At 48.1% G+C, this 57545-nt stretch carries 55 protein-coding genes and 1 riboswitch (1 of these 56 running past the window's edge); of the genes, 14 read left to right on the forward strand and 41 right to left on the reverse strand.

Features of this window, described 5'->3' with window-relative positions; all coding sequences use genetic code 11:
- Positions 1–208: 208 nt before the first annotated feature.
- Entirely contained in the window at positions 209–1729 is a 1521-nt protein-coding gene (locus tag HNQ56_RS17930; protein ID WP_429149046.1) for an extracellular solute-binding protein, read from the reverse strand.
- A gap of 395 nt (positions 1730–2124) precedes the next feature.
- On the opposite strand from HNQ56_RS17930, the gene HNQ56_RS17935 reads away from it, so the two are divergent.
- Positions 2125–3147 carry a LacI family DNA-binding transcriptional regulator gene (locus HNQ56_RS17935; RefSeq protein WP_429149048.1) on the forward strand — a complete coding sequence of 341 codons (1023 nt, stop codon included), beginning with the start codon at positions 2125–2127 and terminating at the stop codon, positions 3145–3147.
- A gap of 69 nt (positions 3148–3216) precedes the next feature.
- On the opposite strand, the gene HNQ56_RS17940 is transcribed toward HNQ56_RS17935, so the two are convergent.
- From HNQ56_RS17940 to HNQ56_RS17950, 3 genes are all read right to left on the reverse strand, one after another.
- Entirely contained in the window at positions 3217–4728 is a 1512-nt protein-coding gene (locus tag HNQ56_RS17940) for a DUF5050 domain-containing protein (protein ID WP_429149050.1), read from the reverse strand.
- A gap of 227 nt (positions 4729–4955) precedes the next feature.
- On the reverse strand, positions 4956–6764 hold the full coding sequence (locus HNQ56_RS17945) for a DUF4097 family beta strand repeat-containing protein (RefSeq protein WP_429149052.1): 1809 nt from the start codon (positions 6762–6764) through the stop codon (positions 4956–4958).
- A 10-nt stretch (positions 6765–6774) separates the two neighbouring features.
- On the reverse strand, positions 6775–7080 hold the full coding sequence (locus HNQ56_RS17950; RefSeq protein WP_429149053.1) for a PadR family transcriptional regulator: 306 nt from the start codon (positions 7078–7080) through the stop codon (positions 6775–6777).
- Positions 7081–7363: 283 nt separating this feature from the next.
- Between HNQ56_RS17950 and HNQ56_RS17955 the strand changes: the two genes are divergently transcribed.
- Positions 7364–8764 carry a L,D-transpeptidase family protein gene (locus tag HNQ56_RS17955; RefSeq protein WP_429149055.1) on the forward strand — a complete coding sequence of 467 codons (1401 nt, stop codon included), beginning with the start codon at positions 7364–7366 and terminating at the stop codon, positions 8762–8764.
- A 19-nt stretch (positions 8765–8783) separates the two neighbouring features.
- Here the strand turns inward: HNQ56_RS17955 and HNQ56_RS17960 are convergent, their stop codons facing one another.
- The 5 genes from HNQ56_RS17960 to HNQ56_RS17980 all read right to left on the reverse strand — a co-directional run bounded on the left by HNQ56_RS17960 (position 8784) and on the right by HNQ56_RS17980 (position 13375).
- Positions 8784–9989, reverse strand: a complete 1206-nt coding sequence (locus HNQ56_RS17960) for a coproporphyrinogen-III oxidase family protein (protein WP_429149057.1) — start codon at positions 9987–9989, stop codon at positions 8784–8786.
- Complete coding sequence (locus tag HNQ56_RS17965) at positions 9982–10497, reverse strand: flavodoxin family protein (RefSeq protein WP_429149059.1); 516 nt, start codon at positions 10495–10497, stop codon at positions 9982–9984. The genes HNQ56_RS17960 and HNQ56_RS17965 overlap by 8 nt, the downstream gene beginning before the upstream one ends.
- 73 nt (positions 10498–10570) lie before the next feature.
- Entirely contained in the window at positions 10571–11362 is a 792-nt protein-coding gene (locus tag HNQ56_RS17970) for an ABC transporter ATP-binding protein (RefSeq protein WP_429149060.1), read from the reverse strand.
- Entirely contained in the window at positions 11352–12332 is a 981-nt protein-coding gene (locus HNQ56_RS17975; protein ID WP_429149062.1) for a FecCD family ABC transporter permease, read from the reverse strand. Before HNQ56_RS17975 ends, HNQ56_RS17970 begins: the two co-directional genes overlap by 11 nt.
- Before the next feature lie 14 nt (positions 12333–12346).
- The gene (locus HNQ56_RS17980) at positions 12347–13375 is read right to left on the reverse strand and encodes a helical backbone metal receptor (RefSeq protein ID WP_429149063.1); all 1029 of its coding nucleotides are present in this window, start codon (positions 13373–13375) and stop codon (positions 12347–12349) included.
- Positions 13376–13519: 144 nt separating this feature from the next.
- On the opposite strand from HNQ56_RS17980, the gene HNQ56_RS17985 reads away from it, so the two are divergent.
- The gene (locus HNQ56_RS17985; protein ID WP_429149065.1) at positions 13520–14179 is read left to right on the forward strand and encodes a helix-turn-helix domain-containing protein; all 660 of its coding nucleotides are present in this window, start codon (positions 13520–13522) and stop codon (positions 14177–14179) included.
- Positions 14180–14189: 10 nt separating this feature from the next.
- Here the strand turns inward: HNQ56_RS17985 and nrdG are convergent, their stop codons facing one another.
- The 3 genes from nrdG to HNQ56_RS18000 all read right to left on the reverse strand — a co-directional run bounded on the left by nrdG (position 14190) and on the right by HNQ56_RS18000 (position 17861).
- Positions 14190–14723, reverse strand: a complete 534-nt coding sequence (gene nrdG / locus HNQ56_RS17990; protein ID WP_429149067.1) for an anaerobic ribonucleoside-triphosphate reductase activating protein — start codon at positions 14721–14723, stop codon at positions 14190–14192.
- Between the two features lies 1 nt (position 14724).
- Complete coding sequence (gene nrdD, locus HNQ56_RS17995) at positions 14725–16884, reverse strand: anaerobic ribonucleoside-triphosphate reductase (RefSeq protein ID WP_429149069.1); 2160 nt, start codon at positions 16882–16884, stop codon at positions 14725–14727.
- Between the two features lie 185 nt (positions 16885–17069).
- Positions 17070–17861, reverse strand: a complete 792-nt coding sequence (locus tag HNQ56_RS18000) for a CPBP family intramembrane glutamic endopeptidase (protein ID WP_429149071.1) — start codon at positions 17859–17861, stop codon at positions 17070–17072.
- A 269-nt stretch (positions 17862–18130) separates the two neighbouring features.
- Here HNQ56_RS18000 and sfsA point away from each other — a divergent pair, with 269 nt between their 5' ends.
- Positions 18131–18817, forward strand: coding sequence for a DNA/RNA nuclease SfsA (sfsA, locus tag HNQ56_RS18005; protein WP_429149073.1), 687 nt, complete (start codon positions 18131–18133; stop codon positions 18815–18817).
- A gap of 208 nt (positions 18818–19025) precedes the next feature.
- On the opposite strand, the gene HNQ56_RS18010 is transcribed toward sfsA, so the two are convergent.
- From HNQ56_RS18010 to HNQ56_RS18025, 4 genes are read right to left on the reverse strand one after another with little or no spacing between them, the layout of a single operon-like run.
- Entirely contained in the window at positions 19026–19934 is a 909-nt protein-coding gene (locus tag HNQ56_RS18010) for an alpha-hydroxy acid oxidase (RefSeq protein WP_429149075.1), read from the reverse strand.
- The gene (locus HNQ56_RS18015) at positions 19931–20944 is read right to left on the reverse strand and encodes a Gfo/Idh/MocA family protein (protein ID WP_429149077.1); all 1014 of its coding nucleotides are present in this window, start codon (positions 20942–20944) and stop codon (positions 19931–19933) included. Before HNQ56_RS18015 ends, HNQ56_RS18010 begins: the two co-directional genes overlap by 4 nt.
- Positions 20944–22119 (reverse strand): Gfo/Idh/MocA family protein, encoded by a 1176-nt coding sequence (locus HNQ56_RS18020; RefSeq protein ID WP_429149079.1) that lies wholly within the window; start codon positions 22117–22119, stop codon positions 20944–20946. Before HNQ56_RS18020 ends, HNQ56_RS18015 begins: the two co-directional genes overlap by 1 nt.
- A 53-nt stretch (positions 22120–22172) precedes the next feature.
- Positions 22173–22931, reverse strand: a complete 759-nt coding sequence (locus HNQ56_RS18025) for a sugar phosphate isomerase/epimerase family protein (RefSeq protein ID WP_429149081.1) — start codon at positions 22929–22931, stop codon at positions 22173–22175.
- 202 nt (positions 22932–23133) lie between these two features.
- On the opposite strand from HNQ56_RS18025, the gene HNQ56_RS18030 reads away from it, so the two are divergent.
- The 3 genes from HNQ56_RS18030 to HNQ56_RS18040 all read left to right on the forward strand — a co-directional run bounded on the left by HNQ56_RS18030 (position 23134) and on the right by HNQ56_RS18040 (position 25660).
- On the forward strand, positions 23134–23967 hold the full coding sequence (locus HNQ56_RS18030; protein ID WP_429149083.1) for a helix-turn-helix transcriptional regulator: 834 nt from the start codon (positions 23134–23136) through the stop codon (positions 23965–23967).
- A 111-nt stretch (positions 23968–24078) separates the two neighbouring features.
- Positions 24079–25335, forward strand: a complete 1257-nt coding sequence (locus HNQ56_RS18035) for a helix-hairpin-helix domain-containing protein (RefSeq protein WP_429149085.1) — start codon at positions 24079–24081, stop codon at positions 25333–25335.
- Positions 25336–25405: 70 nt separating this feature from the next.
- Positions 25406–25660, forward strand: coding sequence for a hypothetical protein (locus HNQ56_RS18040; protein WP_429149087.1), 255 nt, complete (start codon positions 25406–25408; stop codon positions 25658–25660).
- On the opposite strand, the gene HNQ56_RS18045 is transcribed toward HNQ56_RS18040, so the two are convergent.
- A complete protein-coding gene (locus HNQ56_RS18045; RefSeq protein ID WP_429149089.1) occupies positions 25650–26966 on the reverse strand; it encodes a replication-associated recombination protein A in 1317 nt (438 codons plus the stop codon). The two genes, HNQ56_RS18040 and HNQ56_RS18045, sit on opposite strands and share 11 nt — an antisense overlap.
- Positions 26967–27048: 82 nt before the next feature.
- Between HNQ56_RS18045 and HNQ56_RS18050 the strand changes: the two genes are divergently transcribed.
- The gene (locus HNQ56_RS18050) at positions 27049–27234 is read left to right on the forward strand and encodes a DUF4250 domain-containing protein (protein ID WP_429149091.1); all 186 of its coding nucleotides are present in this window, start codon (positions 27049–27051) and stop codon (positions 27232–27234) included.
- Here HNQ56_RS18050 and HNQ56_RS18055 read toward each other — a convergent pair.
- Positions 27227–27787 (reverse strand): VanZ family protein, encoded by a 561-nt coding sequence (locus HNQ56_RS18055; protein ID WP_429149093.1) that lies wholly within the window; start codon positions 27785–27787, stop codon positions 27227–27229. The two genes, HNQ56_RS18050 and HNQ56_RS18055, sit on opposite strands and share 8 nt — an antisense overlap.
- An 88-nt stretch (positions 27788–27875) precedes the next feature.
- Here HNQ56_RS18055 and HNQ56_RS18060 point away from each other — a divergent pair, with 88 nt between their 5' ends.
- Positions 27876–28538: a YigZ family protein gene (locus tag HNQ56_RS18060; RefSeq protein WP_429149094.1), complete on the forward strand. Its 663-nt coding sequence runs from the start codon at positions 27876–27878 to the stop codon at positions 28536–28538.
- Positions 28539–28645: 107 nt separating this feature from the next.
- On the opposite strand, the gene HNQ56_RS18065 is transcribed toward HNQ56_RS18060, so the two are convergent.
- Positions 28646–28942: a DUF6514 family protein gene (locus HNQ56_RS18065; protein ID WP_429149096.1), complete on the reverse strand. Its 297-nt coding sequence runs from the start codon at positions 28940–28942 to the stop codon at positions 28646–28648.
- Positions 28943–29361: 419 nt separating this feature from the next.
- Between HNQ56_RS18065 and HNQ56_RS18070 the strand changes: the two genes are divergently transcribed.
- Positions 29362–32082 carry a transglycosylase domain-containing protein gene (locus HNQ56_RS18070; protein WP_429149098.1) on the forward strand — a complete coding sequence of 907 codons (2721 nt, stop codon included), beginning with the start codon at positions 29362–29364 and terminating at the stop codon, positions 32080–32082.
- 82 nt (positions 32083–32164) lie between these two features.
- Here the strand turns inward: HNQ56_RS18070 and spoVAE are convergent, their stop codons facing one another.
- The 9 genes from spoVAE to HNQ56_RS18115 all read right to left on the reverse strand — a co-directional run bounded on the left by spoVAE (position 32165) and on the right by HNQ56_RS18115 (position 38041).
- A complete protein-coding gene (spoVAE, locus tag HNQ56_RS18075) occupies positions 32165–32521 on the reverse strand; it encodes a stage V sporulation protein AE (RefSeq protein WP_429149099.1) in 357 nt (118 codons plus the stop codon).
- Between the two features lie 3 nt (positions 32522–32524).
- A complete protein-coding gene (gene spoVAD, locus HNQ56_RS18080; protein ID WP_429149101.1) occupies positions 32525–33577 on the reverse strand; it encodes a stage V sporulation protein AD in 1053 nt (350 codons plus the stop codon).
- A 141-nt stretch (positions 33578–33718) separates the two neighbouring features.
- Positions 33719–34219, reverse strand: coding sequence for a stage V sporulation protein AC (spoVAC, locus tag HNQ56_RS18085; RefSeq protein ID WP_429149103.1), 501 nt, complete (start codon positions 34217–34219; stop codon positions 33719–33721).
- 48 nt (positions 34220–34267) lie between these two features.
- Positions 34268–34441 carry a hypothetical protein gene (locus HNQ56_RS18090; protein WP_429149105.1) on the reverse strand — a complete coding sequence of 58 codons (174 nt, stop codon included), beginning with the start codon at positions 34439–34441 and terminating at the stop codon, positions 34268–34270.
- Positions 34442–34612: 171 nt separating this feature from the next.
- Positions 34613–35329, reverse strand: a complete 717-nt coding sequence (gene sigF / locus HNQ56_RS18095) for an RNA polymerase sporulation sigma factor SigF (protein WP_429149107.1) — start codon at positions 35327–35329, stop codon at positions 34613–34615.
- 34 nt (positions 35330–35363) lie between these two features.
- Complete coding sequence (gene spoIIAB / locus HNQ56_RS18100; protein WP_429149109.1) at positions 35364–35828, reverse strand: anti-sigma F factor; 465 nt, start codon at positions 35826–35828, stop codon at positions 35364–35366.
- A 29-nt stretch (positions 35829–35857) separates the two neighbouring features.
- Complete coding sequence (spoIIAA, locus tag HNQ56_RS18105) at positions 35858–36247, reverse strand: anti-sigma F factor antagonist (protein ID WP_429149110.1); 390 nt, start codon at positions 36245–36247, stop codon at positions 35858–35860.
- A 212-nt stretch (positions 36248–36459) separates the two neighbouring features.
- Positions 36460–37836, reverse strand: a complete 1377-nt coding sequence (locus tag HNQ56_RS18110) for a tetratricopeptide repeat protein (RefSeq protein ID WP_429149112.1) — start codon at positions 37834–37836, stop codon at positions 36460–36462.
- A 64-nt stretch (positions 37837–37900) separates the two neighbouring features.
- A complete protein-coding gene (locus tag HNQ56_RS18115; protein ID WP_429149113.1) occupies positions 37901–38041 on the reverse strand; it encodes a hypothetical protein in 141 nt (46 codons plus the stop codon).
- Positions 38042–38243: 202 nt separating this feature from the next.
- Between HNQ56_RS18115 and HNQ56_RS18120 the strand changes: the two genes are divergently transcribed.
- Genes HNQ56_RS18120 through HNQ56_RS18130 form a run of 3 tightly spaced genes read left to right on the forward strand, consistent with a single transcriptional unit; the run spans position 38244 to position 40305 of the window.
- On the forward strand, positions 38244–39065 hold the full coding sequence (locus tag HNQ56_RS18120; RefSeq protein WP_429149115.1) for an AzlC family ABC transporter permease: 822 nt from the start codon (positions 38244–38246) through the stop codon (positions 39063–39065).
- Positions 39062–39397 (forward strand): AzlD domain-containing protein, encoded by a 336-nt coding sequence (locus tag HNQ56_RS18125; RefSeq protein ID WP_429149117.1) that lies wholly within the window; start codon positions 39062–39064, stop codon positions 39395–39397. The genes HNQ56_RS18120 and HNQ56_RS18125 overlap by 4 nt, the downstream gene beginning before the upstream one ends.
- Positions 39398–39450: 53 nt before the next feature.
- A complete protein-coding gene (locus HNQ56_RS18130) occupies positions 39451–40305 on the forward strand; it encodes a YihY/virulence factor BrkB family protein (RefSeq protein ID WP_429149119.1) in 855 nt (284 codons plus the stop codon).
- A 31-nt stretch (positions 40306–40336) separates the two neighbouring features.
- On the opposite strand, the gene HNQ56_RS18135 is transcribed toward HNQ56_RS18130, so the two are convergent.
- From HNQ56_RS18135 to HNQ56_RS18175, 9 genes are all read right to left on the reverse strand, one after another.
- Positions 40337–42883: a SpoIID/LytB domain-containing protein gene (locus HNQ56_RS18135; protein ID WP_429149120.1), complete on the reverse strand. Its 2547-nt coding sequence runs from the start codon at positions 42881–42883 to the stop codon at positions 40337–40339.
- A gap of 235 nt (positions 42884–43118) precedes the next feature.
- Positions 43119–44618 carry a DUF4340 domain-containing protein gene (locus HNQ56_RS18140; protein ID WP_429149122.1) on the reverse strand — a complete coding sequence of 500 codons (1500 nt, stop codon included), beginning with the start codon at positions 44616–44618 and terminating at the stop codon, positions 43119–43121.
- Entirely contained in the window at positions 44618–46057 is a 1440-nt protein-coding gene (locus HNQ56_RS18145; protein WP_429149124.1) for a GldG family protein, read from the reverse strand. Before HNQ56_RS18145 ends, HNQ56_RS18140 begins: the two co-directional genes overlap by 1 nt.
- Before the next feature lie 19 nt (positions 46058–46076).
- The gene (locus tag HNQ56_RS18150; protein WP_429149125.1) at positions 46077–46940 is read right to left on the reverse strand and encodes an ABC transporter permease subunit; all 864 of its coding nucleotides are present in this window, start codon (positions 46938–46940) and stop codon (positions 46077–46079) included.
- Positions 46924–47970, reverse strand: coding sequence for an ABC transporter ATP-binding protein (locus tag HNQ56_RS18155; protein ID WP_429149126.1), 1047 nt, complete (start codon positions 47968–47970; stop codon positions 46924–46926). The genes HNQ56_RS18150 and HNQ56_RS18155 overlap by 17 nt, the downstream gene beginning before the upstream one ends.
- Before the next feature lie 195 nt (positions 47971–48165).
- A complete protein-coding gene (gene dapB, locus HNQ56_RS18160; protein WP_429149128.1) occupies positions 48166–48924 on the reverse strand; it encodes a 4-hydroxy-tetrahydrodipicolinate reductase in 759 nt (252 codons plus the stop codon).
- The gene (gene dapA, locus HNQ56_RS18165; protein WP_429149130.1) at positions 48921–49808 is read right to left on the reverse strand and encodes a 4-hydroxy-tetrahydrodipicolinate synthase; all 888 of its coding nucleotides are present in this window, start codon (positions 49806–49808) and stop codon (positions 48921–48923) included. Before dapA ends, dapB begins: the two co-directional genes overlap by 4 nt.
- Before the next feature lie 221 nt (positions 49809–50029).
- A riboswitch (Lysine riboswitch) is annotated at positions 50030–50202 on the reverse strand.
- 148 nt (positions 50203–50350) lie between these two features.
- Entirely contained in the window at positions 50351–50833 is a 483-nt protein-coding gene (locus HNQ56_RS18170; RefSeq protein WP_429149131.1) for a chemotaxis protein CheD, read from the reverse strand.
- A 220-nt stretch (positions 50834–51053) separates the two neighbouring features.
- Complete coding sequence (locus HNQ56_RS18175) at positions 51054–51686, reverse strand: single-stranded DNA-binding protein (RefSeq protein WP_429149133.1); 633 nt, start codon at positions 51684–51686, stop codon at positions 51054–51056.
- Between the two features lie 363 nt (positions 51687–52049).
- On the opposite strand from HNQ56_RS18175, the gene typA reads away from it, so the two are divergent.
- A complete protein-coding gene (typA, locus tag HNQ56_RS18180) occupies positions 52050–53882 on the forward strand; it encodes a translational GTPase TypA (protein ID WP_429149135.1) in 1833 nt (610 codons plus the stop codon).
- A 136-nt stretch (positions 53883–54018) separates the two neighbouring features.
- On the opposite strand, the gene HNQ56_RS18185 is transcribed toward typA, so the two are convergent.
- From HNQ56_RS18185 to HNQ56_RS18200, 4 genes are all read right to left on the reverse strand, one after another.
- On the reverse strand, positions 54019–54813 hold the full coding sequence (locus tag HNQ56_RS18185; RefSeq protein ID WP_429149137.1) for a hypothetical protein: 795 nt from the start codon (positions 54811–54813) through the stop codon (positions 54019–54021).
- Positions 54814–54837: 24 nt separating this feature from the next.
- Positions 54838–55959: a sporulation integral membrane protein YtvI gene (gene ytvI / locus HNQ56_RS18190; protein ID WP_429149138.1), complete on the reverse strand. Its 1122-nt coding sequence runs from the start codon at positions 55957–55959 to the stop codon at positions 54838–54840.
- Positions 55960–56253: 294 nt separating this feature from the next.
- Positions 56254–57102 (reverse strand): metal ABC transporter permease, encoded by an 849-nt coding sequence (locus HNQ56_RS18195; protein ID WP_429149140.1) that lies wholly within the window; start codon positions 57100–57102, stop codon positions 56254–56256.
- A 15-nt stretch (positions 57103–57117) separates the two neighbouring features.
- A protein-coding gene (locus tag HNQ56_RS18200; protein ID WP_429149142.1) for a metal ABC transporter ATP-binding protein crosses the window boundary here: on the reverse strand, positions 57118–57545 show its 3' portion. The gene runs 343 nt beyond the window's last position; the window shows 428 of its 771 coding nt (coding positions 344–771); its start codon lies off the right edge, out of view — the gene reads right to left on this strand; the stop codon is at positions 57118–57120.

Genomic DNA, 57545 nt, shown 5'->3' on the forward strand with positions numbered 1-57545 from the left:
CAAGCTGCATAAAGTCTGAACATTGACAACTGAATAACTGCCAGGTATTGAATTTTCAAGGTGCATAGCTAAAATTTATGTGCGAAGTTTGAGTTCATAAGATAAGATCTCCTTATTTTTATAAGAGGGGTATTGCAAATCCTCCGTTAAGGCTTTGCAATACCCTCCATTCTATATAGCGATATCCTGTATACTGGTACTCTGATTCTTATTGGCCTTCTTCGCCTTCTTCGCCTTCCGCCTTGCCGGAATTAGCCAGTATGTTCTCATAATCCTGCAGTGATCTTGCCTGAGCATCTTCCACGGACATCTTTTCATCAAAGATATTGGTCCAAACATCACGAAGAGGATCCCACATATAATTACCTTCCTGGATTACAGGCATTGCATGGGAATAAGCCGCCTGGCTTAAGAAGCCCTGGCTGATGATATCATCGTTCAGTCCCGGTATTGAATTAGAATCCTTCACAGCCGGGATCTTGCCCAGAGTGTTATACACTGCATTCATAACCTCGTCGCTGGTGAGGAATCTCAATAAATTCATCGCGGCATTGGGATAATTGGTATAAATGTTCATACCGGTAACCTGTACGCCGGAGAAAGTGACAGGCTGCTGGTCATTGCTGAATCTGGGTATCTTGCCTGCTCCGTAGATATCGGAAACCTTGCTGTCCGCAGTTAATCCGAACTTGCCCGTCTCAATCCAGTCAGCGAAATTCTTCTTGATATCAGAAATCACCCAAGGACCGCTGAAGGTGATAGCCAACTGACCCTTCTGGAAGCGTGCCGGTCCCTGATCCCAGCCCATGTCCTGAATGGTGGCCAGGCCGGGGAACAGCTTGGAGCCGTCCTTATTGCCGTACCAGTCACCGGTAACGGCTTTGATGGCGGAAGTAACCTGAGGGGAAGTAATATCAAACTTCGTCGGATCGTTGTTATCCGCACCAAATACCCGGTATCCATCTCTGGTTAAAAAGAAATAGTTGTGGTAGGCATCATACAGCTGCCAGGCCAGAAGGGTATGCTTATCTTCTACCGCTGCCCCTGCATCGCCTTCGCTCTCAAAACGATCAGCAAGGAAGGGAATCTCCGCTCCGGTTCCTGCAAAATTATTGCCCCAGGCAGCAATTCCGGACAACAGCTCTTCCAGGTAGATCTCTTCCCTTTCAATCTGCTCCAGCAGATTGGATGCCGTGAGCTGCAATTTGGTGGGAAGGGTGGGAAGAGCGGCAAGAATCTGCTTGTTATAAACCAGAGCTACATTCTCCACGCTGGAGGGAACCGCATACATATTATCCTGATACAAGGTTACTGCAGTCGCAGAATCCTGCATAAGGTCTTTAAAATAAGTCTCATCACTTTCCGGAATCTGGAAGAGCAGCCCGGCCTCTCTCATATCAACCACACTGTTATGAGGAATATAAAACACATCGGCACCTAAGCCTGCCGGGCCGTCCAGCTTCATCTTCGCTGCCGTATCCGTGGAGCCTACATTCTCATAGCTGATGGGTACATCGGGATACTTTGCACTCCAGAGCTCAATCAGCTTCTCTGCATACGGATCGTTATCCGTCCAGAATTTCACTTCTGCATTCTTCTCAAATACATATTCCTGTTTGCTCTCATCCCATTTCAAATCATCTGCAAATTTGGCTGTCACCTGTTTCTTACAGCCGGCCATGGAAAAAATCATAGCGATTACAAGGAATACAACTACCAATTTTTTCATTTCATATCCTCCCTGTTAAATAAAATAGTATTAATAGGTTTATCGGTATACCTACTTTTAGATTATCACCAGTTTTGTGTATTGTCAACAGTTTTTTGTATCTTTTTTTATATATTTATCCACTTTTCATATAATGCATTTTATATAATTTATTTTACATTGCTATTTTGACATAAATGGTTTATAATATTTTTTAAACACTTTTATTTTTACAGGTAATAAAGTTTACCGATATACTTCATTCGCGTAGGAACGCGGCACTCACTTCCATCCCGCATATTCCGTTTCTATCCAACAGATGAGTGATAAACTATTACGAATTTTTCATTTTATTTCTGGCTTGGGGCTTGTAAAAACCTATGGTATCAATAATAATAAAGATGGAGGAAGATATCATGTCAACTATAAAAGAAATTGCATCAGAAGCCGGCGTCAGCGTCATGACTGTTTATAATGTCATCAACGGTAACCACAGCAAGGTATCTGACAAGAATATTACTTTGATCCAGGAGCTGATCAAAAAGAAGAACTATGTTCCGAATCTGTCAGCGAAAAGTCTGACCATCAAATCGACAAAGATCATCGGTGTCATTATTCCTCTGGACGCAGGAGATTATAATTTTTTTAAAGATCCCTATCTGAGTGAGTTAATCGGAGTCGTAGAGCATTCCGTCAGAAAGAAGGGCTATTATGCCATGATTCGTTCCGTGAGCCGCGCTTCCGATATATCCGCGCTGCTAAAGACCTGGAATATGGACGGGGCTGTTTTCCTGATGCCCTATTATGACAGGATTGTTCATAAAATATTGACCAGCAACCATCTGCCCATGGTCTTTCTGGACAGCTATACGGATTACCCGGATATATTGAGCGTTGGAATCAATGATTATAAGGGCGGTTATATTGCTACCAAGTATCTCATCGGCATGGGACATAAGAAGATTGCTTTTGCCGGTCCCATCGAGGACGAGGGTGTGGATACCGTTGTAAACCAGCGTTTTCTGGGCTACAAAGCCGCGCTGAAGGATGCGGGGATCGAATTCCAGGATTCCTTCGCCTATGCCACCATGCCGGTCTACGATACCGGTGTCACCGTGGGCCGCGATATCAGCGAGCGCAGGGGGGAGATCACAGCCGTATTTGCAACGGCGGATATTATGGCAATCGGCATCATGGAAGGTGCCCGCAGAAACGGATATGTCCTTCCCAAGGATCTGTCCATCGTCGGCTTTGATAATATTGAAGCCGCCATTTTCTCAAGCCCCAAGCTCACCACCATCTCCCAGAACATTGCCAAGAAAGCGGAATGTGCCATTGACCTGCTGATGCGGCAGATTGATGAGGAGCCGATACCGGAGAAAAGGATACTCCTGGATCTGGAGATTATCGAACGTCAATCTGTAATTCCCCTGACGTAAAAGAAAAGAGGTGTCAGGCACCCCCAGGGTGCCTGACACCTCTTTTCTCTTTTCTTTTCTCTCTTCTCTTTACTTCAGTTCTGAGATTTTCATCCTGCTATACTTATATTCCTCCTGAAGCTCTCCATAAGGATCCGGCTTCGAGGATTTGCAGTAATAGATGTATTCTCCTTCCGCATCAATCGCGTTGGCAAGGTAGTAGCTTCCCTCGAATTTCAAGGCAGATTGATCCTGAAGATCAATCAGATAGGTCTCAATCGGGTCCTCATCGCAGTCAAAGACCACCTTAAGATAATTTCCGGCCAGCCTTCCTCTGCTGAAATAAGCAGCCGGATTAATTCCCTCGATCTTAGCCGCGTCTAAAAACAGACTCTGGCCCTCCCCATCCGTTCCGATGGAATAGATCTTTGTTTCATCCATGCCGTAATATACACGGGAAGCATCCGCCCCAAGGATAACCAGATCACTGACAAACCAGCCAATGCCCCAGTCTTCCGCCTCTTCCTTCGTAATGCTGTAAAGGGTCACAGCCATATGATTCTCTATCTTCTTCAGCATCGCTTCCTGCTCCCCGGCAGCCACAAAGAACATTTCTTTCCCGTTGGATTTCAAATTATAAATATCCTGCTCCGCATGGATTTCCATCTTATTCTTTCCGTCAAAATCTATATAATACAGCCGATCCATGGTATCCTGCCCATCCAGTTCCGCATTGGAGCTTTTATTAATATAATAAATACCATCCTTCAGCATGGCTGCCTCAAGGCTGTCGATCGATTTTATCTTGACCAGTGTCTTCTTCTCCGCCTTACTGCTAATCCGAATTACCTCCCTGGCCTTTCTGTCCAGCGCGATCACATCCTCATCATGGATTCCCAGTATCGTCGCCTTTCCTTTGAAAAGTCTGATGTTATTCTTCCCATCCACTCCAACCCGGTAGATGTCACCGTCAGCATGGTAGTACAGATTGCTTCCCTTCAGGTAGATTTCACCTGTATCTAAATAAGCATGGGTGATATCCGAGTTGTTGCCCTGGATTGTAATAATTTCCGTCTCCTTCGAGGTTTTCAAATTTCTTGCGGTAATTACCGTCCGCGTCTGGGTTCCGGTCTTATAGAACAGATAATCCCCCTGGCGGAGCGCTGTCGCTGCGTGAATCACCTTCTCCGAGGGAACGAAATCATGGAGCGGTGACGGCTCTGCAGTTGGCGCCGGCTTTTCTGTCGGCGCCGGTGCCGCTGTCACTCCAGGCTTTTTTGTCGGAGCCGGAGTCAGGGTAGGCTTCGGGGTCAAGGCCGGTGTTACCGTAGGATCCGGCTTCTGAGTCAAGGCCGGCGTTAAAACAGGATCCGGCTTCTCGCCCTCTGCAGGCCCTGAAGTCACCTCCGGGCTCCGGGTTGCAGCAGGCTCCTGTTCTGCCGCCGTAGGTTCTGATGAAGGGGGATCCGAAGGCTGATTCTGCCCTCCCGGCCCTTCTTCCTCCTGTCTATTACATGCCGCGGCTGTCATGAATAACAGAAGCAACAGACATAACAATCCTATTTTCTTTATTTTCCTGTTTCCTTTGAATTCTCTCATCATCACAACTCCTCCATATGCTCTCTACTGATTACAATATGAAACAGCCCGAATCATTGCCATTTCATATTGTAATCCGACGTGTGTATACTGCATAATCCTGTTGTATATTAGACGAGGCTCCCTATCAAAAGGATCCATTAATAAATTCTTCGGCTGATTTTTTAAAAACCTGCGGTCAATGTGACCGCAGGCCTTCTCTTTTCCTTAATCCTGCCGGCACCGGCTGATTAATCCGATACCCGTATATCACCGCTCACTGAGCGCAATGCCAGTTCACTGCTCTGACTGCCGTAGGTATAGGTACCGCTTTTCAGATTTCTCTGACGAACATCCTGATAATTGATATGCAGCTCTCCGGAGGTCGTTTTAGATTCGAGAGAGTATCCGCCGCCGTTATTCCCCAGCTTAACATGAACATCCCCGCTGATGCTGTTGGCTTCCAGCGCAATATCCCCCTTGGATCTCACTTCGACACTTCCGCTCTTGGAGCTTGCATGGCATCTCTTCAGACTGCCCTGCACCCGGATATCTCCGCTGGCACTGCAGGCACTCAACCCATCACCGCTGACATCAGGAAGCTCAATATCACCGCTGACACTGCTGACATCGGCATTGCTCATGGCGAATTCCTTCACGCAGATATCTCCGCTGGTGCTTCTGAGCTTGCACTCCTTCCCCTTTATTGCGGCAATATCCAGATCTCCGCTCAAGGAGCTGCTGTCAATAATATCCGCATTCAGATTGCCCGCGCTCACATCGCCGCTGGTGCTTTTCAGAGACAGAAACTTGACATCGAGATCTCTTACCTCCACATCGCCGCTGGTGGTATCGGCATTCAGCCGGACGCTGCTGCAGCTCTCCAAATTGATATCCCCGCTGAAGGCTTTGATTTTAATATCTGCCGCACCGATCCGGGCGGCTGAGATATCGCCGCTGGCCGTGGTTACCGTAAGGCGGTCCGGATTTACATCAACCGCCTCGATGTCACCGCTGGCTGTTTTGACATTGACATGGCTCATGTTTTCGGGTATCTCCGCATGAATAACAATGGATTTCTGCTTCAGGTTAAATAAAAACACTGATTTTCCAACCCTGCGAATTCCTGCGTAAACCGTATTCCCTTCCTTATAGCTGTAGAATTCATACATCTGCCTCTGCCTGTCATTCCCGTTATTCTCATAATCGAGATTGATCCTCTGATTGGAGGATCTGGAAAGCGTAACATTGGCACAGAGACCGTCAATCACCAGATTCATGCCTTTGCTGCTCTTGTCTTCGTTCAGCTCTTCTTCATCCACTTCTCCCTGTGCGGTCTCCACCGGCTCTTCCCCATCGTTCACGCCGGAGAATGCCGGACCTTCAGCAGCTTCCCCTGTGACTTCATCAGAGGAAGACCCAGCATCAGAAGCCTCCTCACCGGCTGCATCAGCGTCATTGCCTGCCGGATCCTTCTCTGCTTCTTCCGCCTCCGTATACTCGCCGTCATCCACATGATCCTTCCCTGCTTCCGCCGGTTCAGGATCGGCATCATAGCTTCTTGATACATTCTCACTGAAGCCTTCCGCATGTCTTCCGCCCTGCTCAGAATCTCCGCCCTGGCCCTTAAAATAACTGTCAGTAAATTTATTGATGGAGGAGGTTGCCTGATCCAGGGTGCTTTTTAAGGCATTTCCAATCTCGAATACATCAATTTTACTAATGGCATCCCCTGCCGAATCCAGGGCACTATTGATGGCACCCCCGATTTTCTCCCCGTCCAGGTTAAGAATTCCGCCATGCCATTCCTTCGATTTCCTGCTCTTATCTCCTGAAGCGTTCCCGGCAGAGCCTTTCCCGGTATCTCCATAGACCTCTTTGATCTCCTGGACCAGATCCTCTATCTTGCCCAGCTCTTCACAGATCTGCTCTTCACTCTTGCCGTTCTCCATTCCCACCTGGAAATGCTCTTCATAATCCGATATGATCTCATTCATCATATCTTTGTCGGTATCCCTCAAGGCTTCTTTCAGTGCGCTCAAATATTCCAGCTTATTCATACCCATCCTCCTATTCTATAATATCCTGTACAACCTTAATGAATTCCAGCCATTCTTCCTTCTGGGCCGCCTGCCGTTCTCTTCCCTTATCCGTCAGATGATAATATTTTCTGGCTGGCCCCTCCCCGGATTCTACTAAATAAGTTTCTACATACGCATCATCCTTGAGGCGCTTTAAGATCAGATACAGGGTTCCTGTGGATATCACCATCTGCTTGGATATCGCATCGGTTAACTCATACCCGTAACGGTCTGCCTCTACCAGTTTTGAAAGTACACATAATTCCAGTACTCCCTTTTTGAATTGTGCATTCATATGTCAGCTCCTTTCCGCTTGGCCCGCAAGCCGGTTTTCTTCCATGGGCACCGTAATCCATCACGCTTCCTGCTTCATGGAAAAGTTTCATTACAATTATTATTGTCTTATTTTTATTGTTTGATACATTATATCATTAACTATTATATAATGCAATATAGTATTTATAATTTTATATTATATTCAGATTTATAGTTACAGTTCACAGGGCAGTCAGTGATAGAACCGGAAATACAGGCATATGATGAAATGGTTACTTTGTTTTCTCAGAAGGAAGATCGACATGAAACAAGTAAAAATCATGGTGCTCAGTAAAAAGAAAATTAAAAAAACTCTTCTCATCATAACCGCTTCCATCACCGGTGTCTATCTGCTTGTCTCCTTATATTTTATGAATCACTTTTATTTTCATACCATCGTTAACGGCGCCAACCTCTCACTGAAGTCCCATGACCGCGCGGTCAGGGCCATAAACCAGTTCTTAGGGGATTACCGGCTCCTGCTGACAGAACGGGACGGCGCCTCAGAGACAATATCGGGCCGGGAGATCAGGCTGCAATATAATGAAAGCACATCCCTCTCTCAAATCCAAAAGGTACAGAAGCCCCTTCTGTGGCCTGCCTCTCTTTTTAAAAACAATACCCATCAGATAAGTAATCTGTATTATTACGATCCCTCCCTGCTGAACCACAAAATCCAGCGGCTGCAATGCAATAACAAAAAAATAATTGAGCCTCAAAATGTGGATTTTATTTATACCGGCAGCTCTTATGAAGTCATCCCGGAGCTGTACGGCAATCGCATCAACTCCGCCTCCCTGCTTCAGGCCATCCATCAAGCACTGTCCGAAGGACGCCCAAATCTGGATCTGGATGAAGCGGATTGTTATGTAAATCCCAAATATACCATTCATTCGCCTAAAACCTCACAGACAAGAAAACTCCTGAATCAATATGCCTCCTCCAAAATAACCTACCAATTCGGCAGCGCGGAGGAGTATCTGGATGGGAGCACCATTAACCAATGGCTGAGTGTGGATGAGAATCTGGAGGTGATGATTAATAAAGACGCTATTGATACATATATCACCATGCTGAGCAAGAAATATAACACCGTCGGTATCCCCAGGGAATTTCTAACCTCTACCGGGAAAAAGGTAATATTAAAAGACGGACTGTACGGCTGGAAGATCAACCGGGAAGGTGAGGCCGAAGCTCTCTATTATAATATCAAGCGCGCGGAAACAATTCATAAGGAACCGGTCTATTCACAGACCGCGGCCTCCAGGGAAGGCAATGAGATCGGGAATACCTATATCGAGATTAATATCACCCGGCAGCACCTCTGGTTTTATAAGGACGGTAAGCTCGTCATCCAGGGCAGCGTTGTTACAGGGAATCCAAACAGAAACAACGCTACGGTACTGGGGGCCTATATGCTTAATTACAAACAAAAAGGAGCCACCTTAACCGGACCAGGGTATGAGGCACCGGTGACCTACTGGATGCCCTTCTTCGGCAATATCGGTGTACACGATGCTTCCTGGAGATCCCGTTTCGGAGGGGAGATTTATAAAAGAAACGGTACCCACGGATGCGTGAATGCCCCTATCTATCTGGCAAGAACCATTTTTGAGAATATTGAAGAAGGAACCCCCGTGCTTGTCTATGAGGAAGATAAATAGCACAGGGGGAGGAGATTGTCTATATCATGGCAGCCAGCTGCCTGGAAATCGTATTGCCCCAGAAGATTCCTTTATGGGTAAGGCGGTAATCCTCACCTTCTTTGATCACATAATCCTCTTGGATCAACTTTTGAAGTATTTGCCCGTAAGCAGAGGAATCCTGATATAGACCGGTGTTCCGGGGCAGATATCCGGTCTGCAGGTCGCCCTTGAACAGGACGGTCTCCCTATAAGCGGCATTCATCAGCATGCCCTTTCTGTCCTGAAAATGAACTACAGAATCCCGGTACTCCTCCAGACGGATGGGATTCATGATTCCCAGGCCGAAGATGCTGCCCCCAGCTCCGGCCCCCAGGGGAAGGGTATCCGCTCCCCGGTGGCGGTTCATAATGTATTTATACGGATCCCGGCTTACCATTTTAGTCAGCTCCAGGAAGCGGTAACCCCTGCTCTCCATGGTTTTTGCGATGTAAAAGAACATCTTTTCATCATTTTCCAGCCCCTGGGTTTCGGATATTCCCGTTTCCTTCATATTGATCAAGGAATACATGGAAAAGCCGTCCAGGTCAAGGGAAGTGATTTTATCCAGATCCCTCTCCAGATCTTCCATCCTCTGTCCGGGATAATTATAGATCAGATCCATGCTGACTGTGGCAAAGCCTTCTTTTTTCAAGTATTGCAATTTGTCATAAGCCTGCCGCCCGCTGCCAACCCGGTTCATCCCCCTTCTCCCTTCCTCATGGAAGGTCTGAATCCCTACGGAGAACCGGTTCACCCCTTCTTCCCGGAACATGGCGATCTTATCTTCGGTCAATTCGGTGACGGTAGTTTCTATGGTGAATTCCCCGTCTTCTGTAAATCGAAAATTCTCCTTCAATGCTCTCAGTATCTTCCTCAGTTCTTCTCTGGGGAGGGTGGTGGGCGTGCCGCCTCCGAAGTATACCGCGTCAAATACCTGCTCCTGCACCGCCGGATAAGCACCGTACCGGCGTATCTCTTCCGCAATCCAGTCCGCATACTCCTTATGGGGCTCCTGCAGGCTCCTTCTCATATTGCAGAAGCTGCATATCTTACTGCAGAAGGGAACATGAATATAAATTGTGCCCGGCTGCTTTCCCGTACATCCTTCCCGGGATAAAATATCGGTCAGCTTTCTCGGACCTGAGAGATATTTTTCCCCATCCGCCATGGCACTGTGATGGGTTTTTAATCTGGTATTAAACATGATTAGCCTTTAACCTTTCTCGGAACAGCTCTGCCCCATGGGCGATATCCAACGGACTGGGATGGTTTTGGGCCACCTCGTAACGCCTTCTCTTTTCATCATTAATAGCATGGGGGTTATCGGCAGGCAGCTTTTCAAACATGGCAATAATTTTCTCACTCAGCTTACCCTGGCATACATATTTTGCAATTACCTTGTTTTTTTCTTTTATTACATTTTCCCCGTTGATCAGTGAATTCCAGCCGTGTTCCGTATCCGGCCAGAAGCCCAGGGTTGCAAAGAGACCCACCTTTTTGCCCTCAAGCTTCTCCAGGAATGCCCTGGCTTCCTCATTAGGACCGCCCTTATCAACCCAATATCCTGCAAGAACCACATCGTAGGAATCGGTCCCTGTTACTTCCTTCATGGGCATAATCTCCTTAGAGTCCGCAGCAATTCCCTCATAGATACCTTCCGCCAGCCTCTTTGTATTTCCTGTGAGACTGGAATATGTAACTAAAACTCTCATCGTATCCCTCTTTTCTTAATAATTCGTCATTGTTCTATTATTCGTCATTATTCTGCTTCCCGGCTTATCCTGCTCACCCGAGGCCCGGGCAGCTCCCTCCTGAAAGAGGCACCATATAGGGGCATTGATTCTGATCACACCACCGGATCATGGACTTAATTCCGTACACCTCTTCCAGCCTGTGCTCCGTAATTCCTTCCCTGACCGGCCCGTCGAAGACGATGCTTCCGCTCTTCATGATGATCACATTGTCACTGAACTGAATCGCCTGGTTAATGTCGTGAAGAACCATAACAATCGTCAGTTCCAGCTCTCTGTTCAGCTCCCGGATCAGGTTCAGTATCTCATACTGATAATAAATATCCAGATAAGTGGTCGGCTCGTCCAGAAACAAAAGCTCCGTCTTTTGAGCCAGTGCCATGGCAATCCAGGCTCTTTGCTTTTCTCCTCCGGATAACTCACTCATCTTTTTACAGCGCAGCTCCCCCAGCCGGGTCACGGTAAGCGCCCAGTCTATCATCTCCTCCTCTTCTTCATCATGATTATTCCAAAAGCTCTGGTAAGGAGTCCTTCCGTATCGTACCAGCCTCTCCACGGTAATATCGCCCGGCGCGTCATTTTGCTGGTATACAATCGCCACCTTTTCTGCAATGGTCCGCTGCTTATAGGACTTCAGATCCCTGCCCTCCAGCAGGATCTTTCCGGCAGCGGGCCGGAGCTGGCGCGCAAAAAGGTTCAGCAAGGTGGATTTCCCGGAGCCGTTGGGCCCGATAATGGTGGTAATCCGGCCTTTTCCTATCTTCGTATGCAATTCCTTCATAAAGGGCTTTACCCCATATTGAAAGGTAATCTGCCTAGCTTCCATAAGAATTCCCTCCCTTCCGCAGCAGGTAAAGGAAGAACGGTCCTCCGAGAACGGACATGATCACGCCCACGGGAATTTCATAGGGAGCTGTTATGGTTCTTCCCACCGTATCTGCCATTACTAAGACAAAGGAGCCAAGAATGGCGGAGAAAGGGATCAACACTCTGTGATCCGATCCCATCAGCAGTCTTGCCACATGGGGAACCACCAGGCCGATAAAGCCGATCACACCGGTGTAGGCCGTAGAGATTCCCGCAAGAAATACGGCAATGGTAGAAATAATAATCCTCTGCAGATTCGGATTCATTCCCAGGCTTTTGGCGTTTTTATCCCCCAATGCCAGCAAATTGCAGCTCTTCGCCATGGGCATTGCCAGTACCAGACCGACAGCCGTGTATATAACCATTAGCTTGACTTCATTCCAGCTTTTCTTTCCCAGATTGCCGTTCAACCAGCTTAATACCCCGGCCAGGCTCTCACTGTTGAGAATGGAAATCATACTGCTGACTCCCCCCAGCATGGAATTCACCGCCACACCTGCCAGAATAATTCTGACCGCCGTAATCCCCTTCTTCCAGGCCAGGGAGTAAATCATAATACAGGCCAGCAGCCCTCCCACAAACCCATACAAGGGAATCATATGGGAGGTCTGGGGAAAATAAAGCAGGATAAGCATTACTACGACACTGGCTCCCGATGAAATACCGGTAATTCCCGGATCTGCCAGGGGGTTTCTCATAACCCCCTGCAGAAGAACCCCGGCGACGGACAGGTTGGCTCCCACCAGCACTCCCATGATAACTCTGGGAATACGGATGGTTCGTATAATTCCTGCACTTCCCGTATCCTGCGTCATTATTCCCCGAATAATATCCCGGAAGGGAACCGTGACGCTGCCCACGGACACGGCAAAGAGGATGCCCAGCACCAATAATATACTTACAATTATAAATGCACTTACTTTTTTCATCTCATTTACCCGATTTACTCAGTGTACAAATAGTCTGCCAGCTTATCCATGGCCTCTGCTGCCAGCAAGTTTGCGCTCATACCGAAATAGCCGGTATCCAGGGCGATTACCTTATCCTTGAGGACCGCGTCAAAATTCTGCCATGCTTCATTGGTCTCAAACTCCTTACGGAAGGCTTCCAGAGATTCCTCCGGATTCATATGAGCCATAAACAGGATATACTCGGGATTCTTATCCGCTAAAAATTCCATGTCTATGGGAAGGAAGCCGCCGTTTACGCCGCTCATGATATTTTCCGCGCCCACCCTCCTGGCCAGGTCACCGACATAGGTGTTTTCCGTAGCTGCCATAAAGGTGTTGACGGCGCCGAAGATAATCAATACGGAAGGGCCTTCCTTACCGGCAATCCGGTCCGCGATAGCCGCCTCTCTGCTCTCAAATCCGGCAATTAATTCCGCCGCCTTCCCTTCCTCTCCAAAATAAGCTCCAAGACTTGTGATGCTTTCCTTTAACCCCTGATAACCGGATAAGTCTACAAATTCACTCTCTACCTCCAGGGTTTCAAACTGCTTCTTTAAGTCCTCGGATAAGGTGTTAACGGAGATCACCACCGTCGGCTCCAGGGATGCGATTACCTCCATGTCCGGTGACATGGGATTCCCGATTCTTTCTGCGTCCGCCACGCTCTCCGGCAGTTCATAGCTGCTGGTGGGAACGCCGACCATGGGAACCCCCAAGGCATCCAGTATCTCAACAACGGCAACGGAGGATGCCACTACCCGGTACTGGCTCCAATCCTTTTGGGAATCCTCCCCGCCGGCAGAGCCTCCCTGTGAAGAAGCCTCTCCCATGGAGGAATCACCCTGTTCCTGAGCATCATCAGCCTTTGCTTCCTCTTCCGACTGATCTATTTCTAATCCATTATCCTCTGTATCGGCAACCGTCTTCCCTTGCCCTCCTGTACGCTCCTTATCACTTCTACCACAGGCAACGAGAGACAGAAGCATTGCTAACGTTAATAAAACTACTATAATTTTCTTCATTTCCTCATCCTCACTCTTTCTGCTTAATAAAATAATTGTTTTCAGTTAGTTTGTGCTAACCATTTTGAATGATAACATGTTATAATATTTCCGTGTTTTAATTATTTTGGATTTATTTTAAATATTTTTGGAGGACAACAGGAAATGACAACAGAATTAATCTATAATCACATGGAAATATGCACCTTTTTATACAATGGGAATACTCAGGCAGCGATTCGCTGTTTTAAAGAGGATTCTGCTTTTTTCTATAAAAGCAGTACCTTAAAGATGAAGGTTTCCTATTTGCATTCGTTGAATTTAAGTATTTACAATTATATATTAATAAAAGAGAAGGTCAGCCTGCACCGATGCTGCCATGAGAATGAGCAGCGAATCGGCAGGGATGCCTCCTCTCATAATTTCTACGACATAGGGGAAGAAATTCTTCTGGCCTATGGAAATTGCTCTGAATATCTGATTGAAAAACATAAGAATAAACATGTACGGAAAGCCGTTGCCTACATACACAGTAATCTGGGAGAGGCTCTGTCTTTGGAGGAGGTCTGCAGCAATATCAATATTAACCGCTGCTATTTCAGCGAGCTCTTTAAGAAGCAGGTCAAATGCTCCTTCAGTCAGTATGTCCTGAAGCAGAGGATTCTGCTGGCAAAGAAATTGCTGAAGGACTCCCAGCTGACGGTTCATATGATTTCAGAAAAATGCGGCTTTACCAACCATTCTTATTTTTGCACCTGTTTTAAAAAGGAGGCAGGGATGTCTCCCTGTGCCTACCGCAGTCAGAGACGGGAAAAGATATCCTGATCACGAAGGCTCAGCCTCCGCTTTTCAACCGGTATAATTGGACCGTTCCCTCTTGAAGCGAAGCCCTCACATCAATGATCCGCTGGTTGGCGGAGCCGCGAAAGGGCAGACTGATGTCCTTTTGTTCTTCCGCGAACCTTCCGTCCACCAGCACATCCAGCAGCTCCAGCAGCTCATCGGTGCACTCGCACCTGGCGCGGCTCTCCTTCTGCAATTCCTCGTCAAAGAGGTAGCCGGTATAGCACCAGATATTCTTGCGGGGAAATAATTCCTTCACCCGCTTCAGGAAGGGCAGAAGCACGCGCTGGTTCTGTCTCTCCATGGGCTCTCCTCCCAGGAGGGACAGCCCGTCAATATAGTCCCTGGAGAGGGCCTGCAGGAGCTCTTCCTCCGTCTCCCCGGTAAAGGGCCTGCCATAATTAAAATTCCAGGTTTCCTGATTGAAACAGCCCTTGCAGTGATGGGTACAGCCGGACACAAACAAGGACACCCTGATTCCCTCTCCGTTGGCAATATCATTTTTTTTAATTTCTCCGTAATTCATATTATAAATGGAGCACCCTCTCTCTGATTTCCTGGGTTCTGCCCTGATTCCAGTACTGCGTTCCGATATAACCGCAGGTTCTCCGGGCCACATTCATTTTATCCTGATTCCGGTTTCCGCACTTGGGGCATTCCCAGACAAGCTTGCCGTCCTCGTCCTTCACGGTCACTATCTCACCGTCAAAGCCGCATTCCTGACAGAAATCGCTCTTTGTATTCAATTCGGCATACATGATATTATCATAAATGAACCGGATGATCTGAAGCACTGCCGGGATATTCTGCTGCATATTAGGCACCTCCACATAGCTCACCGCCCCGCCCTTGGACAGTGCCTGGAACTTCGCTTCAAACTCCAGCTTGGTAAAGGCATCAATCGGCTCCGTGACATGAACATGATAGCTGTTGGTGATGTAGCTCTTGTCCGTCACGCCCTCTACCATGCCAAAACGCTTCTGCAGACATTTGGCGAATTTATAGGTTGTGCTCTCAATGGGTGCGCCGTAAGTGCTGAAGCCGATTCCGGTCTCCTCCTTCCAGCGTTCACAGGCGTCATTCATATACCGCATAACATCCAGGGCAAACTCCTCCGCCTCCGGGTCCGTATGGGAGCGGCCGGTCATATATTTTACGCATTCATACAGCCCCGCATAGCCCAGGGATATGGTGGAATACCCGCCGTAAAGCAGCCGGTCAATGGTCTCTCCCTTGGCAAGCCTTGCCAAAGCACCGTTCTGCCAGAGAATCGGAGCCGCATCGGACAGGGTTCCTTTCAGGCGGTTATGGCGCTGCATCAGCGCACGGTAGCAAAGCTCCAGGCGTTCATCAAAGATCTTCCAGAACTTCTGCCTGTCCTGCCCGGAGGACAGAGCGATATCTACCAGATTCAAGGTCACAACCCCCTGGTTGAAGCGTCCGTAGAATTTATACTCGCCCTTCTCATCCTTCCAGGGGCTTAAGGCGCTGCGGCAGCCCATAACCGGGAAGCAATTGCCTTCCTTTAACTCCTTCATCTTCTTCTCCGAGATATAATCGGGAACCAGACGCTTGGCTGTGCACCTGGCCGCCAGCTCCGTCAGATAATAGTACTCGGAGCCTTCCTTGACATTATCCTCCTCCAGTACATAGATCAGCTTGGGAAATGCCGGAGTTACCCACATGCCGGCCTCGTTCTTCACTCCCTGCAGCCTCTGTTTTAAGGTTTCCTCTATAATAATGGCCAGATCCTTCTTCTCCTGTTCGTTCTTTGCCTCATTGAGATACATGAATACCGTCAGAAACGGGGCCTGCCCGTTGGTCGTCATCAGGGTAATTACCTGGTATTGAATGGTCTGCACCCCCTTGGTGATTTCCTTGCGCAGCCTCTTTTCCACCAGCTTGCCGATCAGCTCCTCGGCGGCTTCGCTCCCCAGCAGCTGCAGTTCCTCCAGCACCTCCGTACGAAGCTTCTCTCTGGATATCTGGACAAAGGGTGCCAGATGGGCCAGACTGATGCTCTGCCCGCCATACTGGTTGCTGGCTACCTGGGCGATAATCTGGGTTGCAATATTGCAGGCGGTGGAAAAGCTGTGAGGCTTCTCAATCAGGGTCTCACTGATTACGGTGCCGTTCTGGAGCATGTCCTCCAGATTGACCAGATCACAGTTATGCATATGCTGTGCAAAGTAATCAGAATCGTGGAAATGAATGATGCCCTGCCTGTCCGCTTCCACAATATCCGCGGGCAGCAGCAGCCGGATTGTGATATCCTTGCTGACCTCTCCCGCCATATAATCTCTCTGCACACTGTTTACCGTAGGGTTCTTGTTGGAATTCTCCTGCTTTACATCCTCATTATTGCACTCAATGAGAGACAGGATTCGGTTATCCGTGGTATTAGCCTTCCTTATGAGGGAGCGCTGGTAACGGTACCTGACATAATTCTTCGCCAGGTCAAAGGCTCCCGTTGCCATGATCTGGTTCTCCACCATATCCTGTATCTCTTCTACGGAAACGGCTCTATCCAATTTATTGCATTTATACTCCACATAATCTGCAATCTCACGAATCTGCTCCCGGTTCAGGCCCATCTGCTCGGTAGCTTCATTGGCTTTGGTCACTGCCGCTATAATCTTATTAATATCAAAAACCTCTTCCGAACCGTTTCTTTTAATAATCTTCATATCCTGTATCTCCTTTTACGCTTCAATAAGAAATCCGCAGCAGCTCTGCGGATTCTTTTTCTTTATCAATTCCGTGTGCTAATTAATATAATACAAAATGTAGTGTTTGTCAATATTCAAAGTACTACATAATGATATATTTCAAGCATCAAAAAAGTGCGGAACTTTCCTTCATCCCGCCGCTTTTAGGCCGAATCCCCGCTCCTGCCCAGCTTCCTGCTAAGATATATCCCCTGTATGGCCACCAGGATGCCGCATACCATGGCTATCGTTCCGGCCGAGGTATCACCGGCCGTAATCAGATTAAAGCCTCCATGCCAAAGTATGACCGGCAGAACACTGAAACGGCTCTTCTGACAAAGCCAGGCCAGGATGAAGGAGCCAAAAATCAGGCTGATGATCCAGCCAATAATTCCGATGCCCATGGTCCTATATCTTTCCTGAAAGAAAAAGACCGGCAGGTGCCAAAACATCCAGATAAATGCCACAATCAGGGCGCTTGTACGGAGGGAAAAGCGCCTGCTCAGCTCCGGCAGGAGAAAGCCCCTCCATCCGGATTCCTCCCCCAATCCTGAGGTCAGGAGCCAGGCCACAGCAGTCTGCACTACCGTTAATCCGGGCAGCTGGCTGGTAAGGCCAAAGCGGCCCGAGGCCGGCCATGCCCCATTCAGAACGCGCCAGACGATAACTGCGGCGACAGCATAGAAGAGGGGCATAAGCACTGACACTGCTATCCATTTCACCGGAAAACGCAGGGAATATGTTCTTTTGAACCAATCCCTCAATTCCTTTCTTCCTCCCGAGATCAAAGATGCGATGATTGCTCCCGCCAGAGGGCCGAAGGAGGCTATTTCAAACTGATCCTGAAGGATGGGGATATGTTCCTTCCAGGCATAGTTCATGTAAAGCGGAAGCCAGGCCAGCCAACTGATTCCGTAGGATACTATAAGATAAATCGCTATTTTCTTTTGCCTCATAATTTTCCCTCCCCGCGCCGGCGCGTATCAATTTAACAAGTCTTCTATGCCATTATACTACAGGGATAACCCCCATGTTCCTGCATCCGGGATAAAACTTAATCATGAAAGCCGGCTCACCCATGGACCCATGGCCGCGGAAATGGCAGGAAAGAGCGGACTTTACATTTTGGCCTGCCGATGTTACATTATCAATGAACTGTAATGCCAATTCTGATCCGGCTTATACTTTCCGATAATTTATATATCATCTGACAGGAGGAATTATCTTGCAATACAAATCCGTTAAAACAGCCAGCTTCATCAGCCGCCCCAACCGCTTTATCGCTCATGTAATGACAGATACGGGAGAAGAGGTTGTCCACGTGAAGAACACCGGAAGATGCCGGGAAATCCTTACCGAAGGAACCAAGGTCATTCTGGAGGAAGCGGAGAATACCGGACGAAAGACCAGGTATTCCCTGATTTCCGCCTACAAGGGCGATGTCTTAATTAATATCGATTCCCAGGTTCCTAATGCTGTTGTGTATCAGAGTATCCTGGAAGGACGCGTTGCCCGGCTCCCCAGAGTGACAAAGCTCCTTCGGGAAGTGACCTTTGGCAGCTCCCGCTTTGACCTGTACTTTGAAGCCGGGGAACAAAAGGGCTTTATCGAGGTAAAGGGCGTGACTCTGGAAGACGAAGGGATTGCCCTGTTTCCCGATGCGCCCACCCAGCGCGGCACCCGGCATGTCTATGAGATGATCCGGGCTGTGGAGGAAGGCTACACCGGCTGTTTGTTCTTCCTCATCCAGATGAAGGGCGTCACGCAGTTCACCCCCAACCGGCTGCGGGATCCCGCCTTCGCCGAAGCCCTGGCTCTGGCCCAGGCAAAAGGGGTGACTATTCTTGTCTATGATTCCATTATTACAGAGGACGGAATCTTCCTGGATGCACCGGTTAAACTCGCCCTATAGCTCCCTGTCATTATTTGAAATGAGGCGAGGAAATGAAAGGCATATGCACATATTTGCTGGTTTGTCTCCTTTTTACCGGCTGCACGGCCATACCTGCAAACATGGCTGCTGCCCAGCTTCCCAACAACCCGGAAAGACACATATCCCAAAAAAGCCGCCGTGCTGATCAAAATCAGACGGCGGCTTTTGCCATGAAAATTATTAGGCTTTATCCCTGTCCCTTAGACCAGATTACAGTGGGATCAATGGAGGATAGATCCGACGCCCCGGTACGTGCCATAACTGCTGCCAGCTCCCGGGTCATTCCCTGAATTCTGCCGCACACACCGTCCGGCCCGCCCTTGGACAGGGAAGCCATCAGCTCCCGTCCCACGCAGACTGCCGTGGCTCCCAGCGCCAGGGCTTTGAACACATCTGCCCCGCTGGCAATTCCGCAGTCTACAAAAATGGGAATCCGGCGGTTCACAAGCGTTGCAATTCTGGGCAATATCATCAGAGGAGGAACCGCATAATCCTGAATGCCATGGTGATGGGACACTACGATCCCGCTCACTCCTGCCTCCAGACATTTGCAGGCATCCCGCTCACTCAGCACTCCTTTTATAATGAAGGGCAGCCCGGAAGCCTGGGCAAAGCTTTTGATCTCTTCCAGGGTCTTGGAGGTCATGGGCAGTCCCAGTACCGTATCATATTCTCCTCTGCCGTTAAAGGAGTGGTCAATGTCCATTCCCACCGCAAAAGCTCCGCACTGTTTGGCATGCTCTATTTTACGGAAGATTTTCTGATTATCGGCATGGGGTTTAATGATCTTAATAGCCCTCGCACCTGTGGCGGTAATCGCCTCCAGCTCCTCTTCCTCTCCCATTCCGCACCACATAACCGCATTGGCGGCATGGGCGCCCCTGGCCATTCCAGCCATACCTTCCGGATGGCAGCCGTTCAGATGGGACAGCGCAGCCGTCATAATGGGAGTGGCAAAGGTTTCACCGTATAATTCCATGGAAGTGCGGGGAATAACAGAGTCAATATACCTCAGCTCCAGCAGCAGGGAATCAAAGTACTCCCTGGTAATCTCATTCGAATCCCCGGCTCTGTAATTTGGATCAGTCTGCTTCATGAATAACACCTCACAACTTCCTTATGATTTCTGGCAGACTCGTAGGCCCCCAGCATAATACGTATGGTCTCCTCCATCCGGTCCAGACCCAGTGCAAATTCCCGGTTTTCTGCAATGCTGCTATAAAAATCTGCAATGCAGTCCTCATGCCCCGCTCCCCAGTAGCTCTTCCCATAGCCCTTGCGTCCTTCCATGGAAAGTCTCTCCGGCTCTTGGTCCTTGCGGTACAGAGTAATATCCAGGTCTTCGATCCGGATAACCATCTTCTCGCAGTTTACCTCTATAATGGGAGCCGGATCCGCATTGTATGCAGTCGTCGCATAGAAGCAGACTACCGCATCAGGGTAGCGAAGGTAAGCCGACATCATATCCTCCACCTCGATGATTCCCTTGAGATGATGATTGGTAATTACAGCATCGATACTCTGAATCGGCCCGTCTACCAGATAGTGGAGCAGATCCAGGGTGTGGACGGACTGGTTAATCAGCGCGCCGCCGCCCTCTGTCTCCAGGCTTCCCCGCCAGTCACTCTGAGTATAATATTCCTCGCTCCTGTTCCAGGTCACGATCCCTCTGGCTCCCAGAACTCTTCCCGCCTCTCCTGATGCAATCAGCTCCTTTGCCTTAATCACACTGGGATTATATCGATTTTGGAAGCACAGGCCCAGCTGCCTGTCGGATACCCTGACGGCTTCCTTCAGCTGCTTCAGCTGCTCCTCGCTGATTACCGGCGGCTTCTCCATGAATACATGCACTCCATGGCTCAGTCCATAAACCGCCATGGGCGTATGCAGATAATGAGGGGTGCAGATGTGGATGGCATCCAGACTCTCCCTCTCCAGCATTTCCTCCATGGAAGAATATGCTGTCCCGCCGTATTCTCCGGCAAAGGCCTCCGCCCGTACCGGTTTGCTATCCGCAAAGGCGGTAAGTTCCAGCCCGGGCTGCTTTTTAATACACATTGCATGGGTGACGGCAATGCCGCCGCAGCCCACAATACCGATCTTCATTATTTTACCCTCCCTGCCCCGAAGCTTCCTGCCGTTGAAAAGGTAGTTTCCGTCACATTGGTCTTTACTCCGGAGGAGGCCCTGCGTTCATTCAGCTTGCTTAAAAACAGCTCTTCATCCAGGGGAAGCTCCACCGCTGTCCCAAGCCAGCCGGATAAATGCATGGCATTGGACAGGGTAAGGCCGTGTATCCCTTCCTTTCCTTCCGCTACCAGAGGGGTTCCATGAAGGATTCTCCCTGCAAAGGCTCTCATTATTCCGGCATGCTGGGGATTCTCCCTATCTGTTTCTATTTCCTTCCATTCCCCCTCCGGTTTGGCAAAGCCCTCCGTGGCAGTATAGCAATATTCTCTTTCATTGATCTTCAGCTCGTACATCATCAGCTTATCATTTTCACAGACCAGCTTGGCCCGCTCCAGAGTTATCTCCAGGCGGTTGGTCCCGGGGGCATCTCCGGTGGTGGTAACAAATACCCCGGTCGCTCCGCCCGGGTATTCCAGGTAAGCAGTCACATCGTCTTCCACCTCAATATCATGCCATTTTCCATTATGGCAGAAGGCCTGCACTTTATTGGGCATTCCGCAGAGCCACTGGAGGAGGTCCAGATTATGGGGACACTGGTTCAGCAGCACTCCGCCGCCTTCTCCGTCCCAGGTGGCACGCCAGCCGCCGGAATTATAGTAAGCCTGGGTCCGGTACCAGTCGGTAATAATCCAGTTCACCCGCTTAAGCTTTCCGTATTCTCCGCTGTGCACCAGCTCATGGAGCTTGCGGTATACATGATTCGTCCTCTGGTTAAACATCATGGCAAATACCAGCCCCGATCTTTCCGCCGCCTCATTCATGGTGCGCACCTGCTTGGTATAAACTCCGGCAGGCTTTTCACAAAGCACATGAAGCCCCTTCTCAAAAGCCAGAATTGCCAGCCTTGGGTGGTCGTAATGGGGCGTTGCAATTAACACCGCGTCACAGGTTCCGAAGTTAATCAGCTCCTCACCGGTCTCAAATACAGCCACCTCCGCCGGAAGCTGCTCTTTTGCCCAATCCCTCCGGCTGCTGCGCAGATCTGCCACCGCCGCCAGGACAATATCCCCCGCCTCTCCCCGCAGGATGGTTGCGCAGTGCCCGCTTCCCATATTTCCTATTCCTATGATGCCTAATCTCACCTTGTCCACATCTGCCTCCCTCTGCCGCACCCGCGGCTATATCATCTTATGGAATCCCCACCCTAGCGGTATCCCAGTGCCGCAAGATTGCGATAGCTCTTCCTCAGGCATTCAAAAGGACTTTCCTGACAGGTATCCTGTTCCACCAGAATATACTCACAGCTTGTCCCCTCCAGGGTCTTAAGAATCTTCTGAAAATTCATATTTCCCTCCAGTACCGGAGCCATCACTGCCTGCCGCCGAAGCATTGCCATATCCTTCAGATGAACACAGGGAATTCGGTCATGCAGATTTTCAATCCACTGGCACACATCTGCGCCTGCTGCCTGAACCCAATAGGTATCCAGGGTGAAGCCCAGCTCCTGGCCGGTAAATCCCTCCCTGAGATAATCTAAATAGTACTTCCCCTCTACTTTCTCAAACTCAAAATCATGGTTATGGTACATCAAAAGCATACCGGCCTCCCGGATCTTTTGGGCAGCCTCCAGATAATCGTCGGGAAAATGGGAGATCCACTCCGGGTTGCGGTATTTGTCCGGCATGCCGCCAAGTCCGATGTATCTGCACCCCAGTATCCCATGCTCCTCAATCAGCCGCTCCGTATCATTCAGAATCCGGTTCGGATCGCTGTGTGTAATGACGGTCTTCAAATTATGCTTATCACAGAAAGCCCGCACCTTCTCCGGCTTTATGGAGGGACCAATTCCCGATACCTGTACCGTGGTATAACCGATTTCTGCAATCTCTCCCAAAGTAAAGTCCAAATCCTTCTCTGTCTGGGTGTATGCGCGGACCGTGTATAGCTGGGCACCTAAAATCATATTCTTCTCTCCTTTTCCTATATCCTGTTTTCTTTTATTATAGTAATACCGGGACAAAACTTCCATTGCAAATGACACTCGTTATATTGCAAATATCGCCCTCTTTTTATATAATAAGATACAGCATATCCAAGTCAATTGTACATCAGCTGAAAGGCAAAGGCTTCCGGCCGCAATTGACTTTAAGAAAGGCGGAATGACCATGAGCTCCTTATGCAGCATCTTTATCAAAGAGATCCAGTTCAACTACAGTCTGAGCCGGGAGGCAAATCCCACCCATCAGATTCACTACCATAATGTATATGAACTTTACTATTTTATAGAGGGCGATGCAGACTACCTCGTAGAAGGAAAGCTTTATCATCCTACGCCCCACAGTCTGATTCTGCTGTCGCCCCATGTATTTCACGGAGTTAAGATCAATTCCGACCGGCCCTACCGGCGTTTCACCCTGCATTTCCAGCCCGATTTTCTGGCTACACAGCGGAGGGCCTTATTGCTGTCCGCCTTCCCCAGCCAGGAGAAGCATTCCCAGAAAGAGGTTTATTATGAGAATATGGGAGACACCCAGCTCCCCAGCTTTTTTGAGGCTCTGATTCTGCTTCATGCACAGCCGGAGTCCATACAGCTTCAGCTACTACCTGTCTATGTTGAAGCTATTCTTGCCCAGCTCACCCTGGTCTGCCGCACCCGCAGCCCGGTGGAGGTGGAGACCATTGCTTCCCGCACCGTCACAGAGGTCATTTCCTATTTGAATAATAACCTGAGCAATAATATCACTCTCGATCAGCTGGCAGAATACTTTTCCATCAGCAAGCACTATCTGAACCGGGCCTTTAAAAAAGCCACCGGCACAACGATCTTTGACTATCTGATCCACAAAAGGGTAATCTATGCCCAGCAGCTGATCATGAACGGCTCCACCGCATCGGAGGCCGCCGCGCAGTCCGGCTTTCGGGACTATTCTGTTTTCTATCGGGCTTACTGCAAGCATATCGGGCACACTCCCTCGGAGGATCACAGCCTGGTTCAATAAAACCGAACATATGTTTGACTTCTGCTTCTCACCGTGCTATAATATGGATGAAATCAGTTATCCCCTTCCGGTTCTCCTGGCGGAATCTCGGAAGCGAAAGGAGTACAGCATATGGTCAACGTTCTTTACAAAGATTCCCTCTCCCTGCACGATAAGCTCCTTCAGATGCAGGAAGATACCAAATATGATGTTGCAGATCCCCAGGTCAGCTATGGTACGGCATCTGAAGAAGAGAGCCTTCCGGATCCCTCCATCTTTGCCGATATTCATGCGAAGCCCAATCCCCCCAAGGTTCCCAAGGTCTTTCTCTCCAATCAGTGCAGCTTTAACTGCGCCTACTGCGGATGCCGGGCCAGCCGGGAGGACGTGCGACGATACTGCAACACCCCGAGGGAGCTGGCAGAGATAGCCCTTTCCCAATCCAGACAGAACGGACACGGAATCTTTCTCACCTCTGCCATCTACCGTAATGCCAACTACACCCAGGAGATCATCATCGAGACCCTTCGCATATTGCGCAAAGAGCTCTTCTATGACGGATACCTCCATGCCAAGGTCATGCCCGGGACGGATCCCCTGCTCATCGCCAAGACGGCTCAGTATGCCAATCGTCTCAGCGTCAATATCGAGGTCGCTCAAAGTGCCGGCTATGAAAGAATTGCCAAGCAAAAGAATAAGGAGAATATCCTCACCCCCATGCAGCAGATCAGTGATCTGGTTCGGGATTCCAGACAATATCGCAGCCGAAGGGGCCCTCTCCTTGCCAAATCCCAGACCACTCAGCTGATGGCCGGAAGCACGGGAGAATCTGACCGCACCATCATGCGGCTGTCCAAGGCCCTGTATCATAAATACAGTCTCAGCCGGGTCTATTATACCGCCTTCCACTATCTTAACCATGCAAAGGGCTATGACCAGCTTCCTTTTACGCAGGTTCCTCTCTGGCGGGTGAAAAGACTATACCAGGCGGACCGCCTGCTCCAGCTCTATGATTTTACGCCCGATGACATCACCCCTGAGCTGGCACCCGATCTGAACGAAAGCCTGGATCCAAAGATGAGCTGGGCGCTGCGCAATATTCACCTCTTTCCCATCGAAGTCAACACCGCCGATTATGAACAGCTGCTCCGCATTCCCGGAATCGGACTTACCTATGCCCAGAAGATCATACGGGCCCGGAGCTATGGCAGAATCACCCACCAGACTCTCCGCAAAATAGGTATTGCCATGAAGAAGAGCAATTATTTCATTACCTGTAACGGAAAATACGAAGGCAAAGATCTGCTGTCCCACCCGGAACTTCTGGCCCGGCTCTTTTCAGAGACAACGGACAGCAGCATCGAACACAACGGAATTCTTCCCTGCTAATTCATTGCTTTTTTAGGCCAAACCCGATATAATGAATTATCCGCACAACGATTTTAGAAAGGATCTTATTATGAAAAAGGTTAAGCGCATCGCTGCTCTAACAGGTGTAATACTGATCGTGTCCCTGATACTCCTCACTATTATTTCCGCCTTTGTGGCAACGGAGTATTCCTATGGGCTTTTTATGGCCAGTTTATTCAGCATGATTGTAATCCCTCTCATGATTCAGATGTATATCATGGTATACCGGATCTTTCACAAAAGGGGACAGGACAATGAGGTTCCGGAAGATAATACGGAAGATAAGGAAGACTCTACCCCTTAATCTTCTTGAAATATTCCTGTATCCGGGCCTCATAACCGTTATCGGAAGGGACATAGAATACCCGGTCCTTGATTTCATCGGGAAGATATTGCTGCTTCACATAATGATTCTCATAGTCATGGGGATAGAGATATCCGATTCCATGTCCCAGCCCGGCAGCCCCTTTATAATGAGCATCCATAAGGTGGGCCGGAATGGCCGCGGTTTTCTCATTCTCAACTACCTTTGCGGCCGCCCCAATGGCACAGACCGCCGAATTGCTCTTGGGCGCACAGGCCACATAGGCGGCAGCCTGGGCCAGCACAATTTGTGCCTCCGGCATCCCAAGCCGCTCTACTGCAAGGGCGGCCGAGGTGGCCACCACAAGGGCATTGGGATCTGCATTGGAGACATCCTCCGAAGCACAGATCATGATTCTTCGGGCAATGAAAGCCACCTCTTCCCCGGCATACAGCATTCTTGCCAGGTAATAAACCGCGGCATCCGGGTCCGAGCCCCGCATACTTTTGATAAAGGCCGAGATGGTGTCATAATGATTGTCCCCGTTCTTGTCATATCTTAACGCCCGCTTCTGAATACATTCGGAAGCAACCGGCAGTGTAATGTGAATCTTACCGTCTTCCGAGCGCTCTGTAGTAAGAACGCCAATCTCAATGGCATTCAGAGCCGATCTCGCATCTCCGTTGGCCACATCTGCAAGAAAGTCCAGAGCATCCGGGTCAAGAACGGCCCCATAGGCTCCCATCCCCTTTTCCGTATCGGTCACCGCCCGGATCAGCAGGGTTTTAATATCCTCCTTGTCCAGGGGTTTCAGCTCAAATATGATGGAGCGGGAAATCAAAGCGGAATTCACCTCAAAGTAGGGATTCTCCGTAGTTGCTCCGATCAAAATCACGGTGCCGTCCTCCACGAAGGGCAGCAGATAGTCCTGCTGACTCTTATTAAAGCGGTGAATCTCATCAATAAACAGGATGGTTCGTTTTCCGTACCTCCCCAGATTGCTCTTTGCCTCCTCCACCACGGACTCCATATCCTTCTTCCCCGCAGAGGTAGCATTGATCTGGGTAAATAACGAACTGGTGGTATTGGCAATCACCTTGGCCAAGGTCGTCTTGCCCGTCCCCGGAGGTCCGTAAAACAGAATAGAGCTGAGCTTATCCGCCTTAATGGCCCGGTACAGCAGCTTGTCCTTACCAATGATATGCTTCTGGCCAACCACCTCCTCCAGCGTTGCCGGACGAAGCCTGGATGCCAGGGGAGATTCCTTCTTCATTGTATTGTCTCTCATATAATCAAATAAATCCATAATTGCCTCCATTCCTATGGCTTGTAATTTTCACAAGAATATGCATAATAGTAAGTGTCATTAAAACAGAACAGGAGAATTTATGAAACTGCCAAAAGATCCCCCTATATTATTAAGTTATATTAATACCAAGCTCAGAGACGAATTCCGCAGCCTGGAGGATTTATGCCGGAGCTTAAATATAGATCAGGCCGAGTTGGAAGCCATTCTGGCCGGAATTGGCTATACCTATCTCCGGGACGGGAACCGGTTTGCCCCCGCTATTTAATCCTATGCACCGGCCTGTTCCGCACTTTATCTATGATATACAGGAGCAGGGCAAAGAGGATCACACCGGCAGCAGCTCCGCAGCTATCCAGTATCACATCGCTGAGCTGGCCGCTTCTTCCCGGGACGAAGGTCTGATGGAATTCATCCGTTGCCGCATACAGGGAAGCAATCAGGAACGACACTCCCAGTCTCCTGGCCCGAAATGCTTTATCCGCGCCTTCCTTGGATCGGTTATCTTCCGCGGATCGGTTACCTTCTGTGGATAGGCTACGTCCTGCGGATAGGATAAAATGAAAGGCGATAGCCGCCGCCAGTGCCGCATATTCCATAAAATGCGCTGTCTTGCGGACAATATGGTCCATCTGTTCCAGAGTCCGGCTCCGGTCGGCGCTTTCTATTTGGATATCAGTGACCTGCTCATATATTTTTACGATTGTACGGGATATTTCCAGACTGCTTTCCCCCGATATTTCCGCCGGTGTTGCGGAAAAGGAAAAGATCAGTCCCATAATAATCACTGCCGGCAGCCAGGATAATTTCTTTATAATCATGAATATACCTCCAGGGCCAAGGCTCTGAATCGCCGGCCCATCTCATGATACCATACTTACTCATAAAATAGAAGGGAGTTTTGCTGCAATGAAAGAAGCTTTTAAAACAGTTTATGAAGGCGGTTTCGGCGAATTTGTCATGAAGAAATCCCGCTTTCTCGCCACAGTATGCCCTGCCGGGACGGAGGAGGAAGCGCTGGGCATCATCGAAGAGCAGAAGAAAAAATATTGGGATGCAAGCCATAACTGTTCCGCCTATATCATCGGAACCGAACAGCCTCTGATGCGCTGCTCCGACGACGGAGAACCCAGCAAAACCGCAGGCAGGCCCATGCTGGATATCCTGCTGGCCCAGGAGCTTACGAATCTGGTTGTTGTGGTCACAAGGTATTTCGGAGGAACCCTGCTGGGAACCGGCGGCCTGGTAAAAGCCTATCAATCTGCGGTCCTTGAGGGGCTAAAGAACAGTACGATCATCCGGAAAGAACTCGGCATCCGGCTTCAGCTGGAGACAGATTATAATCTGATCGGAAAGTTCCAGTACTATATCGGCCAGGAACAGCTTACTCTGCTGTCCAGTAAATATACCGATGTTGTCCGCCTTGAACTGCTGGTTCCCCCCGGCAAGCATTCCGGCTTTATGAAAAAGGTATCCGAGCTTACCAACGGCCTGGTTGCCCCCGTAGAATTAGATAAGGTGTACTTCACCATACTGGATGGTAAAATACACCTTTTTGATTACGATTTATAGTCCTTTGGCTGTTCTATGCTCATGATTCTATGTAAATATATCCTGTTATTATATCACGTTATCCATTTCATGTTAATGCTCTGTATTCGTAATTTGTAGCGGTAATACTATACAAGTAATACCTGTTCCGCCAGTTCATCCACGATTTCAACCATTGAAATCGGTGTAACGTCAAATTGATATAGCTTCTCCAGAATGGCTACTGCCTCCTCTCTTGAAGAAGAAAGGCCTGCAATCTCATCCTTCTCAACCGTGTCCCCCAGATACTTTGAGATTTGGACCCCATAGTAAGGGGTCGCATGTTCATCCTCCGAGATGCTCTCCATCAGACAATAATCCAGTTGCATGCTTTGTTCGTTTTCCAGCAATACCTTTTTGCTAAAAATCAGCTGTACCTGTTTCATCTTAGCTTTACCCCCATGTTCATAAAATTAAAAAATGATTTCTGCTGACGGCTGATGACTTTATTATACAGAGGAAATATATGTTGATCAAATTTGATTTAACGCACCATCCTATGGACTTTTATATATTTCGACACACCCCCTCGAATCCAACTTTTTCATTATGGATTTTTTTGTTGTTTCGTCATCGAAATAGTTCGAAAGCCCATGATTTTTGCTCTATTTCCCATTTTATAAATCAAAACGATTTTGAACCTTTATCCAATTTGCCTGGCACCATGTCCTCCTTTGATTAATCTGGAATTTTCTGGGTTATCCAGAAATTAAAGCTTTATTTCATGAGACATCTTTGATATAATAGAAAGGAACATGCTTCCGGTTCCTGATCGTATTCGTGTGTTAACAGAATGGAGATTTTTATGGATTATAGCAGAAGAGGGATTGAAACCAAGCAACACTATATAAAGTCAACTTCCAGGCGGCTTTCTTCGAAGGTAAGAATTACCCTGTTTCGCCTGTGTATTGTATTATTTATATTCGTAATCATTGTCGGCACTTTCTCCGGCCTAGGTTTTGTCAAAGGACTGATTGACAGTTCTCCCGACATCTCCCAGATCAACGTGGTTCCTACCGGATATACCACCACCATATTTGACAAGGAGGGCCGTCCTATTGAAACCCTGATCGGCGCTCAGGCAAACCGGGTATATGTCTCCCTGTCGGAGCTGCCGGAATATGTGAAATATGCCTTTGTCAGTATTGAAGATGAACGCTTCTATGAGCATCAGGGAATCGATGTAAAGGGGATCTTCCGTGCTGCTTTTATTGGCTTGAAATCCAGAGATTTCAGCCAGGGTGCCAGCACCATCACACAGCAGCTTCTGAAGAACCAGGTATTTGACGGAGGCCGGGAAGCCTCCTTTATGGAGCGCTTGGAACGCAAGATTCAGGAGCAGTATCTTGCCGTCCAGCTGGAGAATAAATTAGATAAGGATACTATTCTGGAGTATTATCTTAACACCATTAATCTGGGCAACGGAACCCTGGGAATTCAAACTGCCGCACGCCGGTATTTTAACAAGGATGCGAAGGATCTGACTCTGTCGGAATCTGCTACCATTGCTGCCATTGCCCAGCTTCCGGTGTATCGTAACCCTATCAATTACCCTGAGCGAAATAAGGAGCGCCGGGACGCTATTCTGGACAAAATGCTGCAGCTGGGCCACTGTTCCCAGGAAGAGCATGATTTTGCCATGGCTGATGATGTGTATTCCCGGATTCAGACAGTAAATGAAGAGCTGGACACCACCTCTTTTTACACCTATTTTATAGATGAGCTGATCGAACAGGTGCTGGAGGATCTGCAGACCGAGCTTGGCTATACCCAGGCTCAGGCTTATACCCTGCTGTACAGCGGCGGTTTGAGCATCTATACCACCCAGGATTCTGAGATACAGGCGATCTGTGACGGGGTATTTTCCGATGAAGCCAACTTCCCGGAGATGGGAAATTCCTTCTGGGAACTCTCCTATGCTCTTTCCATCCAAAAAAATGATAAAGATAAAACAATTGTTCATTATCACAGCAAGGATCTGCTGGAATACTATAAAGATTATAATGATCCCGACGGCTTATATGCAGATCAGGACGGCAGCAAATTCTCCCTGCTTTTTCTTGATAAGGAAGATATGCAGGCCAAAATTGATGCTTTCCGCGAAGCCATGTTAGAGGAGGGAGACACTCTTCTGGGTGAAAAACCCATCATGACGATCCAGCCCCAGACCTCCCTTGTGATAATGGATCAGCATACCGGGGAAATTGTTGCCATTGTAGGCGGACGCGGTCAGAAAATCGGCAACCGTACCTTGAACCGTGCCACTAACACTGTACGGCAGCCCGGCTCTACCTTTAAGGTATTATCCACCTACCTTCCTGCCCTTGACAGTGCCGGCTTTACCCTGGCCAGCGTGCAGGACGATTCCGGCCCCTACTATTACCCGGGCAGCCAGAAAGAGGTGAACAACTGGACCTCCACGAAAAAATACGAAGGCCTCAGTACATTTCGCAAAGCCATCTATAATTCCATGAATATTGTTACGGTTAAAACCTTGGTTGACATCACGCCGGAGCTGGGCTATGACTACCTTCTGAAATTAGGCTTTACCTCACTGGTAGACTCCCGTAAGGAAGCAGACGGCCGTGTCGTATCCGATATCAACTATCCCTTGGCTCTGGGCGGCCTTACAGACGGTGTAAGCAATCTGGAATTAACTGCGGCCTATGCTGCCATCGCGAATAACGGAGTGTATACCGAGCCCATCTTTTACACCAAGATTCTGGATCATAACGGCAAGGTCTTATTAACCAAGAAACCGAAGCAGGAGCAGGTCATGAAGGAATCCACCGCATTTCTCCTGACCAGTGCAATGGAGGATGTGGTGAAGATTGGAACAGGCAAGAACCTCCGCCTTACCTCCATCGATATGCCGGTTGCCGGTAAGACGGGTTCCACATCGGATTATAATGACCTGTGGTTCTCCGGCTTCTCCCCTTACTATACCGCCACCATATGGTCCGGTTTTGATAACAACAAGTCTCAGACAGACAGAACCTATAACCGGAAAATATGGAAAACCATTATGGAACAGCTCCATATACAGAAGAACCTGGAGACAAAATCCTTTACGGTTCCCGAATCCGTGGTTACCGCCCGAATCTGCACCAAGTCCGGCAAGCTTGCCGTTGAAGGGATATGCGATCACTATCTGGGCGGAGACAGTACACGGGTGGAGTATTTTGCAAAGGGCACACAGCCTACGGAGTACTGCGATATCCATGTCAAGGCTTCCGTTTGTGCACAATCCAACAAACTGGCTACGGAGTTCTGTCCCGAGGTGAAAGAAGTTGTATTCCTGAATAAGACGGAAACCGGCAAGACGGAGGATACCCCCTATCTCTATCCCAGTGAATCCTGTCCGATCCATACAACACAACAGGTTCCCGATCCCGTGATACCGGAGGATATCTTTGAAGACGACGAGTTATTTGAGGATGATCAGCCCTATGAGGATGAGGTCCCGGAGGACGAGAATCCGGACAGCATTAATTTTAGTATTCCGAATTCTCTGCGGCTTCCCTAGAGCAGATAATCAATAAAGAATGGCTGCACAAAAGGATCAGCTCCCCTGCTGCTTAACGGGGAGCTGATTTTTAGTTTCTCTGTCAGGATTTCATCTTCGGTCCGAAGAACCAGGAGGCAATATAGGATAGAATAATCGCTGCCGAGATCCCCACAGAGGAGGAAGTAAATCCTCCCTTGAAGATACCGATGAAGCCCTCCTTATCCACCGCTTCCTTTACTCCTTTGAAAAGTACATTGCCAAAACCGGTCAGCGGAACTCCGGCCCCGGCCCCGGCCCATTCGGCAAAGGGTTCATAGATGCCTACCGCTCCTAGAACCGCTCCGGTACATACCAGAATTACCATGACTCTTCCGGGTAACAGCTTCGTCTTATCCAGCAGTATCTGAACCACTGCGCAGATTGCCCCTCCTACCAGAAACGCTTTAATGTAATCCATACGTCAGCTCCTTTCTACAATGACGGCATGAGCGATACCGGGAACGGTATTTCCCTCGTTAAAGCTCACCTGGGACAATAAAGCTCCTGTGGGAAGAAAAAGAACTCTCTTCCAATGTCCCTCCTTAAGCTGCTTCAATACATAGGCGGTGAAGGTTATGGCAGAGCAGCCGCAGCCGCTTCCGCCCGCATGGGTATCCTGCTGATCTTTATCAAAGATTTCAATGCCGCAGTCCATATGGTTTGCCGATATATCATAATTTTTTTCCTTCAGCAAATCAATCAGTATATTCTTTCCTACATAACCCAGATCCCCGGTGATAATTTTATCATAATAGGACGGGCCCACACCAAAATCTTCAAAATTCTGCTTAATTGTCTCATATGCTGCCGGTGCCATGGCAGCTCCCATATTCATGGAATCCTTCAATCCATAATCTGTGATCTTTCCAATGGTGGCACCCTTGACCACTATGGGTTCTCCCTGGGTCCCTGGCACCAGGCTCCGGTCCGCCAGAATGACAGCGCCGCTTCCCGTAACCGTCCAGGACGCGGAATAGGGTCTCTGATTACCATAATCCAGGGGGAAGCGAAACTGCTTTTCCGCTCCTGCAAAATGGCTTGAAGTAATGGCCAGAACCCGGTCCGCAAAGCCCCCGTCCACCAGAACCGAGGCAACTGTCATCGCTTCTCCCATGGTGGAACAGGCCCCGTAGATTCCCAGCATTGGGATTTCCAGTTCTGCAATGCCGAAGGAGGTAGCAATCAACTGTCCCAGGAGATCTCCTCCTACCAGATAACGGATGTCCTGATTTGTCAGGCCTGCCTTTTTAATTACTTTCTGGGCGGCCCTTTTCATCAGCTCGCTTTCCGCATCCTCCCAGGTCTTCTTACCCAACATGGGGTCTTCTTCCACCTCGTCAAACAGTGTCCCCAGCGGCCCTTCGCTTTCCTTCTTGCCTGCAACGGAGGAAGCGGCCAGGATACAAGGGGGATTGATAAATTGAATACTCTGCCTGCCAACCATTTTTGTTTTATTTTGTTCCTGTAATGCCATCGATTATTCCTCTTTTCCACGATTTATTCTGTCCTGCCCGGAGACCTGTGCATTCACGCAGGTTTCATCAATTTCATGATATAGGAAGGCGTAGTGAGCATGATACCAGCTTGCTCGTAATCATGCGATCAGAGCTGGAGATCATGAGCCTAACCGGCTCATGATATAATAAATCAGCCCCAGCAGCCAGGTCGAGAAAATACCATAGAGAATTACCGGCCCCGCTATGGTGAATATCTTACAGCCAATGCCAAAGACTTGACCCTCCTTCTTATATTCCACCGCCGGCGCCGCAACAGAATTAGCAAATCCCGTAATCGGCACAAGAGTACCTGCACCGCCGAACTTCGCCAGCTTCTGATAAAATCCCAGTCCGGTCAGCAATACGGACAGAAATACCAGCGTGACTGTATTATAGGACTTCGCCAGCTCTTCCTCCGCTCCCATATACTTATAATAGGCGATAAAGGCTTGTCCCAGGGTGCAGATTGCTCCCCCAACAACATATGCTTTCAGCAGATTCTTTACCGTACTGAATTTGGGGGTCGTCTGCTTCACATAATCATTGTAAAGCTCATTTCTCTTCTGCGTATCCTTCTCCTTTAATATTCTGGACACGGACTCATTCTTCTGATTTCCCATCGCTTTCCTTCTCCTTGTCTTAAAATCTTCTTTCTATCTGTCGGTCAATCATATGATAAGGAGGCCTGTCAGCAAGGTCCATACTCCGCCCTCTCTGTTCACCAGTGTCCCGTCGAATTCCATTTCTCTTCCGGCTCCGAATAGCTCCATACATAGCACAATAGCCACCGCCATAAAGACAATAAACGCGGTAACCCAGAATATTTTTTTCTTTACTGACATAGCTGCCTTCACACTCCAATTCTAAAATCTTTCTTACAATTTTTCAAAATAAATAGCATCAGTAATAAGGATTCTTCTATCATCCATCATTACTGATGCTTCTAATGCTAATCTTATATTATATTATGTGATTTAAAACTCTTCCTATACTGGTAAATCCTGCATATTTGCCTATGCCCCCAGTCTTTCCCGCATTATTTTTAATATTCTTTTTTCCATACGGGACACCTGCACCTGAGAAATTCCCAGTTCCTTTGCAATATCCGTCTGTGTTCTATCTTTAAAGTATCGAAGCCTGATGATTTCCTGTTCCTTCTCGTCCAAAGAAGCAAGGATTTCCCTTAATGCAAGCCTGTCCACCAAATTTTCGCTCTCATCCTTTGTTTCTGCCAGCTTATCGATCAAAAATATGGGACTCCCATCCCCCTGGTATATGGTTCTGTATAATGATTCCACTTCCGCACCGGTTTCCAGCGCCATAATAATTTCTTCCCTGTCAATATCCAGTTCTTCCTCAATCTCCTCCAAGGTCGGTTCCCTGCCATGGAGATTTCCATACTTCTCTCTGACTGCTCTGATTTTTACCGCACTCTCTTTTAATGATCTGCTTACCTTAATCATTCCGTCATCACGTAAGAAACGCTTAATCTCTCCTGTGATCATCGGTACGGCATAGGTTGAGAATTTAACCTCGTAGGAGGAATCAAATTTATCAATTGCTTTAATTAAACCGATGCTGCCTATCTGAAACAGATCCTCCATCTCATGCCCCCGGTTGGCAAACCTTCGGACAATGCTCCATACCAGTCCCACATTCTCCGTTACAACACGATCCCGGGCTTCCTTATCACCTTCCCTGGATCTTCTTATCAGCTCAAGCGTATCCACATTCAACCTCTCTCCTTTCCTATACGACAAAAGATCATGCTATGGTTTCCTGTGTATGCTCTCTGACTCGCTCCGGCTTTCCCAGCTTTTTTCTCATTCTTACCAGCGTTCCTTTTCCCACCGCCGATTCCACTGTCAGATCGTCCATAAAAGCTTCCATAAAGGAAAATCCCATTCCCGATCTCTCCAGCTCAGGCCGGGTCGTATAAAGAGGCTCCATCGCTTTCTCTATGTTCTCAATTCCGGCCCCCTCATCACTGATTTCTACCATCAGCTCGTTGCCGCTGATAATGCAGTGCATGACAATCTTCCCAATCTCATTGACATAGCCATGGATGATGGAATTGGTCACCGCCTCCGATACCGCCGTCTTGATATCCGCCAATTCCTCGATGGTGGGATCCAGCTGGGCGGCAAATGCCGCAACCACTGTTCTGGCAAAGCTCTCATTCTGCGATTTACTCTCAAACTCCAATGTCATTTCATTCTTATCCTTCATAATGCTGCTCGTCCCCTTTCTTTTCACACCTATGCCTTTTGTATTCTTTTCAATGCGGATTCCACCGTATCATATTTCTCGATGATCTTATACAATCCGGACAAACGGAAGATCCGGTCCACCGACGAATTGATATTTGCCACAGCAGTCTTTCCCCCAATAAAGATCACCTTGCGGTACCTTCCCATAATCACTCCGATTCCCGCACTGTCCATAAACCCTGCACCTGTAAAGTCAAATATGATATATTTGATATTATTTCGGTCAATGAGTTTGTCCGCTTTCTCCCGGACTTTCAGCGCATTATGATGATCCAGCTCTCCATTGAGATGGATGATCAGACATCTCTGATCTATATCATAGGTTGCTCCCCCCTCTCCCGGCTTTGTGCCACTTCCATTCCTTTTTTCTTCCTGCATGCTCCTGTTACCTCCTGTCTCTATGAATTTTTCACTCCGGTGTGCTGTTCCCCTTTCTCTGTATGGCTAAAGAAGAATAACGCACCATCATCCATGCATCGGATTAAAATGAAAAAAGACCTTTGATGGAATGGTTTCCCATTCTGCATAAAACGTCTTTTTTCACTGCTTCTTATCTGAGGTTAATTATTGTATTATATTTTATCGACTGTTTAATCCTGTACCTGCTTTAAAAAATCTTTGGCATTGCTGACCCGGTTGGAATCCGGATAATCGGTAATAACCATATTATAATAGAAGGCCGCATTCTCCTTGTCATTCAAACGGTGATAGGATCTTCCCAGGAAGTAAATTGCGCTTACATCCGCGGGATCAAAAATCAATGCTTTCTTCAGATCCTCAATGGCCTCCTCATATTTGCGGTCACCGTACAAATCATGTCCCTTATCATAATAGGCTTCCGCAGCGGCCGGATAGGATATCTCACGCATGGACTCCAAAAGACTTATGGCACCGTCATTCTCCAGGCCGGTCTCATCCACGGTCACCAGGCGTTCCGCCAGCATAAGATAATCCCGCTCCCGCTCCGGCTTCTCCAGCTCCGTAAGATATAGTCCGACTGCCTCCAGCAGCGGCTGGTAATCATCCTTCGGAACCTCCGGCACAACCATGCTGTCAATCTGGGCATTCAGATCTCTGATCTCATCCTCCAGCTGGGTCTTCTCCTTTTGGAGGGATGCGATGGTCTCATCCTTCTTCTCCAGCTCCGCAAGACCGGCAGTAAAATCCACATAATCTGAATTCTGGTCCGAGGTCCGGCGCTTCTCTATGGTAGGCACAATTAAAATGGCCGTTACCGCAATTCCTATCACTACACCGATCACCAGGTTGACAAAAGCCATGATATTGGGCTTGTCCTCCCGGTAAGAGGAGATTGGCATAATAGTGCTGACGTGCCCCTGCTCCGCCTCCGGATTGGCATCCGGATCCTTGACCGGCCCGTCCAATTCTTCCAGCTCCTTCAGATACCGGAGCGTAGCCGTATTGGATACATCTATTTTTGCAGCCTTATATAAATATCTCTTTGCCTTCTCATTCTCCTTCTGCTTCATATGAAGCAGGGCCAGCAAATGATAGGCCCGGATAAAATGAGGATTCAAGCTCACTACCTTCTTCAGCTGGATGATGGACAGATCGTCGCTTCCCTGCTTTGCCATGGCAAGAGCCGTGTTATATCTCTTGATCGCCTGGTTCAAAGCATCCAGTCTGGTGGGATTGCTCTGTACCTTATTGATGTATTCCTCCGCATCATTATTCTCCGGCTGAAGATGCCGGCTGATTACCCATGCACTTAAAGCCGCCACGGTCTCCCCCATCTCATAATAGACCAGACCCAGCAGATTCCTGGCATTGGTATTCCGTTTATTCAATTCAAGGCTGCTCTTTAAGGCGATGACAGCCCCGGACAGATCTCTCACCTTTGCTCTGGCAAGGCCGTTGTTATAACACCGGTTAGAAGCCCGGTAAGCCTTTTGATAAAGAGTCATGTCCATACCGCAGCGATCACAGCGTTTTTTCTTATCCGACATATTACTTCCGCAATTTGGGCAAATCATATTAATCTCCATTCTGGATTCCCATCCAGTCAATCCTCTATTGTTCCTTATTTCCCTTGAGTATTTCTTTCATGATATCAGTCACATCTGTCAAATCATTGTTGTTAATTACATCCTCCGCCTGCTCTACCTCCGGACTGGGCTGGAATTTCTCGATTTCCTCTTCAAAATTAATCATCCTGAATCCTCCTCTGTGGAAAGGTGGCCTAAAATTTTACTTGTATTATAACTTATTTTACCTAATTAATCAATTAAAAATCTCTTAATCCATTCGACAAGGTGTCACAGTTTTACCGGACTTGCTTTTATACGGTGTTGGAGTATAATAAGAATTGCCTGTAACAGCATTATTTTACTTTTGCCTATAGGGAGGATCTGCTATGTATTCAGAATTTATCTACGGATTGAAGCGCGGATATCCTGTTGCTCTGGGATATCTCCCCGTCGCCTTTACTTTTGGCTTAATGGCTGTCTCCGGGGGGCTTCCGGTCTGGATAGCCGTCTTTATTTCCATGTCCAATCTGACCTCGGCGGGACAGTTTGCGGGGACCAATCTTATTCTGTCCGGCGCGGGATTGCTTGAGATTACACTGACCACCTTTATTATAAATATCCGGTATATGCTGATGTCCCTCTCCCTGAGCCAGCGCGTGGAACAGAATATGACTCTTCCAAAACGCCTTGTGGTTGCTTTTGGAATTACGGACGAGACCTTTTCGGTAGCATCCATGGAGCAGGGTTCCCTGTCCTTTCCGTATTTCCTGGGACTGATCTCAGGTCCCTTCGCCGGATGGTCCATGGGAACGGCCCTTGGAGCCATGATCTGCTCCGCCCTTCCCTCCTCCTTGAGCAATGCCATGGGAATCGCCCTGTATGCCATGTTTCTTGCCATCATTATTCCTTCCGCCAGAGAATCCAGGGCCGTTGCCGCTATCATCCTGCTGTCCGCCTCTGCTGCCTGCCTCCTCCGCTATCTTCCGGTCCTTTGTCTGATCTCTCCGGGTTTTCGTGTGATTCTTGCCACTTTTCTGGGTGCCGGAGCCGGCGCTTATTTCTTTCCGGCAGATGAGAGGGAAGATGAGAAAGCAAAGCATTCAAGCGGATGGACTGATGGGGAAAGCAGGGTAGAGGAACGGACTGCAGAGATACAAAACGCAGAGATTACAGATTTAAAGAAAGAAGAAGGGAGGTCCTGCATATGAAGCTTCAGAATATCCTGTTTGCCATTCTGCTGATGGCACTGGTTACCTATCTGCCCCGTATGCTGCCTTTGGTTGTATTTCGCCGGGAGATCAAATCCAGATATATACGCTCCTTCCTGCACTATGTTCCCTTCGCAGTGCTGGGTGCGCTGACCATACCCGATATTCTGTATTCGACGGGCTCCATAAAGACCGCCGCCTGCGGTACTCTGACCGCCCTGGTCCTGGCCTACCGAAAGAAGAGCCTGGCGGTGGTTGCTCTCGGCGCAATTCTTACCGTATTCGCCGTTGATTTTCTTAGCACACGCTTTTTACTCTTGTACTATGGATAGTATCCCCTTTCTCCTCATATAATAAAATGAAATGGAAGGATTGGTGAAATTCTATGATAAGATCGACGTTTCGTTTGATTGGCCTGTTGTCTAAAAAAATAAGGGATGATCATGTGGCTGCCTTTTCTGCACAAGCTGCTTTTTTTATTATTATTTCTTTTTTCCCCTTTGTCATGCTATTGCTGAGTATTGTAAAGTATTTCCCCATTGAACAGGACAGTATGCTGGCACTGTTAAGCCAGGTCTTCCCGCCGACCGTCAATGCCCTGATCGATTCCATTATCTCGGAAATCTATCATACCGCTGCCTCCACCACCTTGATTTCCGCAACCATTGTCACCACTCTCTGGTCCGCGGGAAAGGGTTTTCTGGCAATTATGAAAGGGCTCAACTCCGTATATGAGATCAATGAGACGAGGCACGGCCTTCTCCTGCGGGCAATCGCCGCCTTGTACACCCTGATCTTCGCTGTCATGGTGATTGGAACCATGATACTCTTTGTCTTCGGAAACCGTCTTTATTTCTGGATCGGACAAAAGCTTCCCGTGATTGAAGACACAGCCTTTTTGATTATCAGCCTGAGAACCATCGTGGGATTGATTACCATGCTGGCTTTCTTCCTGTTGATTTATATTGTGATTCCCAACAGGAAGTCTACCGTCATGCGTTCCCTTCCGGGGGCTATGCTGTGTTCCGCAGGATGGATGGGCTTTTCCTACGCCTTTTCTTATTATATTGATAATTTCTCTAATTTTGCCTATACATACGGAAGTCTGACCGCAATTGTACTGTTTATGTTATGGTTGTATTTCTGTATGTACCTTCTGTTTCTGGGAGCGGAATTCAACCTTTTGCTTGAGAACCGGGATTTTATGCGCAAGATCCGGATACTGTACCGGGGCCGGTAGCAAGAGGCCGCCGGCGATTATGCTGTCCCTCTCACTCATAGATGAAGCCCAGCTGGGTTCCGTCATAGAAGTAGGCGAGAATTTCCTCATAATCCTTTCCCGAATCCGCCAAAGCCTTGACGCCATTCTGGCTCATACCGACTCCATGCCCATAACCGCCGCCTGTCAGCGTAATTTCGTCAAGCTTTCCGCCGTCCTTGCTCTGATCCGCGAAAAAGAACGCGCTGGGCAGCAGGCTTAGCTTCTTCACTTCACTCTCATCCTGACGAATCACCGTATCATAGGCGGGTGCCAGAAGCGTTCTGATATTATATTCCGTTTTTACCAGGATCGTATTCTTACTGCCTTCAATCAATAATTCTGAGATAATTCCACTGCTCTCCCTTTTCCGAACAGAGATATCCACAATGGAACCCACGGTATCCACCGGAATGCTCTCAAAAACCCCATTCCCGTCCTCGTCCTTGCCGGTCTGCGTCAGAATCAGCTCCGGATTAGCGGTATACCTTCTGGATAGTTTATCATCGATTACCTTGGCAACCTCCTGGGCTCCCATGGTTACTTTCCAGCGGTACCAATTGAAGCCGCTGTCATAGGTAACCAGCTCCTCATCTGTGAGAAACTGCCGAAAGATATCCTCTGAGGACAGATCCGTATATTTCTCTTCCAATTCCCCGCCGTCCTCCGCGCCCTCTCCGCCTGTCCCGGAATACAGCAGCTTTCCTGACAGATAGGGATAATCCTTGCTGCCGTACCAAACGCTGGAGGCCTGGGCAGTATGTCCGCTGGAGGTGGAGAAATAATAGGCCGTGATTACCTCCTCATTAAATTCCAGCACCTTCCCATAGGTGTCCTTTACTGCCAGCACGCTGTCCTCATTCTCGGCAATATTATTATAGACCTGGTAGGACACACTGTCATCCACATGGGCCCCGTACCGGCTGAGACTGTTTGCCAAAAGCTGCTTATAAGCATAGCTTCTGGCACAGACAGCCTGGACACGCAGCGGTCCCAGGCCGTAATATGTGGGCATCTCACTGGGTATCACCGCGTAAAGGTATTCTTCCAGGGAAAGCTCATTTACCATCAGCAAGCCCTGATCGCCTTCCGCGATTTCTATTGTTCCCCGGTATCTGGGGTGTCCGTCGGAACGGTCGATGGAAAGCACCTCCACCCTGCCGTCTTCCTCAACGGGCTTTATGGACAGCCTGCCGTCTTTCAGCAGCTCATCCCCGGGCTTCAGGGTTAAAATCTCCCCTTTACTCCAGGTTTTCTCCTGATTCTCGCTGCTTACGGTATAATCGCCGGAGGCAGTCAGCTTAATCTCTCCATGGCTGTAGCCCTGGTAATCCGATGTCATGAGAAGCACCCGGATATTCTCAGCCTTGATGCTTTCCGTGATCAGAGCCGCGCTGATTTTGCCCAGGGATACGACAAAATCAGTATTCTCATATCCGACCAGAATACTACTTGTAGGTTCCTGGGTGAGCTTGCCGTACAATTTATAGATTTTAAACTCTTCCTCCAGGGGCACCTTCCCATAGCCCTCGATCTCTATGAAATCTTCTCCCGTCTGCAGCACCTTTCCCTGAATCGTTTCCGGTTTCTGCAATATTTTAACCACCTTTTGATTCTCTATGGTAATATCTCCGACAACCTTTCCAATGGAAGACGACAGCTTGTACTGCGCTTCAAAGGTCTTATCCAGTCCGTCTATATAGGCAGAGATCTGCAGTCCCTCTCCCTGCTTAATCCATACATTATGCAAGACTATTTTCTCTGTTGTAATTGCCTTTATGAAAATCAGCTCCTGATCACAGACCAGAGCCTTAATTCCTGTATCCAGATATTTTGAAATATCCACCGGCTCTCCGGAAGCCTCTTGGTCTGAGTCCGCTGTTATGCCCTGTCTTCTTTGCTCCAGCTCAAAATAGGCTCCCTCATAGCTTTTTGCCAAAGCGTATTCGTATTTTCCCTGGTTTGTCACCATCCGGTCCGAGCCGTCCTGCCTTGTCTCATTTCCAAGTACCAGCAGGGTCGCTTCCTCTATCCCTTGTCCATCCTGTGAAGAATCGGCCTCATTGGACTTGGCAAGGATCGCTTCGTAAAGCTCCAGAAACTCTCTTGTCTTCACCGGCTCCTCCGCTTTTGTGAAATCAAAGGAGATACCTTGATAGATTCCCTGATAATCCGGTTTCTTAAGCAGCAGCTTATCCATGACGCTCTTGCAGTCCCCATATGTCATGACTTCACGGGGAGATACGGATATTTCACGGTCAATCAGGCCCATCTTCCACACCGCATTCACATAACCGTCATACCAGCCTGACATGCTTTGATTTTCATAAATAACTTCCAGCGGCAGGCTCTCCCGCTCCGATTTATTGTATTCCAGATAACTGAGCAGACGGAAGGCTTCTGCCAGAGTAATGCCGTCCGCCTGGATCACGGTGTCCCCCGTGTCGTCCGGCTGCTCCCCCGGTTCTCCCTTCATTCCCCGGATTACGTTCACTGTAAATACAATAATCACAATTCCGATGCATATTCCTATCAATATAAGCTTTCTCTTTATACTCATCGCTGCTCCTGTTCCAGGCCCTGATTAACCTATTAACATAATGATAATGATCTAATGATATTATAGAATACGCAGATTAGGAACTCAAGAACTTCGTTCTTTCGTTCACGCTGTACTTATTTCCTATCTCTGCTCTCATTATATTATGTCTCTGGCAGTAATATTCGTACAAGTTTCAGGAATTCCGCCGCCGGATAGAATCAGGGAGGAGCAATTGAAATTGCTCCTCCCTGGCTTATTCTTCCGTCACCTGAAAGCCGGCAACCGCTTCGGCAATCTGATCTATACTCCTCTTATCCGCAAAGAAACGTGTCTCGCTGCCATTTTGTACAAGATAGAAGCTGTCGTTATAGGGCAGATAGGAGGCGGTAATCACCGTATTGGCAGTGTCATTGAGATAAAAGCTTATGGTGAGGCGAGGCTTGGCACCTCCGGCATCCATCTCTTCCTTGCTTTCCGCATCGTATCTGGCGGAAATAAGACTTTGGTAGATATCCTTAAAGGCGGCCTCCTCCGCTTCCTTACCGTTATAGAAGTATGTGGTCTGAACTTCCTCCTCATCCTTCTCATTCTTTACCGCGGAACGTTCCATGCTCAAGGTATATACCGTTCCGTCAATCTCTGCCTCAATCCTGTCTACCGTGTCAATCAGCGGTATTGCAATAAACTTATTCAGAAGAGAGAATGCATCTACGGTAATCATCTTATCTACGGTACTCCCTGTCATGGTATAGACCGCGGTATCTCCCTCGGGCATCACATAATAGCTGCCGCTCTCCGTCTGGTCTCCGATGAGCAGCTTAAATTCCTTCTCATCATAATAAGTCTTCTCTGTGATCTCTTCCCCTGTATCCGGATTCTTCTCCGGCTTCTCCAGAGTCTCGGTTCTTTCCTCAAGGTAGCCCAGTTCAATGACAGCCAGCGGATCTTCCAGGCCATAGACCGCCAGATCCTTCGCGCTGTACTCCACACATTCCGAATAGTCAAAGGCCTTATAATTTTCCTGAAGGGTTGATACTGCCGAGCTGTCCGCGGTATAGGGCTGAGGGTAGGGTTTCAGAATAACCCAGGGGAACATGGAGCTGCCGGCACCATTCCCTTCCTGCCCCTCCTGGTAGGACAATTCAAAATCCTGACCTTCCCGTAAATCAAGCTTAATATAGCGGATATTAGCAGCTGTAATCTCCGGTCCGTCCACCACCGCCGTAAAATCGGAGTTGGCATACTTAAGCCCGCTGCCATAGGAGGCCGCCAGCAGATATACCTTATTGTCCTCATTCACCAGGGCATAATACCCGTCCCCGGAGGGCGGCTGGTTGCCGATCTGGAGGGTCACGGCAGATCCGTCGCCCAGTATGGCCTGAATATAGGATGCCGGTTGTTCCAGTCCAAAATCAGCCAGATTATCTCTCGTCTCCGCGATCAGTCTTGTGGCGCTGATTTCATCAATTACTGAGAGGAGGCTGGTTACACGGCTCTGGTTAAGGGGACGGTTCGGCTCCCCTTCCAATATCCAATTCTCTCCATCCCGGGTGAAGGTCATATCCGTATCCCCATACACATAGTGAAGGGATGTAATGTCAGCGGTTTTCACGGTGGAAAGGGGAATACTGCTATCCTCCCCGACGGGCTCCGTCTCCCTTTTGGTGTACCAGAGATAGAAGCCAACCAAAGCGGCTAATGCCAAAAGAAGAGAGACCAGCGTAAGCGTGTTCCTTTTCTTTCTTCTTGCCATTATTTTCTCCTCCTTCTTACACTAATTACAATGCCTGTAATCAAGATAGCCAGCGGAACCAGGACGATAATCACCGCGCCCCAGGCCAGGGCCTGCGCCTGGGAGGGATAGATATACTCCGCTTCCATGCTCTTGGTAGGAATCGACAGGGGAGAAGCGCTTTCCCCGATGAGATACCCCATTGTTCCTCTTAACAGATCGTGGTTTCCATATCCCATAGCCGCATCTGCAAAGGCAAAGTCCGTGGTATATACCACCACCTTTGTCTCCGTTCCCTGGTATGAATCCGCCGCTAGTAAGCCTACGGTGAAGGGACCCTCCAGATCTCCTTTCTCCTTCTCTGCCGTTGTGATATTCTCAGGGTTCTTGGCATAGGAGGAAGCTGAGGTGGTCAGAAGTTCATTAAGGGTCAGAGAGCTTCTTGTCGTACCGGATTGTTTCACCGCTACACTCTGGGGCATGATGACCGGTATCTTACCGCTTTTGGCGAGACTGGTAATGCTGTGGCTCTGGAACGCAGGCAGCAGGTACATGGGATTATTGGAATACAGCATGCTCATATCTGCTTCAAATACGATATCGTTGACCAACTCTACTCCATAGTAGTCAAGAATTGAGAGATAGTTCTTAAGCCCTGCTGTCCGGTAGTTAACCGTAGCTAATAGGCTGCCGCCGGAAGCCAGGTATTCCCGGATCATTGTTGTTTCTTCCTCATTAAAATCCGTTGTGGGAGAATTAATGTACAAAAGTCCGCAATCCTCCGGGATGCTTGCTGCAGAAAGAGTCTTCAACGCCTGGATATCAATATTCATCTTTTCCAGGGCCTCTTTAAATTGGGCGCCATTTTCTGTCTCCCCATGTCCCTCCACCACATACATCACGGGCAGCTCCCCGCTTGTGACAAATTGGATGGCTGAGGTCAGCTCGCCCTCTACATCGATGCCGGTAGTGTTATAGGAATAAGTATTATAATCCAGCTCCTGAACCAGCATATCACTGAAGTCAATATATTTTGCCCGTCCCGTAGCATTATTTACTACGATCAGACTGTTCGCGCTTACATTCTCCTCCACATACTCCTTGGCAAAGGTAGGATACAGCACCGGATCCTTATATACCAGGGAAATCCGGTCAGATAAGCCATCGTACTTCTCTACGATTTTCTTGAAGATCTCCTCTTCTGATCCGGTCTGTGCCAGATAATAAATGGTTACGTCCTCGTTCAGCTCCGATACCAACTTCTTCGTATCCTCCGTCAGAGTGTACAGCTTGCGGGAGCTTACATCTATCTGGATATTTAATTGGGACGCCAGCATATTTACTACCAGTATGATTACAAATACCACCCCTGTCACCGTGGTGATATACATCCTTCCACGAAATTTTCTCCCGGAAAAGGATGCTTTGATCTTTCCGAAAAAGCTTTTCTTATCATTCATGGCTTTCCTTCTCCTTTCTCTAGCTAAATCTCTTCTTGTTAATGATCTGTACCGTCAGGAAGGTAAACAGGACGGTGATACTCAGATAATAAACAACAGCGGCAACATTAAGGGTACCATAAGCAAAGGAATCAAAGCGGTTCAGTACCGAGAACCAGCCAAACACCTTAATTACAGAGCCGTCCAGCAGAGAGGGCTTCAGATAATAGACCGCACCCAGTCCGGCAACGCATAGAATCCAGATGAGAATAGCAACCGTCTCATTGCGGACCATGGAATAGATCGCCGCACACACTGCGATGAGCAAAACGGCAAAGATAACCACTGCCGCCTTGTTGCTGGTGGGAAGAATACTTGCGATGGCATCCATAAAAATAGTAAAGATAAATACAATAAAGGTAATGACTGCCGCTACCACCTGACTCTCCGTAAGGGAGGAGATGAACAGGCCGATGCTTAAATAAGCCGCTCCCAGCAGCGCAAAGCCCAGTATTCCCGAATAGGCGCTGCCAAAGGAAACGCTGCCGTACATTTTCATAATCAGCGGGAAAGTAGCTACCATCAGCACTACCATGCCAAAGACTGTAAATACCGCCAGAAATTTGCCCATTACAATGGAGGAGGCTGTCACCGGCGAGGTATACAAAAGCTGATCCGTTTTCTGTTTATTCTCCTCCGCCATCAATCTCATGGTCAGCAGCGGAATCAGAAGTGCCGTTAAGAAGGAAAAGGAGGACAGAGTCATTTCCAGATTCGCAGAACCAAATAATAAATTCTGTATTGCAAAGTAAATTCCGATAATCACAAGAAATATTGCAATGAATACATAGCCTATCATGGATGTGAAATAGGCACGCAATTCTTTTTTATAAATCGCCAGCATCTTCGTCTTCCTCCCTGTTTATGATAATCTCTTCCGCCCCGTCTTCTGCTTCTTCCTCCAGGGCAGGCGGTGCATCCAGCTCTATGGGTGTGGGCTTCTCCTTGTTGGTAACCTTCAAGAAGATATCCTCCAGGCTCATACGGATGCTCTGCATCTCCAGAATCGGAGTTCCGGCCTGACTCATGGTATGGAATACCTCTTCCCGGATGTCATCCTTCTCATCACAGAAGACCATGAATTCAACAACGCTCTCGCTTATCATCGGATGCTCCTTGATCTTCTTGATTCCCTTGACTTTCCTTAACGCATTGATAATCGTGGCTTTATTCCCTTTCACAGACAAACGAAGCCCTCCGGTGGCTCCCAGGCGGTAGCTTAGATTCTCCGGTTTGTCGCTGAGAATCAGGGTACCCCTATCTATGATCATTACCGTGTCGCACACCGCACTGACCTCCTGCATGATATGGGAACTGAGGATAATTGTATGCTTTTTGCTCAATTCCTTAATGAGCTCACGGATTTCGATGATCTGCTTTGGATCCAGTCCTACCGTAGGCTCGTCCAAAATAATCAATTCCGGATAACCCAGGATTGCCTGGGCCAGGCCTACTCTCTGTTTGTAGCCCTTGGACAGATGCCGGATCAGACGATCCGCCATAGGGGTGATCATGGTTGCGTCCATGGCCTCCTGAACCATCTGCTTCCTTTCCGTCTTTTTGATCTTCTTAAGCTCCGCCGCAAAGTTAAGATATTCCCGTACCGTCATATCAGGATAAAGGGGCGGGAACTCCGGCAGATAGCCGATCATTTTCTTGACCTCTTCCGGCTCCTCAGCCACATCCACTCCGTTGACCGTGACCGACCCTTCCGTTGCGGTCAGGTAGCCGGTGATGATGTTCATGGTAGTTGTCTTTCCTGCTCCATTGGGCCCCAGAAACCCAAGAATTTGTCCTTTCTCAACGGTGAAGGACAGGTGATCTACCGCGGTATGATTTCCGTAGCGCTTTACCAAATTTTTTACTTCAATCAAAATCATTTCCTCCTTATCATTTTGATTTTTAACATTTATCCCTACAAAGCAAATCAATTCCTCAATAAAAATTATCATACACAATAAATACGAAAATTTTGTGAACAAAATGGATAAATTTATAGGGCCTCCCTCTTGATTATGAGGGAGGCCCTATGTATACCTTTTGGGGGACAAATTCTATTGTTATTCTCACTACGCCTTCATTATATCACTCATTTTGTACATTCCGGCGGGCTTTCCGGGCAAATATTTAGCTGCCTGGACCGCGCCCCTGGCAAAAATCGCTTTGGAATAAGCCGTATGCTTTATTTCAATCACTTCATCCGTTCCGGCGAAGATAACCTCATGCTCACCAACAATGGTTCCGCCGCGCACCGCTGAGATCCCAATCTCCTTCCGGCCCCTGGGAACCCGCTCCCTGGTTCGGTCATACTGATATTCCAGTTCATTGTTCAATACTTCATTGATAGCATCAGCCAAGGCAAGAGCCGTACCCGAAGGTGCATCCACCTTTTTATTATGGTGCTTCTCTACAATCTCGATATCAAACCCGGCATCGGAGAGAATCACGGCCGCCTCCTGCACCAGCCTGGAAATCAGGTTGATTCCCATGGACATATTAGCCGAACGCAATACGGGTATCTTCTTAGACGCCTCCTCCACCGCTTCCAGCTGCTCTTTATCCAATCCCGTGGTACACAGCACAATTCCGATATTATGACTAATCGCATAGTCCAGCATCTCCTCCACATTCCGCGGCGCTGAAAAATCAATAATGACATCCGCCTTGACATTGCATGCGCCAAAGCTCTGGTATACCGGGTATTTGTTGTTACGGCCCTGGAAGACATCAATACCGGCCATAATTACCGCATTCTCGTCAGACTCTACAATCTCTGTGATTACCTGCCCCATCTTGCCGTTGCAGCCCCGTAAAATGATATTTGTCATGATAACAACCCGGCCTCCTTCATCTCCTTTAAAAGACGCTCTGCATTGGCAGGCTCCATCTCCGTCAGCGGCATCCTTAAGCCGCCCGCCTCAAAGCCCATCAGATTGACCGCTTTCTTAACCGGAATCGGATTCACCTCGCAGAACAGCGCATTGATCAGGGGCAGAAGCTTAAGCTGCAAATCACGGCTGCCTGCCGTATCTCCTTCCAGGAATCTCATGACCATATCATGGGTCTGGCGGGGAGCGATATTGGACAATACGGAGATTACGCCCAGACCGCCCAGGCTGAGCACCGGAACAATCATGTCATCATTGCCGGAGTATAATTCCAGCTTTCCCTGGGTCAGCTGCATCATCTCGGCCACCTGGACAATATTCCCGCTGGCCTCCTTGATTCCCACGATATTCTCCACATTGTGGAACAGCGTAGCTACGGTCTGGGGAAGGATATTGCAGCCGGTTCTTCCCGGCACATTATACAGGATAATGGGTATCTTAACGGATTTGGCGATCTCTGTGAAATGGGCAATCAATCCCTTCTGGGTTGCCTTGTTATAATAGGGTGTCACCAGCAGCAGGGCATCCGCTCCATAGCTCTCCGCCTCCTGGGACAGATAGATCGCCGTGTCCGTGGCGTTGGAGCCGGTTCCTGCAATGACAGGCACCCGCTTTGCCACTTTCTCTACGGTATAACGAATACATTCCAGATGCTCCTCGTGGGTTAAGGTCGACGCCTCGCCTGTCGTGCCGCAGATGATGATACCGTCCGTGCCCCCGGCAATCTGATACTCAATCAATTCTCCCAGCGCTTCGTAATCTACCTCATTTGTCTTCGTAAAGGGTGTTATAATCGCTACCCCTGCTCCTTTAAATACAGCCATTTTTCATTCCTCCTGTTTTATATTCTATCAAAGCCTACCTGTGCAAACAACGGCAAACAGCATCCGCCTGCCCGATGTTCATTAAAATAGCGCATACCATAATCTTCTGTGATTATGGTATGCGCCTGTTCACTATGGATAAAAGCCCTAACTTAACTCTAAAGAATAACCCGGCAGAATCATAAGACTAATTCCCCCTATGAATCTTCGGTTTCTGACATTCTTCAGGCAGCGCTCCATCAAGTGATTGATGACAGTCATAGAGTTCTTCACCCTATGCCCAGCAATAATAATTCAGGTTATTATCACTTCGGCACTGTTTCCTTTCACTGCGTTCTTCTATGCCTGACATATCCGGCAGCCTACTCCTAAACAATGCACCTCTACCATAAATAATATAAATTGATTTGTAAGCACATAGTAGCACTTACTGATTCCGTTGTCAACAGATAAATGTCAAATGAGGTGAATACCTGCCCATCAGAAGCATCTCATCCTGGCTGCCCCACTCTCCTGGAAGGTTGATGTCCCTGCCTTGCAGCCTATAAAATCATAGGGTGGCAGAACACCTCAATCTTGCCCGTTCCCACTTCCATCCGGATGGTTCTGCTCTCGGTTCCCCGAAGCTGTGTCCGGCACGGGGTAATTCCCAACTCGGCCAGCTTCTGCCGGGCTGCATTAATATTTCTTTCCCCCACCCCGTAGATATCCTTCTGATAAATGGAATCCGCACCGCCATACATGTGCACTTGAAGCTCTTCCTTACGGCAGCCGTAGTCGCTGCATATTTTCCGAAACAGCAGGGGAATACCGGACATGGCAAAATATCCGGGCCGCTCTGCATAATCCCTGTCGTCAAAGGGAGTCGGCAGCACAATATGAATCATCCCCGCCACTTTATCGAACGGACTGTAGACCGTCACAGCCACACAGGATGCCAGCGCAAAGGTCTTGATGATATCCTTTTCTTTGTCCGATACAATAATTTCTCCTAATCCTACAACATGCTCCATAATAATCTCCATTCTGACGAACCCCCCGGATGTCCGGCTTTCCATATCATGCATGGCTTCTCATCCTCAAGGCTGTTGTACTAATAATACAACCTGCTTTCCAAGGAATGCAAGTTGTTTTTTGTAATATCACGTGTTTCTTTGTCACACTATACCTCTTTCTTAAATCCAATAAAAATGGGGCTGTCAATATGACAACCCCGCTCTATTTCATCGCTTAAACACCGGAGGTTTAATACTCCTCCAGATACTCCAATTTACTTACGGAGACTTCATAAGCAACCCGCTTCTCAAAATCAACTTCATTTATCTTTTTCTGATATTCCCGGCTCTGAATTCTGCCCCAGATCTGAACATGCCCCCCAACCGCGAAAGTCTCTGCAAATCTGGCATTTCTGCCCCAGCAGATACAGGGAATATAATCTGATTTTCCATAAGGACGGTTTACGGCAAGCAGCACGTCGGCAATCTCTCTTCCCAGAGGGGTCTTGCGGTAAATCGGCGGCTTGCATACAAATCCATCCAAAAAAATATGGTTAGGCTTTGCATTTTCCGAAAGTTCATCTTCCATTTTAACTTCCCGTGCAAAAACCGAAAGTACTAATTTGTTCCTGCTCTCTTCATGACGGTTATAAGAGCGGAACTGTCCCAGAACCTCAACGAATTTCCCTTTATAATCCTGTTTTACATCAATGAGCCGTTCCGATACCATAACCGGTATCATGTCATAGGAATTACTCAGCCTGCTGACCAATACCTCCAATACATAGAAGCCTTCCCCAAACACATCATGGCTGAACGTAAAGTCACTGATTACCTCTCCTGCAATACTTACTTGATTGTTATCAAATACTTTATCTGTCATAACCGTACCTCTCCTTCCTTCCGGCGTATCTTGACGCCATTCTGCTCTAAAATGTGGGGCAAATGTTCCGGCAGATCCTTCCTGCAACCCTTTTCATCCATTTCATAAAAAGCTCTGCATCGTCTCAGCTGGCAGCTTACATTCACCTATGATTAAGTATATGCCTTATTCCATATTTTAGAAGTAAAATTTTCCATTTCGCTATATTATTTACAATTTTTGTTATTTTATACAAAAAATTTTAAATTTTTTATGAATTATTTCTCCAACATACGTTGATTTTTAATTAGACGGTATGATACAATGATTCGGTTGCATTCAACCAGATATAAAGTTTTAAACTGAAAGGCATGGTTATTATTTATGAAACGAGAAGACATTCGCAATATTGCCATAATTGCACATGTTGATCATGGTAAGACAACTCTTGTAGATGAACTCCTGAAACAAAGCGGTGTATTTCGCTCCAATCAGGCAGTGGTGGAGAGGGTTATGGACTCCAACGCTCTGGAGCGGGAACGGGGGATCACAATCCTTTCTAAAAATACCGCGGTTCAATACAAGGAATATAAGATAAACATTATAGACACTCCGGGACATGCGGATTTCGGCGGTGAAGTGGAACGGGTGCTGAAGATGGTGAACGGCGTTATTCTCGTAGTAGATGCCTTTGAAGGCCCCATGCCCCAGACGAAGTTCGTTCTTAAGAAGGCCCTGGAGCTGTCTCTCCCGGTCATCGTATGCATCAATAAGATTGACCGCCCGGAGGCAAGACCGGCAGAGGTAGTGGATGAGGTTCTGGAATTATTATTAGAGCTGGATGCCAATGATGAGCAGCTGGACTGTCCCTTTCTATTCGCTTCCGCCAAACAGGGCATCGCTTCCTTGTCCTATACGGAGGAGCCGGAGGATATGTCGGCGCTGTTTGAAACCATCGTTAACTATATTCCCGCTCCGGAGGGTGATCCCCAGAAGCATACCCAGATTCTCATCAGCACCATTGATTATAATGAATATGTGGGCCGTATCGGCATCGGCAAGGTGGATAACGGAGTGATCCGGGTCAATCAGGACGCGGTGCTGGTCAATGCCCATGATCCCAATATGAATCTCAAGGTTAAGATAAGCAAGCTTTATGAATTTGACGGATTAAAGCGGGTGGAGGTCAATGAGGCCACCATTGGTTCCATTGTGGCGATCTCGGGCATCGCGGATATCCACATCGGGGATACGATCTGCTCTCCTGAGAATCCGGAGGCAATCCCTTTTCAGAAGATCTCCGAGCCCACTATCGCAATGTACTTTAATGTGAATGACAGTCCTCTGGCCGGAACAGAAGGAAAGTATGTGACTTCAAGGCATCTGAGGGACCGGCTGCTGCGGGAGCTGAACACGGACGTCAGCCTGCGGGTTGAGGAAACAGATACTACGGAAAGCTTCAAGGTCTCCGGCCGGGGAGAGCTTCATCTCTCCGTACTGATCGAGACCATGAGAAGAGAGGGCTTTGAGTTCTCGGTAAGCAAAGCGGAGGTTCTGTACAAAACAGATGAACACGGCAAGCGGCTGGAGCCCATGGAGCATGCTGTGATTGACGTTCCCGATGAATTTGCCGGAACAGTTATTGAAAAACTGGGACAGCGCAAGGGTGAGCTCATTCATATGAACACCTCCGGGAGCGGACATACCCGTCTTGAGTTCTCCATCCCCGCCCGCGGTCTGATCGGCTACCGGGGTGAATTTCTCACGGATACCAAGGGTACCGGTATATTAAATACCCTGTTTGACGGCTATGGCCCCTACAAGGGCGATATTCAGTACCGCAAGACCGGCAGTCTGATTGCCTATGAGACCGGGGAAAGTATTACCTATGGACTTTTTAACGCCCAGGAACGCGGAATTCTGTTTATCGGACCCGGAGTAAAGGTATATGCGGGTATGGTGGTAGGACAGAATCCTAAGACCGAGGATATTGAGGTTAATGTATGCAAGAGGAAGCAGCTTACCAATACCCGGTCCTCCAGCGCAGATGAAGCCCTGCGTCTGACACCTCCCAAGGTACTCAGTCTGGAGCAGGCATTGGAATTTATTGAAACGGATGAACTGTTGGAGGTTACGCCCTCCAGTCTTCGGATTCGAAAGAAGATTCTGGATTCTACCATGAGGATGAGAGATAGGAGAAACCGGCAGGGAAACTGACGGACTTTTCCGATACGATAAATATCATCGGCTTTGTATGCCATAATCGCGTCCATTTTGTCGTTTATGGCATACAGAACCGGTATGATGATTTTGTTTTTTTTGATAATTTTTTCACATACTGCATTAAAAAAAACTATTTGTCCAATTCTCTTATATCTAATATTCTGCGATCCGGATATTTTCCGATCTCCTTGCTGCTTCTGATCTGGTAGTGCTCCAGGATTTCCTTAAAATATGCTTTCAGTGTTTCCTTGGATATGATCTTATTATTGCATTTATCCCTGGATATCTTCAGCATGGATTTCTCATAGGCGGTCATTGCCCGCAGAGCTTTGGGACCGTACCAGGTAAATGCATCCATGACTGCATCTATGATCTCCCTCTCTTCCGGTTCCAGATACTCCTCCTCGCCTTCCAGCGTATGAATTCCGCAGCGCTTCATTCCCTCATACAGCTTTAGAAATGGCATCTGTTCATTATTCACTCCGCATTCCTCCTGAAACAGTTCCCTGTTGCAGAGAGCCAGGTGAAATGCCTGGGTATAATAGAGCAGGAACTGGATGTAGCTGGGACAGATCTCCGCATTGCAGCGGTTTACAATATAATATGCCACCGCATAAATCTTGGAGGACATAATTCTTGCCATTACCGCATTCTTGCTTTTCTTGAATGCAACACCGGTCAGACATTCCTTTCTTCTGCAAAGAATATTATAATAGTACTCCGGATCCTCCAGAATCGCTTTGAGCTTATTCGAATATTCGCTGGTGGGGACATCCCCCTCCATATAGCGGATGATGGTTGTCTCTCCCCAGCCCAGCAGCTTTGCCAATGGTTTTTTGCCGATCCGATAATAGTCAAGGATTAATTTGATCTCACCGGCTGTAATTATTGTGTCATTTTCAACTTCACTTTTCTTCCTTCTCATACTACGCTCTTATCCTCCTAAATGTTAAAACTTCCTGAACTCATTCAAATCCCTTGCAATAATGTGAAACCCTCTGATCATCCGGTCAAACAGACCGATGCGGTTCAGCTTCACCAAAACCATACCAATGGGAATACCGATGATCATTCCCAAAACTCCGTAAAGCCGATAGCCGATAAACATGAAGAACAAGGTTGCCAGCGGGTGCAGCCCTATACTGTCTCCCACCATCTTCGGCTGTAATACCTGCTTCACCACCTGGCAGATCAGATAAATGACCACCAGACCCACCGCCCGAAGATAGTTGCCGGTAATCACTTCAATGACCGCCCAGGGCCATAATATCGCTCCGGTTCCAAAGACAGGCAGGAGATCCAGAAATGCGATCCCCAACGCAAAAATAAAGGAATATCCTACCCTTAGCACTTCAAAACCAACGAACATGATGACCGTCAGTATGATCATTATTTTAAACTGCGCTTTAAAGTAGCCGCCGAAGGCTGCTTTAAAATTATCTATAATTAATCGCCAGTAATTTGTAAAAGTCTCCGGAAGATGCTTCTTCAGACCCGCCGTAATCTCATCCCTCCCCACCGCAAAGAAATAGGCGGATATGATGATGACAATCAGTCCCAGAAAACCTTCCGCCACGTTCCTGGCAAAATTTCCGGCCGTGCTTATGGTGGGCAATTCTATCTGACCGGTGAGATTCGAGGTATAGTTGGCCACTCCGTCTATCAGCTTATTAATAACCTCCTGTATATTGGGCGGCAGCGTTGTTGAAAATCTGCGTATCGTATCCGATACTTCCTGGAACTGGAGCCTGAGGCCGGTGAGAATATTAGGCATATCCTCCATCAACCCCCTCATCTCTCTTACCAGCAGGGATATAATGCATGCTCCTGCTCCGATAATTGCGCCAATCACCAGAATCAAAAATATGGCGGAGCTATGCTTGCGATGTATCTTCACCTTTTTCTCAAGGAAACGCATCAGCGGATTCGCAATCATTGCGATAATCCAGCCGATGACAAAGGGCATAAAAAAACGAAGTAATCCGGGCAGCACAAAAATGATTATTAAGGCGCCGGCCAGAAAGAGCAGAAAATTAATTACGATTTTTAAATAAAGTAAAAAACGGTTCATAGCTTCTCCCTCCGCAAAACATCATATACTCCCATGCCCGCATACAAAAAAAGCATGGGATGCTTTCCCTGCTTTATTGTATCATAAATTTGTAGAAATAGTAAAAGAATATTTAATTAAAATATTAAAATAGGTGTAATTTAGACTGTGAAATGAATATGAGTGTATCTGTCCATCCGGGCTTGCCTTTAACATCCCATGATTGCCAGAAGCAGGCCATCACGGGAAGCCCGGTCTGCGCCCGGATGGACAGATACACTCATATTCACCGCGTTAGTTTATTTATTAGAACTGTTATGTTCTGTTTCCTTCCAGGGCTTTCAGCATTAAGGTAAGGAAAAAGATAGCCGCCGCAATGATGACAATGGTCGGCCCGGTTGCCGTATTCATGTAATAAGACAGAAGCAGTCCCAGGATTCCTGAAAATAAGGAGATTATGACAGAGAACAGATGATATTCCCGAACATTGGACGCGATGTTCCGGCTGGCCGCCGCGGGAAGGATCAAGAGCGCGTTGATAATCAGGATGCCCACCCATTTTACGGAAAACATTACAATTACCGCGATGATAACGCTAAACAGATCCTCCATCCGGCGAATGTTTATTTTCTTGCTTCTTGCCAGGGATTCATTGACACTGATGGCATGCAGTTTATTAAAGCCCAGAAACCAGAAAACCAGAGTCAGAAGAAAAACAGCAAAGAGCATTCCTATTTCTTTGACGGTGATGCTCAGGACATCTCCCACCAGCAATGCGGAATACTTGGCAAAATTGCCTCCCCGGGACAGTATCACCAGCCCGAGAGCCATGCTAAAGGAAGAAAACACGGAGATTACCGTATCGGTGGACACGGTTTTCCGCCCTTTAATCCGATTCAGCAGCAATGCAAAGATTACCGCAAAAATCAGCATTGACAAATTAGTATCCCCCATCCCGAAGATCGTCCCCAGGGCAATTCCCGTCAGGGCGGAATGTCCCAGGGCATCGGAGAAGAACGCCATCCGGTTGTTGACAATCATGGTACCCAGAATACCAAAGAGCGGGGTGATAATCAGCACCGCCAGCAGTGCATTTTTCATAAAATCGTATTCCGTCCAGGAAAACGGCAATAAGGCTTCTAATATTTGATACAGAGTTTCCATTCCCATCCTCCATCCTTATCCAAATACTGCATGGAACTCGCCGCTATCCAGTACTTCCTCCGGCGTTCCTTCTTTTAAAATCACCTTATCCAGCAGTATAACATGGTCGGCATACCGACGGACAAATTCAAAGTCATGGGATACGATAATCATTGCCAGGTCATAGTTCGACTTCAGGGTTCCGATATTCTTGTAAAAGAGCTGCATCCCATTGGAATCGATCCCTGATACCGGCTCGTCCAGCAACAGCAGATTGGGCACCGGTGAAATTGCAATAGCCAGCAGGACCCGCTGCAGCTCTCCGCCCGACAAATCGCAGGCTCGCTTATCAATGAGATCCTGTGCTTCGAATATCTCCAGCTGCTTCTTCACATACTGGTATACCTTACGGCTTTTACGGAAAAAGATTGGGGAATTGCTGATATATCCGGCAAACAGATCAT

Origin of the sequence: Anaerotaenia torta (assembly GCF_050433395.1) — a bacterium.
GTDB classification, from domain to species: domain Bacteria; phylum Bacillota; class Clostridia; order Lachnospirales; family Lachnospiraceae; genus Mobilitalea; species Mobilitalea torta.

Excerpts from the sequence above, each read along its gene's own strand:
- HNQ56_RS17930 (WP_429149046.1), bottom strand. The coding sequence starts at position 1,729 with ATGAAAAAATTGGTAGTTGTATTCCTTGTAATCGCTATGATTTTTTCC.
- HNQ56_RS17935 (WP_429149048.1), top strand. The coding sequence starts at position 2,125 with ATGTCAACTATAAAAGAAATTGCATCAGAAGCCGGCGTCAGCGTCATG.
- HNQ56_RS17940 (WP_429149050.1), bottom strand. The coding sequence starts at position 4,728 with ATGATGAGAGAATTCAAAGGAAACAGGAAAATAAAGAAAATAGGATTG.
- HNQ56_RS17945 (WP_429149052.1), bottom strand. The coding sequence starts at position 6,764 with ATGAATAAGCTGGAATATTTGAGCGCACTGAAAGAAGCCTTGAGGGAT.
- HNQ56_RS17950 (WP_429149053.1), bottom strand. The coding sequence starts at position 7,080 with ATGAATGCACAATTCAAAAAGGGAGTACTGGAATTATGTGTACTTTCA.
- HNQ56_RS17955 (WP_429149055.1), top strand. The coding sequence starts at position 7,364 with ATGAAACAAGTAAAAATCATGGTGCTCAGTAAAAAGAAAATTAAAAAA.
- HNQ56_RS17960 (WP_429149057.1), bottom strand. The coding sequence starts at position 9,989 with ATGTTTAATACCAGATTAAAAACCCATCACAGTGCCATGGCGGATGGG.
- HNQ56_RS17965 (WP_429149059.1), bottom strand. The coding sequence starts at position 10,497 with ATGAGAGTTTTAGTTACATATTCCAGTCTCACAGGAAATACAAAGAGG.
- HNQ56_RS17970 (WP_429149060.1), bottom strand. The coding sequence starts at position 11,362 with ATGGAAGCTAGGCAGATTACCTTTCAATATGGGGTAAAGCCCTTTATG.
- HNQ56_RS17975 (WP_429149062.1), bottom strand. The coding sequence starts at position 12,332 with ATGAAAAAAGTAAGTGCATTTATAATTGTAAGTATATTATTGGTGCTG.
- HNQ56_RS17980 (WP_429149063.1), bottom strand. The coding sequence starts at position 13,375 with ATGAAGAAAATTATAGTAGTTTTATTAACGTTAGCAATGCTTCTGTCT.
- HNQ56_RS17985 (WP_429149065.1), top strand. The coding sequence starts at position 13,520 with ATGACAACAGAATTAATCTATAATCACATGGAAATATGCACCTTTTTA.
- nrdG (WP_429149067.1), bottom strand. The coding sequence starts at position 14,723 with ATGAATTACGGAGAAATTAAAAAAAATGATATTGCCAACGGAGAGGGA.
- nrdD (WP_429149069.1), bottom strand. The coding sequence starts at position 16,884 with ATGAAGATTATTAAAAGAAACGGTTCGGAAGAGGTTTTTGATATTAAT.
- HNQ56_RS18000 (WP_429149071.1), bottom strand. The coding sequence starts at position 17,861 with ATGAGGCAAAAGAAAATAGCGATTTATCTTATAGTATCCTACGGAATC.
- HNQ56_RS18010 (WP_429149075.1), bottom strand. The coding sequence starts at position 19,934 with ATGAAGCAGACTGATCCAAATTACAGAGCCGGGGATTCGAATGAGATT.
- HNQ56_RS18015 (WP_429149077.1), bottom strand. The coding sequence starts at position 20,944 with ATGAAGATCGGTATTGTGGGCTGCGGCGGCATTGCCGTCACCCATGCA.
- HNQ56_RS18025 (WP_429149081.1), bottom strand. The coding sequence starts at position 22,931 with ATGATTTTAGGTGCCCAGCTATACACGGTCCGCGCATACACCCAGACA.
- HNQ56_RS18030 (WP_429149083.1), top strand. The coding sequence starts at position 23,134 with ATGAGCTCCTTATGCAGCATCTTTATCAAAGAGATCCAGTTCAACTAC.
- HNQ56_RS18035 (WP_429149085.1), top strand. The coding sequence starts at position 24,079 with ATGGTCAACGTTCTTTACAAAGATTCCCTCTCCCTGCACGATAAGCTC.
- HNQ56_RS18040 (WP_429149087.1), top strand. The coding sequence starts at position 25,406 with ATGAAAAAGGTTAAGCGCATCGCTGCTCTAACAGGTGTAATACTGATC.
- HNQ56_RS18045 (WP_429149089.1), bottom strand. The coding sequence starts at position 26,966 with ATGGATTTATTTGATTATATGAGAGACAATACAATGAAGAAGGAATCT.
- HNQ56_RS18050 (WP_429149091.1), top strand. The coding sequence starts at position 27,049 with ATGAAACTGCCAAAAGATCCCCCTATATTATTAAGTTATATTAATACC.
- HNQ56_RS18055 (WP_429149093.1), bottom strand. The coding sequence starts at position 27,787 with ATGATTATAAAGAAATTATCCTGGCTGCCGGCAGTGATTATTATGGGA.
- HNQ56_RS18060 (WP_429149094.1), top strand. The coding sequence starts at position 27,876 with ATGAAAGAAGCTTTTAAAACAGTTTATGAAGGCGGTTTCGGCGAATTT.
- HNQ56_RS18065 (WP_429149096.1), bottom strand. The coding sequence starts at position 28,942 with ATGAAACAGGTACAGCTGATTTTTAGCAAAAAGGTATTGCTGGAAAAC.
- HNQ56_RS18070 (WP_429149098.1), top strand. The coding sequence starts at position 29,362 with ATGGATTATAGCAGAAGAGGGATTGAAACCAAGCAACACTATATAAAG.
- spoVAE (WP_429149099.1), bottom strand. The coding sequence starts at position 32,521 with ATGGATTACATTAAAGCGTTTCTGGTAGGAGGGGCAATCTGCGCAGTG.
- spoVAD (WP_429149101.1), bottom strand. The coding sequence starts at position 33,577 with ATGGCATTACAGGAACAAAATAAAACAAAAATGGTTGGCAGGCAGAGT.
- spoVAC (WP_429149103.1), bottom strand. The coding sequence starts at position 34,219 with ATGGGAAATCAGAAGAATGAGTCCGTGTCCAGAATATTAAAGGAGAAG.
- HNQ56_RS18090 (WP_429149105.1), bottom strand. The coding sequence starts at position 34,441 with ATGTCAGTAAAGAAAAAAATATTCTGGGTTACCGCGTTTATTGTCTTT.
- spoIIAB (WP_429149109.1), bottom strand. The coding sequence starts at position 35,828 with ATGAAGGATAAGAATGAAATGACATTGGAGTTTGAGAGTAAATCGCAG.
- spoIIAA (WP_429149110.1), bottom strand. The coding sequence starts at position 36,247 with ATGCAGGAAGAAAAAAGGAATGGAAGTGGCACAAAGCCGGGAGAGGGG.
- HNQ56_RS18110 (WP_429149112.1), bottom strand. The coding sequence starts at position 37,836 with ATGTCGGATAAGAAAAAACGCTGTGATCGCTGCGGTATGGACATGACT.
- HNQ56_RS18115 (WP_429149113.1), bottom strand. The coding sequence starts at position 38,041 with ATGATTAATTTTGAAGAGGAAATCGAGAAATTCCAGCCCAGTCCGGAG.
- HNQ56_RS18120 (WP_429149115.1), top strand. The coding sequence starts at position 38,244 with ATGTATTCAGAATTTATCTACGGATTGAAGCGCGGATATCCTGTTGCT.
- HNQ56_RS18125 (WP_429149117.1), top strand. The coding sequence starts at position 39,062 with ATGAAGCTTCAGAATATCCTGTTTGCCATTCTGCTGATGGCACTGGTT.
- HNQ56_RS18130 (WP_429149119.1), top strand. The coding sequence starts at position 39,451 with ATGATAAGATCGACGTTTCGTTTGATTGGCCTGTTGTCTAAAAAAATA.
- HNQ56_RS18135 (WP_429149120.1), bottom strand. The coding sequence starts at position 42,883 with ATGAGTATAAAGAGAAAGCTTATATTGATAGGAATATGCATCGGAATT.
- HNQ56_RS18140 (WP_429149122.1), bottom strand. The coding sequence starts at position 44,618 with ATGGCAAGAAGAAAGAAAAGGAACACGCTTACGCTGGTCTCTCTTCTT.
- HNQ56_RS18145 (WP_429149124.1), bottom strand. The coding sequence starts at position 46,057 with ATGAATGATAAGAAAAGCTTTTTCGGAAAGATCAAAGCATCCTTTTCC.
- HNQ56_RS18150 (WP_429149125.1), bottom strand. The coding sequence starts at position 46,940 with ATGCTGGCGATTTATAAAAAAGAATTGCGTGCCTATTTCACATCCATG.
- dapB (WP_429149128.1), bottom strand. The coding sequence starts at position 48,924 with ATGACAAATATCATTTTACGGGGCTGCAACGGCAAGATGGGGCAGGTA.
- dapA (WP_429149130.1), bottom strand. The coding sequence starts at position 49,808 with ATGGCTGTATTTAAAGGAGCAGGGGTAGCGATTATAACACCCTTTACG.
- HNQ56_RS18170 (WP_429149131.1), bottom strand. The coding sequence starts at position 50,833 with ATGGAGATTATTATGGAGCATGTTGTAGGATTAGGAGAAATTATTGTA.
- HNQ56_RS18175 (WP_429149133.1), bottom strand. The coding sequence starts at position 51,686 with ATGACAGATAAAGTATTTGATAACAATCAAGTAAGTATTGCAGGAGAG.
- typA (WP_429149135.1), top strand. The coding sequence starts at position 52,050 with ATGAAACGAGAAGACATTCGCAATATTGCCATAATTGCACATGTTGAT.
- HNQ56_RS18185 (WP_429149137.1), bottom strand. The coding sequence starts at position 54,813 with ATGAGAAGGAAGAAAAGTGAAGTTGAAAATGACACAATAATTACAGCC.
- ytvI (WP_429149138.1), bottom strand. The coding sequence starts at position 55,959 with ATGAACCGTTTTTTACTTTATTTAAAAATCGTAATTAATTTTCTGCTC.
- HNQ56_RS18195 (WP_429149140.1), bottom strand. The coding sequence starts at position 57,102 with ATGGAAACTCTGTATCAAATATTAGAAGCCTTATTGCCGTTTTCCTGG.